49 protein-coding genes and 1 pseudogene (1 of these 50 only partly in view) are annotated in these 57525 nt (G+C 64.0%); 28 read left to right on the forward strand and 22 right to left on the reverse strand.

The features are described from left to right. Positions 1-50: the end of an SGNH/GDSL hydrolase family protein gene (locus ACDK93_RS00745; RefSeq protein ID WP_458070685.1), read on the forward strand. Its footprint begins 646 nt before the window's first position; only the last 50 of its 696 coding nucleotides appear in the window; its start codon lies beyond the left edge, outside the window; the stop codon is at positions 48-50. 44 nt (positions 51-94) lie between these two features. Here ACDK93_RS00745 and phhA read toward each other — a convergent pair whose 3' ends face one another. Then, positions 95-982, reverse strand: coding sequence for a phenylalanine 4-monooxygenase (gene phhA, locus ACDK93_RS00750; RefSeq protein ID WP_458070686.1), 888 nt, complete (start codon positions 980-982; stop codon positions 95-97). A gap of 139 nt (positions 983-1121) precedes the next feature. Between phhA and ACDK93_RS00755 the strand changes: the two genes are divergently transcribed. The 4 genes from ACDK93_RS00755 (at position 1122) to ACDK93_RS00770 (ending at position 7032) form a co-directional block, all read left to right on the forward strand. Continuing rightward, entirely contained in the window at positions 1122-1598 is a 477-nt protein-coding gene (locus ACDK93_RS00755; protein ID WP_458072308.1) for an Lrp/AsnC family transcriptional regulator, read from the forward strand. 41 nt (positions 1599-1639) lie between these two features. Beyond that, a complete protein-coding gene (locus tag ACDK93_RS00760) occupies positions 1640-2452 on the forward strand; it encodes a lysophospholipid acyltransferase family protein (RefSeq protein ID WP_458070687.1) in 813 nt (270 codons plus the stop codon). Beyond that, on the forward strand, positions 2449-3486 hold the full coding sequence (locus tag ACDK93_RS00765; protein WP_458070688.1) for a YheT family hydrolase: 1038 nt from the start codon (positions 2449-2451) through the stop codon (positions 3484-3486). Before ACDK93_RS00760 ends, ACDK93_RS00765 begins: the two co-directional genes overlap by 4 nt. Before the next feature lie 153 nt (positions 3487-3639). Beyond that, on the forward strand, positions 3640-7032 hold the full coding sequence (locus tag ACDK93_RS00770; RefSeq protein ID WP_458070689.1) for a GH92 family glycosyl hydrolase: 3393 nt from the start codon (positions 3640-3642) through the stop codon (positions 7030-7032). On the opposite strand, the gene ACDK93_RS00775 is transcribed toward ACDK93_RS00770, so the two are convergent. The 3 genes from ACDK93_RS00775 to ACDK93_RS00785 all read right to left on the reverse strand — a co-directional run bounded on the left by ACDK93_RS00775 (position 7026) and on the right by ACDK93_RS00785 (position 8443). Continuing rightward, entirely contained in the window at positions 7026-7634 is a 609-nt protein-coding gene (locus tag ACDK93_RS00775) for a 2OG-Fe(II) oxygenase (RefSeq protein WP_458070690.1), read from the reverse strand. The two genes, ACDK93_RS00770 and ACDK93_RS00775, sit on opposite strands and share 7 nt — an antisense overlap. A gap of 165 nt (positions 7635-7799) precedes the next feature. Then, entirely contained in the window at positions 7800-8012 is a 213-nt protein-coding gene (locus tag ACDK93_RS00780) for a DUF3820 family protein (protein ID WP_458070691.1), read from the reverse strand. An 8-nt stretch (positions 8013-8020) separates the two neighbouring features. After that, positions 8021-8443, reverse strand: coding sequence for a VOC family protein (locus ACDK93_RS00785; RefSeq protein ID WP_458070692.1), 423 nt, complete (start codon positions 8441-8443; stop codon positions 8021-8023). Between the two features lie 126 nt (positions 8444-8569). Here ACDK93_RS00785 and ACDK93_RS00790 point away from each other — a divergent pair, with 126 nt between their 5' ends. Further along, the gene (locus ACDK93_RS00790) at positions 8570-9859 is read left to right on the forward strand and encodes a glycosyltransferase (RefSeq protein ID WP_458070693.1); all 1290 of its coding nucleotides are present in this window, start codon (positions 8570-8572) and stop codon (positions 9857-9859) included. Positions 9860-9900: 41 nt separating this feature from the next. Here ACDK93_RS00790 and ACDK93_RS00795 read toward each other — a convergent pair whose 3' ends face one another. Further along, positions 9901-11373, reverse strand: a complete 1473-nt coding sequence (locus ACDK93_RS00795) for an AAA family ATPase (RefSeq protein ID WP_458070694.1) — start codon at positions 11371-11373, stop codon at positions 9901-9903. A 325-nt stretch (positions 11374-11698) separates the two neighbouring features. Between ACDK93_RS00795 and ACDK93_RS00800 the strand changes: the two genes are divergently transcribed. The 5 genes from ACDK93_RS00800 (at position 11699) to ACDK93_RS00820 (ending at position 14579) form a co-directional block, all read left to right on the forward strand. Further along, positions 11699-11854, forward strand: coding sequence for a DUF1328 domain-containing protein (locus ACDK93_RS00800; protein ID WP_179478985.1), 156 nt, complete (start codon positions 11699-11701; stop codon positions 11852-11854). 99 nt (positions 11855-11953) lie between these two features. Further along, a complete protein-coding gene (locus ACDK93_RS00805; RefSeq protein WP_458070695.1) occupies positions 11954-12316 on the forward strand; it encodes a DUF883 family protein in 363 nt (120 codons plus the stop codon). 23 nt (positions 12317-12339) lie between these two features. After that, positions 12340-12924 (forward strand): ABC transporter ATP-binding protein, encoded by a 585-nt coding sequence (locus ACDK93_RS00810; protein ID WP_458070696.1) that lies wholly within the window; start codon positions 12340-12342, stop codon positions 12922-12924. A gap of 10 nt (positions 12925-12934) precedes the next feature. After that, positions 12935-13279 carry a hypothetical protein gene (locus ACDK93_RS00815; RefSeq protein WP_458070697.1) on the forward strand — a complete coding sequence of 115 codons (345 nt, stop codon included), beginning with the start codon at positions 12935-12937 and terminating at the stop codon, positions 13277-13279. Positions 13280-13391: 112 nt separating this feature from the next. After that, on the forward strand, positions 13392-14579 hold the full coding sequence (locus tag ACDK93_RS00820; RefSeq protein ID WP_458070698.1) for an AI-2E family transporter: 1188 nt from the start codon (positions 13392-13394) through the stop codon (positions 14577-14579). Between the two features lie 15 nt (positions 14580-14594). On the opposite strand, the gene ACDK93_RS00825 is transcribed toward ACDK93_RS00820, so the two are convergent. Genes ACDK93_RS00825 through ACDK93_RS00840 form a run of 4 tightly spaced genes read right to left on the reverse strand, consistent with a single transcriptional unit; the run spans position 14595 to position 21222 of the window. Then, entirely contained in the window at positions 14595-15365 is a 771-nt protein-coding gene (locus ACDK93_RS00825; protein WP_458070699.1) for an SDR family oxidoreductase, read from the reverse strand. Then, positions 15362-16795, reverse strand: a complete 1434-nt coding sequence (locus ACDK93_RS00830; RefSeq protein ID WP_458070700.1) for an efflux transporter outer membrane subunit — start codon at positions 16793-16795, stop codon at positions 15362-15364. The genes ACDK93_RS00825 and ACDK93_RS00830 overlap by 4 nt, the downstream gene beginning before the upstream one ends. Position 16796: 1 nt before the next feature. Further along, positions 16797-19997: a multidrug efflux RND transporter permease subunit gene (locus ACDK93_RS00835; protein ID WP_458070701.1), complete on the reverse strand. Its 3201-nt coding sequence runs from the start codon at positions 19995-19997 to the stop codon at positions 16797-16799. 4 nt (positions 19998-20001) lie between these two features. Beyond that, positions 20002-21222, reverse strand: coding sequence for an efflux RND transporter periplasmic adaptor subunit (locus tag ACDK93_RS00840; RefSeq protein ID WP_458070702.1), 1221 nt, complete (start codon positions 21220-21222; stop codon positions 20002-20004). Positions 21223-21365: 143 nt separating this feature from the next. On the opposite strand from ACDK93_RS00840, the gene ACDK93_RS00845 reads away from it, so the two are divergent. Then, complete coding sequence (locus tag ACDK93_RS00845) at positions 21366-22340, forward strand: LysR family transcriptional regulator (protein WP_458070703.1); 975 nt, start codon at positions 21366-21368, stop codon at positions 22338-22340. 15 nt (positions 22341-22355) lie between these two features. Here ACDK93_RS00845 and ACDK93_RS00850 read toward each other — a convergent pair whose 3' ends face one another. Beyond that, the gene (locus ACDK93_RS00850; protein ID WP_458070704.1) at positions 22356-23156 is read right to left on the reverse strand and encodes an undecaprenyl-diphosphate phosphatase; all 801 of its coding nucleotides are present in this window, start codon (positions 23154-23156) and stop codon (positions 22356-22358) included. Between the two features lie 410 nt (positions 23157-23566). On the opposite strand from ACDK93_RS00850, the gene ACDK93_RS00855 reads away from it, so the two are divergent. From ACDK93_RS00855 to glnA, 5 genes are all read left to right on the forward strand, one after another. Next, positions 23567-23986: a hypothetical protein gene (locus ACDK93_RS00855; protein ID WP_458070705.1), complete on the forward strand. Its 420-nt coding sequence runs from the start codon at positions 23567-23569 to the stop codon at positions 23984-23986. Further along, complete coding sequence (locus ACDK93_RS00860) at positions 23937-24692, forward strand: TorF family putative porin (RefSeq protein WP_458070706.1); 756 nt, start codon at positions 23937-23939, stop codon at positions 24690-24692. Before ACDK93_RS00855 ends, ACDK93_RS00860 begins: the two co-directional genes overlap by 50 nt. Before the next feature lie 132 nt (positions 24693-24824). Beyond that, the gene (locus ACDK93_RS00865; RefSeq protein ID WP_179478963.1) at positions 24825-25163 is read left to right on the forward strand and encodes a P-II family nitrogen regulator; all 339 of its coding nucleotides are present in this window, start codon (positions 24825-24827) and stop codon (positions 25161-25163) included. Between the two features lie 69 nt (positions 25164-25232). Further along, a complete protein-coding gene (locus tag ACDK93_RS00870) occupies positions 25233-26543 on the forward strand; it encodes an ammonium transporter (RefSeq protein WP_458072309.1) in 1311 nt (436 codons plus the stop codon). A gap of 218 nt (positions 26544-26761) precedes the next feature. Next, positions 26762-28174 (forward strand): type I glutamate--ammonia ligase, encoded by a 1413-nt coding sequence (gene glnA, locus ACDK93_RS00875; protein WP_458070707.1) that lies wholly within the window; start codon positions 26762-26764, stop codon positions 28172-28174. A gap of 82 nt (positions 28175-28256) precedes the next feature. Here glnA and cysK read toward each other — a convergent pair whose 3' ends face one another. The 5 genes from cysK to ACDK93_RS00900 all read right to left on the reverse strand — a co-directional run bounded on the left by cysK (position 28257) and on the right by ACDK93_RS00900 (position 35149). After that, complete coding sequence (gene cysK / locus ACDK93_RS00880; RefSeq protein ID WP_458070708.1) at positions 28257-29198, reverse strand: cysteine synthase A; 942 nt, start codon at positions 29196-29198, stop codon at positions 28257-28259. A gap of 62 nt (positions 29199-29260) precedes the next feature. Beyond that, on the reverse strand, positions 29261-30748 hold the full coding sequence (cysG, locus tag ACDK93_RS00885) for a siroheme synthase CysG (RefSeq protein WP_458070709.1): 1488 nt from the start codon (positions 30746-30748) through the stop codon (positions 29261-29263). A 96-nt stretch (positions 30749-30844) separates the two neighbouring features. Continuing rightward, complete coding sequence (locus tag ACDK93_RS00890) at positions 30845-31567, reverse strand: phosphoadenylyl-sulfate reductase (RefSeq protein ID WP_458070710.1); 723 nt, start codon at positions 31565-31567, stop codon at positions 30845-30847. Continuing rightward, positions 31564-33312 (reverse strand): assimilatory sulfite reductase (NADPH) hemoprotein subunit, encoded by a 1749-nt coding sequence (cysI, locus tag ACDK93_RS00895; RefSeq protein WP_458070711.1) that lies wholly within the window; start codon positions 33310-33312, stop codon positions 31564-31566. Before cysI ends, ACDK93_RS00890 begins: the two co-directional genes overlap by 4 nt. 1 nt (position 33313) lies before the next feature. Continuing rightward, positions 33314-35149 (reverse strand): assimilatory sulfite reductase (NADPH) flavoprotein subunit, encoded by a 1836-nt coding sequence (locus ACDK93_RS00900; RefSeq protein ID WP_458070712.1) that lies wholly within the window; start codon positions 35147-35149, stop codon positions 33314-33316. Between the two features lie 261 nt (positions 35150-35410). On the opposite strand from ACDK93_RS00900, the gene ACDK93_RS00905 reads away from it, so the two are divergent. Then, positions 35411-36751 (forward strand): hypothetical protein, encoded by a 1341-nt coding sequence (locus ACDK93_RS00905; RefSeq protein ID WP_458070713.1) that lies wholly within the window; start codon positions 35411-35413, stop codon positions 36749-36751. 50 nt (positions 36752-36801) lie between these two features. Here ACDK93_RS00905 and hemN read toward each other — a convergent pair whose 3' ends face one another. Both hemN and ACDK93_RS00915 read right to left on the reverse strand, forming a co-directional pair. Further along, entirely contained in the window at positions 36802-38172 is a 1371-nt protein-coding gene (hemN, locus tag ACDK93_RS00910; protein ID WP_458070714.1) for an oxygen-independent coproporphyrinogen III oxidase, read from the reverse strand. A 159-nt stretch (positions 38173-38331) separates the two neighbouring features. Beyond that, entirely contained in the window at positions 38332-39294 is a 963-nt protein-coding gene (locus tag ACDK93_RS00915) for a universal stress protein (RefSeq protein ID WP_458070715.1), read from the reverse strand. A 203-nt stretch (positions 39295-39497) separates the two neighbouring features. Between ACDK93_RS00915 and ACDK93_RS00920 the strand changes: the two genes are divergently transcribed. From ACDK93_RS00920 to cydX, 5 genes are read left to right on the forward strand one after another with little or no spacing between them, the layout of a single operon-like run. After that, positions 39498-40115 (forward strand): OmpW/AlkL family protein, encoded by a 618-nt coding sequence (locus ACDK93_RS00920; RefSeq protein WP_458070716.1) that lies wholly within the window; start codon positions 39498-39500, stop codon positions 40113-40115. Between the two features lie 8 nt (positions 40116-40123). Beyond that, positions 40124-40342, forward strand: a complete 219-nt coding sequence (cydP, locus tag ACDK93_RS00925; RefSeq protein WP_458070717.1) for a cytochrome oxidase putative small subunit CydP — start codon at positions 40124-40126, stop codon at positions 40340-40342. Further along, positions 40342-41940, forward strand: coding sequence for a cytochrome ubiquinol oxidase subunit I (locus ACDK93_RS00930; protein WP_458072310.1), 1599 nt, complete (start codon positions 40342-40344; stop codon positions 41938-41940). The genes cydP and ACDK93_RS00930 overlap by 1 nt, the downstream gene beginning before the upstream one ends. Before the next feature lie 10 nt (positions 41941-41950). Beyond that, positions 41951-43081 (forward strand): cytochrome d ubiquinol oxidase subunit II, encoded by a 1131-nt coding sequence (gene cydB / locus ACDK93_RS00935; protein WP_458070718.1) that lies wholly within the window; start codon positions 41951-41953, stop codon positions 43079-43081. A gap of 12 nt (positions 43082-43093) precedes the next feature. Next, positions 43094-43234, forward strand: coding sequence for a cytochrome bd-I oxidase subunit CydX (gene cydX, locus ACDK93_RS00940; RefSeq protein WP_179478933.1), 141 nt, complete (start codon positions 43094-43096; stop codon positions 43232-43234). A 276-nt stretch (positions 43235-43510) separates the two neighbouring features. Here cydX and ACDK93_RS00945 read toward each other — a convergent pair. The 4 genes and pseudogenes from ACDK93_RS00945 to fnr form a co-directional block, all read right to left on the reverse strand. Then, a pseudogene (locus tag ACDK93_RS00945) lies at positions 43511-43945 on the reverse strand (universal stress protein). A gap of 100 nt (positions 43946-44045) precedes the next feature. Beyond that, positions 44046-44267 (reverse strand): hypothetical protein, encoded by a 222-nt coding sequence (locus tag ACDK93_RS00950; RefSeq protein ID WP_458070719.1) that lies wholly within the window; start codon positions 44265-44267, stop codon positions 44046-44048. An 82-nt stretch (positions 44268-44349) separates the two neighbouring features. Next, complete coding sequence (locus tag ACDK93_RS00955; RefSeq protein ID WP_458070720.1) at positions 44350-44928, reverse strand: N-acetyltransferase family protein; 579 nt, start codon at positions 44926-44928, stop codon at positions 44350-44352. A 119-nt stretch (positions 44929-45047) separates the two neighbouring features. Next, positions 45048-45818 (reverse strand): fumarate/nitrate reduction transcriptional regulator Fnr, encoded by a 771-nt coding sequence (gene fnr, locus ACDK93_RS00960; RefSeq protein ID WP_184509232.1) that lies wholly within the window; start codon positions 45816-45818, stop codon positions 45048-45050. A gap of 571 nt (positions 45819-46389) precedes the next feature. On the opposite strand from fnr, the gene ACDK93_RS00965 reads away from it, so the two are divergent. Further along, on the forward strand, positions 46390-47397 hold the full coding sequence (locus tag ACDK93_RS00965; protein ID WP_458070721.1) for a two-component system sensor histidine kinase NtrB: 1008 nt from the start codon (positions 46390-46392) through the stop codon (positions 47395-47397). Then, entirely contained in the window at positions 47390-48769 is a 1380-nt protein-coding gene (gene ntrC / locus ACDK93_RS00970; protein ID WP_458070722.1) for a nitrogen regulation protein NR(I), read from the forward strand. The genes ACDK93_RS00965 and ntrC overlap by 8 nt, the downstream gene beginning before the upstream one ends. A gap of 453 nt (positions 48770-49222) precedes the next feature. Here ntrC and ACDK93_RS00975 read toward each other — a convergent pair whose 3' ends face one another. Next, positions 49223-53092: a GH36-type glycosyl hydrolase domain-containing protein gene (locus ACDK93_RS00975; protein WP_458070723.1), complete on the reverse strand. Its 3870-nt coding sequence runs from the start codon at positions 53090-53092 to the stop codon at positions 49223-49225. 979 nt (positions 53093-54071) lie between these two features. Between ACDK93_RS00975 and ACDK93_RS00980 the strand changes: the two genes are divergently transcribed. The 3 genes from ACDK93_RS00980 to gnd all read left to right on the forward strand — a co-directional run bounded on the left by ACDK93_RS00980 (position 54072) and on the right by gnd (position 57335). Continuing rightward, positions 54072-54797, forward strand: coding sequence for a glucoamylase family protein (locus ACDK93_RS00980; protein ID WP_458072311.1), 726 nt, complete (start codon positions 54072-54074; stop codon positions 54795-54797). Next, entirely contained in the window at positions 54797-56323 is a 1527-nt protein-coding gene (locus ACDK93_RS00985; protein ID WP_458070724.1) for a mercuric reductase, read from the forward strand. The genes ACDK93_RS00980 and ACDK93_RS00985 overlap by 1 nt, the downstream gene beginning before the upstream one ends. Positions 56324-56426: 103 nt before the next feature. Then, on the forward strand, positions 56427-57335 hold the full coding sequence (gnd, locus tag ACDK93_RS00990) for a phosphogluconate dehydrogenase (NAD(+)-dependent, decarboxylating) (RefSeq protein ID WP_458070725.1): 909 nt from the start codon (positions 56427-56429) through the stop codon (positions 57333-57335). Positions 57336-57525 lie beyond the last annotated feature (190 nt).

The following is a 57525-nucleotide window of genomic DNA, read 5'->3' on the forward strand; positions in this document are numbered from 1 at the left end:
TCATCAAGCCCTGGGTCGACAAGCAGCGGGGCGCCGCCGTACCGCACTGAGAGCGCGCCAGCGAGGACCCAGCGATCAGTCGTCGTCGCTTTCTTCAGGCGTCGGCGTGGGAGGAAAAGCCTTCGCGCGTGCCGCGGGTAAACACGCGCTCATCGTCGAGCACGTCGCCTGCGTTGTGCGTCGGCCGCTGCTTGAGGCGGGCATAGATCGGCGTGAAGTCCGGATGGGTCGCTTCGAACAACTGCTCAAAGCTGTCGATCACGAAATAGGTCTGCTGAAATGTATCGATGCGGTAGCGCGTATTCATCACGCGCTCCAGATCGAAGCCGATGCGGTTAGGCGCGGCTGAATCCAGCGAATAGATCGACTCGCCTTTCGAGCTGACGATGCCGGCGCCATAGATGCGCATGCCTTCGCTGGTGTTGATCAGGCCGAATTCGACCGAGTACCAGTACAGCCGCGTGAGGTTCATCAGCGCGTCCGGGCCGATCGCAAACGCCTTCATGCCGCCGCGGCCATAGGCCTGCATGTAGTCGGCGAACACCGGGTTGAGCAGCAGCGGCACGTGGCCGAACAGGTCGTGGAACAGGTCCGGCTCGCTTAGGTAATCGAGCTGGTCGGGCTTGCGGATCCACCAGCTCACCGGAAAGCGGCGATTGGCAAGGTGATCGAAAAACACCTCGTCCGGCAGCAGCCCTTCCACGGCAACCACTTCCCAGCCGGTGGCTTCGCCAAGCACCTTATTGAGGTCGGCAAACTTCGGAATGCCGCCGTCGCCCAGACCGAAACGCTCCACCCCGGCGAGGAATTCCGCGCAGGCGCGACCGGGCAGCATCTCGCGCTGACGCTTGTACAGCGTGTCCCACACCTCATGGTCGGTGCGCGAATAGCTGGCCCACGGCTGCTCGACCACACCCGTGGCATACACCGGCACATAACCACGGTCGGTCTGCTGGTGTTCGACGCGGCGAGGGGTGTCCATGGCGTACTCCGGGTGACGGGGCTGTTGGACGCATAGTCTACGGCCGATGCTACACATGAAGCTTGTTTAGTTGCTCGCTATCGGGCTCTCAATGCACTATTCTTGCGTCATAACGATGTTTAAGACAGGTATCGTGCGTATGATGGCACTGGACCGCACCGATCTACGCATGCTGGCGGTGCTGCAGGGTGAAGGCCGCATCACCAACGCCGAACTGGCCGAGCGCGTCAGCCTTTCGCCGTCGGCCTGCCTGCGCCGGCTACAGCGGCTTGAGTCGGACAAGATCATTACCGGCTACGCGGCCCAGGTCGATCCGCAGGCGGTCGGGCTGGGTTTGCAGGCTTTCGTGCGCGTGCAGCTGAGCAAGCACGAAAGCTCGGCGATCGAGAGCTTCGTCGAACGCGTCAACGGCTGGGATGAAGTGGTGGCCTGCCACGCGCTGACCGGCGATATGGATTACCTGCTGCACGTTCACGTGGCCGATCTGCAGGATTTTTCTCGGTTCCTGCTCGACCATCTGCTCAATGCTGCCGGCGTGGCCGACGTCAACTCCAGTTTTGTCCTGCGCACCGTCAAGCGCTCACCGTCACTGCCCCTGACGCAAGTGAAACTTTGAACATTCAAGCCCGCGTCGATTAACGCTAAACTAACCGGCTCATGAGCACCGACTCCACGTCCGCCACTACGCCCGATCGCCTGCGTCCGCTGCGCTACCTCTGGCGCGTGCCGCTGCTGCTCGCCCACATTGTGCTTGGCATCCTGCTGGCCCTGATCGTCACCTGGAATCGATTGGCCGTGATGCGCAACGGCCGCGAGCCGTTCACGCACCGGCTGATCCGCTGGTGGTCGCGCATGCTGTTGCGCATCTTCGGCATGCGTTCGGTGCGCCTCGGTCAGCCGTTGCCCGATGCGGTGCTGTTTGTCGCCAACCACACCTCGTGGATCGACATTGTCATGCTGCACAGCCAACGCGCCGCGTGCTTCGTGGCCAAGTCGGAGATCGCACGCTGGCCGCTGGTCGGCTGGATGGCGGCCTGCGCCGGCACGATTTTCCATCGCCGCGGCAACAACCATTCGCTTTCGTCGGTGATGCAGGTGATGGTCGAGCGCCTGCGCGGCGGCCGTTCGGTGGCCGTGTTTCCAGAGGGCGGCAGCGGCTACAACGGTGTGTTGAAGGTTTTCCACGCGCGCATTTTTCAGGCGGCGCTGGATGCCGATGTGCCGGTGCAGCCCGTGGCCTTGCGCTTTGCCCGCAACGGCGTGCGGGTCATCGATGCCGGCTTCCGCATTCACGAGAGCTTCGTGCACAACATCGTGCGCCTGCTCGGTGAAGCACCGATGGACGCCGAGGTGCATTTTCTCCCGGTGGTGCCGGCCTCGCCCGACGCGCGTCGCCGCATGGCCGAGCTTTCTCGCGAGCGCATCGAAGCGGCGCTTGGCGGTGCCGCTGCAGGTGAAGCCGCCATATGAGTGAGCGTCGGTCGAATTTGCTGCGTGGCGTTGATTTCAAGCCGCCGTGGCCATTGCGCAGCGGCCACACCCAGACCCTTCTCTCGTCCAGCGGCGTGCGCCGCTACCTGTTGCCGCGTGCCGCAAAGACTGTGCTGCTCGGCGCGGAAGAAGCCGTGGTGGACGGTGGCAACGGCGTGCGCCTGACCGGCGCCTACACCGCGCAGAAAACCCATCCGCAGTCGCGCGGCCTGGCTGTGCTGTTTCACGGCTGGGAAGGCAGCGTCGATTCGACTTATGTGCTGCAGACCGGCAGCCGACTGCTGCTCGACGGCTGGGACATTTTCCGGCTGAACTTTCGCGATCACGGCGAAAGCTTTGCCTTCAACGAAGCGCTGTTCCACTCCAACCGCATCGACGAAGTGATCCACGCGCTGGGCGATATCGCCAGCCGCTGGCCGTCGCGACCGATGGCGCTGGCCGGCTTTTCGCTGGGCGGCAATTTTGCGCTGCGTGCGGCGCTGGCCGCGCCGGGGCTGGGTATACCGCTGTCGTACGCGCTGGCGATCTGTCCGATCATCGATCCGGCCGAGGGCCTGTTCTCGCTGGAGCGAAAGGCGCGCTGGTTCTACAACGCGTATTTCATGCAGAAGTGGCGGCAGTCGCTGCGCGCCAAGCAGGCGGCGTTTCCGCAGCAGCAGTACTTCGAGCTGTCCGAGCTGAAGCAGAACATGCGCGGCCTCACCGAAGCGCTGGTGCTGCGCCATACCGACTTCGGTTCGCTGGAAGAGTATCTGGACGGCTATTCCGTCGCCGGCAGCGCGCTGGCCGGCATGCAGATTCCGGCCACCATTCTCACTGCGGAAGATGATCCGGTCATTCCGATCAACGCCTTCCGCGAGCTGCAGCTGCCGCCGAATATCGAACTGGATATTTCGCGCTACGGCGGCCACTGCGGCTTTATCCGCAACTGGGGCATGACCAGTTTTACCGACGACTACATCGCCGATCGCTTCAACGCCATTGCGGACAGCACCGTCCCCGGCATCGGCTGAGCCGCGTCATCCGCTCGATGGCACGCTGCGGTTTGACAGTGCCGGTCGGATCGCTTCCACTCCAGGCTCTCCGTTCAACGCGCATTGGCTGGCCATGCTGTGGCGCGGCGCCTCGAACGACTGCAGGTAGAAGAAAGCGACAGAGGATTTGGCATGAAGGCATCGGCATCGCGCAATACGCGACGCGCCCCCAAAGCGGTCGCGACGATCATGGTCGGCACGATCCTGGCGGGCAGCGTGGCTTCGGCCAAGTCGTCGGTCGACAGCTTCCAGTCCTCGTTCGACGTCGGTCAACCTGCGCCCGTCTCCGGGCTACCCGGAGCGCCGTTCAGCGCACAGGTCGATGGCGGTCCCCCCAAGAATGTCGTGCTTACCGCGAAGCCGGACGTGGGTTTCACTGGCCTACGTTCGCTGCACTATCGTGGTACCGCCGGCGGCAGCCAGCAGCAGAAGCTGTTCGACGTCGACGTGCCGGTGCGCGCGGATACGCAGCTGTCGTATGTGATCTTTCCGCAGCGCAACGGCGATGACCTGCGCAATCCCGCCAATTATGTCGCGCTGGATCTGCTGTTCGACGACGGCAGCCGCCTGTCGACCCGCGGTGCGTTCGATCAGCATCGCATTCCCGCCACCGCCCGCGGACAGGGGGAAGGTCGGGTGCTGTATCCGGACCAGTGGAATGTCGTTTCCATCGACCTCGGGCACGTGGCGGCGGGTCGACGCGTGAAGCAGATCTTGCTCGATCACGATGGCCCTGCGGCGTCGATCGAAGGGTATGTCGACGATATCCGCCTCGGCAACGTGGCGCCGGACGCGCGCCATCAGCCAGTCGACTTCGTCGATACGCGCCGTGGCAGCAACGCCAACGCCAACTTCTCGCGCGGCAATGTTTTTCCCGCCATGGCGCTGCCGCACGGCTTCAATTTCTGGACGCCGGTGACCGATGCCGGCTCCAACTGGCTGTACCAGTATCAGGACCACAATGGGCCGGACAATCATCCGCGCCTGCAGGCTTTTCAGCTGTCGCACGAGCCCAGCCCGTGGATGGGCGAGCGGCAGACGCTGCAGCTGATGCCCGAGGCGCAGGCCAGTGGCGTGCCGCTGCTCGATCACGCCGCGCGTTCGCTCGGCTTCATCCACGCCAACGAATCGGCGCATCCGCACGATTACCGCGTGGCGTTCGACAACGGTATGGTGACCGAGATGGCGCCGACCGACCATGCGGCGATGTTCCGCTTCACCTTCACCGGTGCAACGTCCCAGCTGCTGTTCGACAATCTCAAGGATGAGGGCGGCATTGCTCTGGACCCCAATGGGCAAAGCTTCAGCGGCTACTCGGACGTCAAGAGTCGGCTAAGCACCGGCGCGGGTCGGCTGTTCTTTTACGGCACGGTCGATCAGCCCGTGCAGCGCAACGGTCGGCTGACGGGCGCAGGTCGCGATCACGTGGCCGCTTGGTTCGGTTTCGATACCCGCACCAACAAAGTGGTCAACCTGCGCGTCGCCACGTCGTTGATCAGCCTCGACCAGGCCAAGCACAACCTCGCCTTGGAAATCGCACCGAGCGATACGCTGGAAACCGTGCGTGATCGCGCAGCGCAGGCGTGGATCGTGCTGCTCGGCGCGGTGCAGGTCGAGGGCGCCAGCCGCGACGAAAAGACCACGCTGTACTCCAACCTCTATCGGCTGTTTCTATACCCGAACGAGGCTTACGAAAATACCGGTAGCGCGGCGCAGCCGGTGTACCGCTACGCCAGCCCGTTCTCGGCGCCGGTAGCGGCCGACACGCCGAGCCGGACTGGTGCGCGCATCGTCGACGGCAAGGACTTCGTCAACAACGGCTTCTGGGACACGTATCGCACGGCGTGGCCGGCCTATGTGCTGCTCACGCCGACGCAGGCCGGGGAGATGATCGACGGCTTCGTGCAGCAGTATCGCGACGGCGGCTGGATCGCGCGCTGGTCCTCACCGGGCTACGCTGATCTGATGGTCGGTACCAGCGCCGATGTCGCCTTCTCCGACGCGTGGCTGAAGGGCGTGCGCAATTTCGACGTGGCCTCGTTCTATCAGTCCGCGCTGAAGGATGCGTCGGTCGTCAGTCCGCTCGCGGGTACCGGCCGCAAGGGCCTGCAGCGCTCGATCTTCAACGGCTATACCGACACCGGCGTGGACGAGGGCCTGTCGTGGTCGATGGACGGCTATATCAACGACTTCGCCATCGGCAACCTCGCCGATGCGCTGACGACGCAGCACGCGGCCAACGATCCGTACGCGGCTTACTACGCCGACGATGCGCGCTACTACCGCAACCGCGGACTCGACTACGTCAACTTGTTCGACGCGGACGTCGGCTTCTTCGTTGGCCGCGCAGCCAACGGCCAATGGCGCTACGGCAAAACGGACTTCGATCCGATCCGCTGGGGTGGCGACTATACCGAAACCGATGCATGGAACATGGCTTTTCATGCGCCGCAGGACGGCGCCGGCCTGGCGGCACTGTACGGCGGGCGCGCGGGGCTGGCCGCCAAGCTCGACGCATTCTTCGCCACGCCGGGCAACTTCCATGTCGGCAGCTATGGCGAGCCGATTCACGAGATGCTCGAGGCGCGCGACGTGCGCATGGGCCAGTACGGCCACAGCAACCAGCCGTCGCACCACATCCTGTACATGTACGACGTCGTCGGCCAGCCGTGGAAGACGCAGGACAAGGTGCGTGACGCGCTGTCACGTCTGTACGTCGGCAGCGAGATCGGCCAGGGCTATCCGGGCGACGAGGACAACGGCGAAATGTCGGCCTGGTATGTGTTCAGTGCCGCCGGTTTCTATCCGCTGCGCATGGGCTCACCCGAATACGTGATCGGCGCGCCGTACTTTCCGCATATGGACGTCCGGCTGGAAAACGGCAAACACATCGTCATCAACGCGCCCGCGGTCAGCGACACCAACCGCTATATCCAGAGCCTGCAGGTCAACGGCCAGCCGTGGAATAAGCTGAGCCTGCCGCACGCGCTGCTGGCCCAGGGCGCGACGCTGGACTTCGTGATGGGTCCCAAGCCGTCAGTATGGGGCAGCGACGCGTCGTCGCTGCCGGCGTCGCTCACCGCCGACGGCCAGAAGCCGCAGCCTATGCGCGATCTCACGGGTTCGGGTCAGGGAGAAGCCAACAGTCAGCCGGCGATGGACAAGCTCGATGCGCTGTTCGACAACGACTCCGGCACAGAAACCATGCTGCCCGCCGTCGCATCAACCGTCAGATGGCATTTCCCGCAGGCGCGGCAAGTAACGATGCTTTCGCTGACCTCCGGCGCCACCTCCGCTGCTCCTTCGGATTGGCAGCTGCAGGCGTCCAGTGATGGCAGGCATTGGCATCGTCTGGATACGCGCAAGGGCGAGACGTTTTCCTCACCTCACCAGACGCGCGTGTTCGGCATTCGACAGCCCGGCAATTACGCGTTCTATCGGCTGAGCTTTCCGGCGACCCGGGGCGGGGTCAGAGCGCTGGCCGAAATCGAGTTGCTCGGTCCGACCGGTTCGAAGGATCAATGATCGACAGGAACCGCGCGCTGCCGCATCCAGCACGCGATGCTCATGCGCTGGCGCGTCGCCGGCAGCACCTCGTGCTCGAACTGCGCCGACAGAAACAGCACGAGTGTGCCGCCGCGTGGATAGATATCGCGGTGCGAGGCGTCGGCGAGGTATAGCCTCAGCGCGCCGCCTTCGACGTTCAGCCAGTTCGCGTTGAGATAGAACACGGCCGACACCACGCGCGCATCGCTGAGGCGAAGCTGATCCCGATGCCGGGCATAGCCGGCGCCGCAGGGATACACCGCGTACTGCGATTCGCTGTCGATCAGCCCCAGCAGCAGGCCGCGGCTGAGCGCGATGCGCAGCTCGTCGATTCGATCGACAAAGGCCTGCTGCGGTGCGCTCAAGTTTTCGGATTCAAACCACCGCGTGCTGTCCCCGCGCAACAGGCTCAGGGCACGATCGGTGCCCGTCGCTGCCGGCACCAGCCGATGTGACGTGTGCATCGTGGCGCACTCGCTGGCTAACGCCCGCGTTTGCGCATCGGTCATCAGATTATCGACGACGCACCAGCCATCGGCGGCAAGCGCGCTTGTCGCGGCGTCGAAGTCGTGGGGCAGCATGTTGGCAGGATGCTCTGGTCGTGCGCTCGGTAGCGCCAGCGCCCATGCGGGCAGTCTCGACCAGACGCGGAGGAGGAAGGTTTTAGCGATGGGTCATTCAGGCGATCGGCATGAACAGGCTCGGCCGCGCCCTGCAGGATACGCGCAAAGCGCTCGTGTGCGTCGTTACCGTTTGCGCAACGGCTCCAGCAAGGACGACAGCCCGTTATGGTCGAGTTCCAGCATCAGCGCCAGCAATCGGCCCAACTCACCCTTGGGAAAGCCCTTGCGGGCGAACCAGGCGAGGTAGGCGCCGGGCAGGTCGGCGATCAGCCGGCCCTGATACTTGCCGTAAGGCATGGCGACGGTTACCAGCCGCTGCAGGTCTTCGGCTTCCATCGTTAGTCTTACTTCGCGAACAGCTTGGAGCGGTCGGCGAAAGCCTTGAACTCCAGCGCATTGCCGCAGGGATCGAGGAGAAACATCGTGGCCTGCTCGCCGGGTTGACCCTGGAAGCGCACGTGCGGCTCGATCACGAAGCGCGTGCCGGCGGCGCGCAGCCGGTCGGCTAACGTGTGCCACTCGTCCATCGACAGCACCAGACCGAAGTGGCGCACCGGCACGTCGTCGCCGTCGACATCGTGTGCCGCCACGTTACCCAGCTCATCCGGCGCCAGATGCGCCACGATCTGATGCCCGTGAAAATCGAAATCCACCCATGTCTCGCTGGAGCGGCCTTCGGGACAGCCCAGCAGCTCGCCATAAAAGCGGCGCGCGTTGAGCAGCGAAGTCACGGGAAAGGCGAGGTGAAAAGGCGAGAGCTGGGACATGGTTGATCCGGGGCGAATGGTCGTGATGGCGGCCAGCGAAGCATTGCCGTCATCGCCGCAGGGGTCAATGGCCGGTGCGGTTCACACGCTATGCTTCCTCTCGTTTCGAATTCGATCCCACCGCTCATGCGCCACGCCCATATCGTCATCGCCACCGTCGGCTCACTGGGCGATCTCTTTCCCTTTCTTGCCCTTGGCCAGGAGCTCAATGCGCGCGGGCATCGTGTCACCATCGCCACGCACGGCATTCATCAGTCGACGATCGCCCAGGCCGGGCTGAAGTTTGCCGACGCCAGCGGCATGCCCGAGCCGGAAGACCGCGAGGCCTTTACCGCGCGGGCGTTCGATCGCTGGCGCGGGCCGCGCTTTGTGGTGCACGATTTTGCCGCGATGGATGTGCAGGCCAGCTATGAAAAGCTTGTGCCCATCGTGGCCGACGCCGATGTGCTGATTAGCACCACGCTGGCCTTCGCCGCGCAGATACTGGGCGAACAGCTGAGCGCGGCGGGCAGGCTGAGCTGGCTGTCCGCGGTGCTGGCGCCGGCGGGTTTTCTATCGGCCTACGACCCACCGGCGACCGGGCTAGCGCTGCTGGATCACTTCATGCGCCGCTCGCCGCGGCGCGGTCGCTGGCTGCAGGCGATGGCGCGGCGCGTGACGCATGGATGGACGGCGCCGGTTCGTGACTTTCGACGCTCGCTCGGTCTGCCGCCGATCTCGCCGCTGGGCGATCCGTTTCATCAGGGCCAGCACGCGCCGCAGGGCGTGCTGGCCCTGTTTTCTTCCTTGCTCGGTCAGCCGCAGCCGGACTGGCCCAGCGCTGTGCACGTCACTGGCTTCGCGCGCTACGCCCAGCCGGCCGAGCTTGATCGCTCGCTCCGCGCGTTTCTCGACGCCGGCTCCGCTCCGCTGGTATTCACTCTCGGCTCGACGGCGGTGCACATGGGCGCCGGCTTTTTGCGCGAAAGTCTCGCTGCTGCGCTACGCCTGAACCAGCGCGCGGTGCTTTTCACCGGCTCCGCGGACATGCGCGCAAAGCTGCCGGCGGTTCTGCCGGCAGGCATCCATGCCGTCGAGTACGCGCCGCATGCTTCGCTGTTCCCACGCGCCTCCGTCGTCATTCATCACGGCGGCATCGGCACCAGCAGTGAAGCGCTCTACGCAGGCAAGCCGATGCTGGTAGTGCCACACGGCTTCGATCAGCCCGACAACGCCGCCCGACTCAAGCGGCTGGGCGTGGCGCAAGTTTTGCCGGCGGCGCGTTATCGCAGGGACCGGGCCGCCGCTTTGCTGGGAGATCTTGCGGTTAACGCGGAGCGTAAACAGCGAAGCCAGCGGCTCGCCCTGTCAGTGCGCGAAAACGATGGCACAGCGACCGCGGCGCGAGTCATCGAAGCAAGCCTGCCGCGGTATTGATCTGCCAGGTCGTTTGCGACTCGCTCGGTGGCCTGCTTTGCTCAATCCGCCGCCACACATCGTCCCTGCCCCCATGCCCGCAGCGCTTCCACTTTCTCGTGCATCAGCACCGACAGTGGCCGCGTCTGTCTGAGCGCGTTGAGCAGTGTCGACTGGTCCAGCGGTGCGCCGTTGCTGGCCGCGTCATACAGCGCGCTCACCACGGTCTGCTCGATTTCGGCGCCGGAAAATCCGTCGCTGGCCGCGGCCAGCGCGGGCAGGTCGAAACTGGCAGGGTCGATTTTGCGGCGCGTGAGATGCAGGGTGAAGATCGCTTCGCGCACGTTCGCCTGCGGCAGGTCGACGAAGAAGATCTCGTCGAAGCGGCCCTTGCGCAGCAGTTCGGCAGGCAGTTCGTCGACGGTGTTGGCGGTGGCGACGACGAAGACCTTGGCCTTGCGTTCGGCCATCCAGGTCAGCAGGTAGCCGAGCACGCGGCGGGACACGCCGCCGTCATCGCCGCCGCCGGCCAGGCCCTTTTCGATCTCGTCGATCCACAGCACGCAGGGAGCCAGCAGCTCGGTGCTGGCCAGGGCTTCGCGCAGATTCTTTTCCGTCTCGCCCTGATATTTGTTGTAGAGCGTGCCGAAATCCAGCCGCACCAGCGGCACGCCGAAGCCGCCCGCAATCGCCTTCGATGCCAGGCTCTTGCCACAGCCCTGCACGCCAAGCAGCAGCACGCCCTTCGGCGGATCGAGCATCGGCGTGGCGGATGGATCGAGAAAGACCGCACGCCGCCGCGCCACCCATTCGCGCACGCGGCTGACGCCGGCGACGTCAGCGAAGCTGGCGGTGGCGTATTCGTAATGCAGCACGCCGGAGCGGTTGAGCAGGTCGAACTTGGCCTGCATCAGTTCGGGAATATCGGCCTGGTTGAGCGCCCCGTCGTTATAAATGAGCTTGCGCACAATGCGCCGCGCGTCCGGCGAAGACAGGCCGAGCAGGTTGCGCACGATGGTGCGCGCCGCTTCGCCGTCCACCTCGACCCGCCGTCCCTGGTCGTTTTGCCAGGCGGCCGCTTCGCCGCGCAGGATGCCGGCCAGTTCCTTGATGTCGGGCAGGGAGAGCGGGACGCGTAGCGCGAGTGCCTCGAGTTCTTCCGGCAGCTCGATCTTGGCGCCGATCAGCACGATGGTGTGCGCCGCCGAGTGCTGCCGCTGCACGATCTCGCGCAGCATGCGCAGGGTCATCGCGTAGCCGAGAAAGGCATGGAAGTCGAACAGCAGAAAGATGCCGGGCTCGCTGGCGCGCCGGATGGCTTCCAGCGTGGCGGTGGCGTCGGGTGCGGTGTCGCCGTGCTGCGCGAAGTCGAGCCGGCTCAGGCCGTCGGTCAACGTCCAGCGCCACAGCGGGCGCAACGCCTGGGCGATCACATGGCGAAAACAGTCGATCACCCGCTGTTCGTCGACGGTCTCGATCACCAGCAGCGGCGTGGCGGCGCGCGCCAGCGTGGTGAGGTCCTGCAGTTCGCTCATGATGCCCCCTTTCTCGGCGCAGGCACCTTAACAGAGCACGGTGTTGCGCAGTGCGGACGCGGCGCATCAGGCAAGCCATGAACCCCGGGCTGGCGCGAACTGGGCGGCTGCGAGCGCTCGATAACGGTCGCAAAGCGCGCGTTGGGATGCTCTTTCAGCCCCGCCCCGCCTTAGCAGGCGTCGCCGCGGCGTGCAGGGCGGCGCGGGTTCTCTTCACGCGCGCATGGCGGTTGCTATGGGTGAATGGTTGACCATCAGGCTCGGCAGGCCGCCACGTCGACTTGCCACTGCCCACCCTTTGGCTACCATTCAAGAGGACAACGCCATGCTTCATTACGCACTGGTTTTTCTGGTTATCGCGATCATCGCAGCAGTACTGGGTTTTGGCGGCATTGCCGGCGCCGCCGCAGGCATTGCGAAGATTCTTTTCGTCATCTTCCTGATCTTCGCGATTCTGGCGTTCTTCCGCCGCGCAAGATAAGCGGTGCGGGCGTCAGGGGTGATCGCCGGAGAAAATCACTCTGCGAACCGCCGAAGCGCTGAAGTGAGCCACCCTCGTCAGTCCTCAATGGAGCTTCCCATGAACAAGCACGTACAGACCCCCGAAGAACTGGTCGGCAACCGCATCGACGAGAGCGCCGAGCGAATCAAGCAGGCTACATCCAACGCCGTTGCCAGCACCAAGGAAGTGGTGGAGCGCGCCGCCGACACCGTGGAAGATGGCTTGCATCGCGCGACGGACAAAGTCGCCGACGTCGCCAACCGCACCACCGACAAGGCCGTCGAGATCGGCGAGCGTGGCCGCGAGGTCTACGATCAGACGCGCGAACGCGCCGACGAGTGGCTGGAAGTGGCGCGTGATTATGTGCGCGAGAAGCCGGTGCAGTCCGTTGCCATCGCTCTTGGCGCCGGCTGGCTGCTCGGCCGCATTCTGCGTCGTTGATTTCGCCGACTTAGGGGCAGGGAATGCAGCAACCGACATCCGAACCCGGAACCGCGGCGCCGGAAACGGCGCCGCTTCCGTCTGGGCTGTTCGCCGAACTCGGCCAGCTCGGTCGTGCGGTAAAGCACCTGTTCGGCGCCCAGATGCACCTGCTGGCCGCGGAACTCGGGCTGGCGCGTGCGGCCGTGTCGTGGATGCTGATTGCCGGACTGGCCGCCATGGTAGCCGGCGTGGGGCTCGGGCTCAGCCTGCTTGCGTTCGTCGGCCTGCTGCTGGCGAAATGGTTTGGCTCGTGGATACTTGCGCTGCTTGCCCTGTGCGTACTGCAGGTATTTTTTCTGCTCGGATCGATCCTCCTGTTTCGCCGCTGCATGCACTGGATGAGTCTGCCGGTCACTCGCGGCGAATGGCGCGGTATGCTGCGCGACGCGGCCAACCAGGCGCGCGAGGAAGTCGATGTCGAGCGGATCAAGGCGGATCTGTCGCGGGTAAAGAACGAGGCCCTGCGCAAGGCGGAAGCGTTCAAAGACGATCTGCTCGCGGGCAAGCCGCGCCCGCCCGGCGAGGACGGGGCACACCCGGCCCCGGATCAGGAGTCGAACACATGAGCGTGAACTTATGAGTCTGTTCAAGCAGCTGGCCAAAGTGCGTAGCGCGCAGCTGGATCTGAAACGCGCTCGCAGCGAATTCAGCCCGCCTGCCACAGCCCTGCTGGCGCGAGGCCAGCGCTACCCGCTTACCACGGTCAGCCTCGCCGCCGGCACGGGCCTGGTGCTCGGCCGCCTCAACGTGCATCCGCTGCGTGTGCCCGGACTGGGTTCACTGCTGGGTGGTGGCGTCGCCGAGGCTGTCGCGCACGGTGCGCGCCTGTTCTCGGCGCTCGGTTCGTTCGACCTCGGCAGCGCCGACGACGGCGAGCGGGGCGACGCCTCGACAGACGACGACGGCAGCCAGTCGTCATGACGCACGCGATGATGCAGCTATCGACAGGGCATCGGTCGGCGCTCGCATCATCGGATTCGCGGCGGCCGAGCCTTTCCGCCCTGCACCCGATGTATCGCCTGGACCGGGCAGCATGAACGGGCCGGGCCACCTGCCGGTGCGCGAGCCTCCCGTCGCCGATCGCGGCGACCTGGTTCCGTTCGACCGGGCCGATGATGCCCCGGCGCCCGGGCATATCACCAGCGCCAGCGCGCGCAGTCGCCAGACCTCACGCGGCACGCTGCGGCACCTGCGTGCGATTCGGCTGATCTTGAACGGCATGCTGCTGCTTGCCTTGCTCTACACCATCACGCTGACCAAGTCGCTGCTGATTCCGCTGGTGCTCGCGGCGTTTTTGGGGCTGGCGCTGAATCCTATCGTGGCTGCCGGCTCGCGGCGCGGCCTGCCGCGCTGGTTGTGTGCCAGCGTGCTGATGATGGCCCTGGTCGGCTCGCTCGGCTTTGGCGTCAGCAAGGTGGCGCAGCCGGCGATGGGCTGGATCCAGGGTGCGCCAGCCACGATGCGAGAGCTGCTGCCGAAGTTTCGCAGCATTACGGCGCCTTTCGAGATGGCCAACCGCGCGACCCAGAACCTGGTCAACGGCCCGCCATCGCGCGCCCACCCCGCCGCAGCCGCAGCCGCCGTGTCGATCAGTACGTGGGATGTGCTGGCCAAAGCGCCCCCCGTGCTGGCCGCGATGCTTACCGTGACCCTGCTGGTCTTCTTCTTTCTGGTATTCGGCGACACCCTGCTCCGGCGCCTGGTGGAAATCGTGCCGGATTTCCACGCCAAACGGCACGCGGTGGTCATCGTTCGGAGCATCCAGACCGAGGTGTCGCGTTACATCCTCACCACGTCGCTGATCAACCTGAGCCTGGGGCTGTTTACCGCGGCCATGCTGTGGTGGTTGAAGATGCCCGATCCACTCCTTTGGGGCACGGTCGCGATGATGGCCAACTACATCCCCTACGTCGGCGCGATCACCACCACCACGATTTTGATGCTCGTCGGCCTGGTGCATTTCGACCAGCTCGGCCAGGCGATGCTGCCGGCGCTGTGCTTTATCGGCTTCACCATCGTCGAAGGCAACCTGATCACGCCGATGGTGCTGGGCCGGCGCATGCGCGTCAGTCCGATTGCGATTCTGCTGTGGCTGCTGATCTGGGGCTGGCTGTGGGGAATTCCCGGGGCCTTGCTGGCGGTGCCGATGCTGACCAGCGTGAAACTCATCGCCGAACGTATTCGCGGTTGGGGCTGGTTCGCCGTGATGGTGCAGCGCTGAGTCGCGGCGCAACGATCACCAGTCGATCGGCTGGCGATCGCGGAAAAAGCCGCCGGTGATCGACGATTTCGCCGGCAGGCAGGCGGCCCAGACGACACCTTGCGCGCTCTCGCTGGCCGGCCGTCCTCCAGTGCCGCCCATGGCGGTGTTGGTCCAGCCGGGACACACCGCGTTGACCAGAATCCCGCTGCCCGCCAGCTCCGCCGCGAGCGTGCGGGTATAGGTGTTGAGGGCGGCCTTCGAGACCCGATAAGCCGGACAGCATTCGCCATCGACCGCGCTGGAGCCGCAGCCGCTGGAGACGTTGACGATACGGCCGAAACCAAAGGGGCGCATCAGCGGCAGCAACGCCTCGCAAACGCGCCATGCGCCGAACAAGTTGGTTTCCAGCGCCGCTCGCACGGTATCGAGGTCGATCGACGACGGCCGTTCGCCCATGTCGTAGTAGGCGCCGGCATTGTTGATAAGGACGTCCAGACGTCCATACGTATTCTCGATATACCTCGCCGCGGCGTCGATGCCGGTCTGGTCGGTGACGTCCAGCTGGATTGCCGTGACGTCGGCCCCATCGCGGCGCAGCCGCTGTGCCGCCCGCTCACCCAGCGTGAGGTCACGACTGCCAAGCAGTACGGCCATGCCGGTTCCTGCAAGCTGCCGTACCACCTCCAGACCAAGCCCGCGATTGGCGCCACTGACCAGCGCGATCTGCTGCGCCAGGGGTGGTGCAGTAAACAAGGAGGAAGCGCGCCATGGTTGCCGGCGCAGCCCCTCGGGTCTGCTGTTCATGGCGCGCTGGCCAGAGCGCTGCAGCGTTCGTTGCCGCAGGCCTGCCAGCCGCCGCCAAGCGCCTTGTAGAGGGCGATGGCCTGAAGATTGATGCCAGCTTCGGCCTCGGCCAGCTGATCTTCCGCGGTGAGCTGCGTGCGCTGGGCGTCGAGCAGCTCGAGATAATCGGTGGCACCGGCTTCGTAGCGGATGCGCGCCAGTTCGGCAGCGCGCGTGCTCTGGGTCGCTTGCTCGTCCAGCTTCTGCACGCGCACACGCTGCTGGTTGTAGCCGACCAGCGCGTTGTCGACGTCTTCCAGTGCGGCAAGCACGATGCGCTGGTAATTGGCCTTCGCTTCGTCGGCGCGCGCTTCGCTGGCCTTGACGCCGGAGCGGACGCGCTGCACGTTGAGCCCGTCCCAGCTGATGCTGGGCGCCAGCGAAAAAGCGCGCGACTGCGTACCGCCGAAATCGTTGCTGCGGCCCGCCAGAAAACCGACGAAACCGCCCAGCGAAATGTGCGGAAACCAGTCCGCCTTGGCCACGCCGATGCGCGCATTCGCCGCCGCCAGTTCGCGCTCGGCAACGCGAATGTCCGGCCGGCGGCCCAGCACGTCGCCGGCGTTGCCGATCGGCAGCACGGTATCGATCGGATGGAAGGTCTTCGGCGACAGGTCGATGTCGAGTTCCCCCGGCCGCTCGCCGAGCAGCACGGCGAGGCGGAACGTATCGGCCTGTGCCTGACTCTGCAACGGCGGCAGCTGCGCCTCGACGGCGGCCAGCCGCGCGCTGGCGCTGGCCACATCCTGATCCGAGCCGGTGCCGACATCGGCGCGGCTCTTGATCAGCTTGAGCGAGTCGCGCAGATTGCCGATATCGCGCTGGGCGACGTCGATGCGCAGCTGGGCGCCACGCAGATCGAAGTAATGGCGAGCCACTTCCGCGAACAGCGTGACCTGCGCATCCTCCAGCGACGCGGCGCCGGCTTCGGTATCCGCGCGCGCGGCTTCCACCGAACGGCGGATGCCGCCGAACAGATCCAGCTCCCAGCTGGCGTCGAAGCCGGCCTGATAGGCGGTGATCGTTTCGGGCGTGGTGGTAAAGCCGGGCTGCTGTTCACGGCTGCGCGTATAGCTGGTCTGTACCTGGATATCGGGTACCTGTTGCGAACGTGCCGTGCCGAGCTGCGCCCGCGACTGGTTAAGCCGCGCCAGCGCGATTTTCAGATCCGGGCTGTTCTTCGCAGCACGCTTGATCAGCGCATCGAGCGTTTGATCGTTGAACTGCGTCCACCAGTTGGCCTGAAAAGCGCGCGCCGACTGCTGCGCGGCATCGACGCCCTGCAGGGCGACCGGCTTTTCTACCGGACGGTGATAGTCCGGGCCGACGGTGATGCAGCCGGCCAGGAGCAGCGCGCTGGCAAAAGCGCTCAAACGGAAAAGCGAAGTCATCTCAGTGTTCCTCGAAAGCGGGAGCGGGCAGCGCTGCGTGACGCGCCTTGCGGGCGGCGCGGCGGTCCGCGCTGTTTTCGCTCCAACGGCGGATCAGCACATAGAACAGCGGGGTGAACACCAGGCCGAAGAAGGTGACGCCGAGCATGCCGGAGAACACCGCCACGCCCATCGCATGACGCATCTCCGCACCGGCGCCGTGCGACAGCACCAGCGGCACCACGCCCATGATGAAAGCGAACGACGTCATCAGGATCGGGCGCAGCCGCAGTCGCGCCGCTTCCAGCACGGCCTGCACACGATCCAGGCCTTCGAGGATCTGCGCCTCGCGGGCAAACTCGACGATTAGGATGGCGTTTTTGCAAGCCAGCCCCACCAGCACGATCAGGCCGATCTGGGTAAAGATGTTGTTGTCGCCGCCGCTCAGCCACACGCCGGTAATCGCGGACAGCAGCACCATCGGCACGATCATGATCACCGCCAGCGGCAGGGTCAGGCTTTCGTACAGCGAGGCGAGCACCAGGAATACCAGCAGCACCGAGAGCGGGAACACCAGCACCGCGGTGTTGCCGGCGAGAATCTGCTGATAGGTCAGCTCGGTCCACTCGAACGACATGCCGTTGGGCAGGGTGTTCTTGGCCAGCCGCTCCATCGCGTCCTGCGCCTGACCCGAGCTGTAGCCGGGTGCCGCACCGCCGTTGATTTCCGCGGTTGGGAAACCGTTGTAGTGCTGCACGCGATCCGGCCCCACGCTCTGGCGCACGCTGACAAACGAACCCAGCGGCACCATCTCGCCACGGGCGTTGCGCGTCTTCAAGGCGGTGATGTCCTGCGGCTCGTGGCGGAAACCGGGCTCGGCCGAGACATTGACCTGGTAGGTGCGACCGAAGCGGTTGAAGTCGTTGACGTAGAGCGAGCCCAGATACGCTTGCATGGTCTGGTAGACATCGCTCAGATCCACGCCTTCGGCCTTGGCCTTTTCGCGATCCACGTCGGCATCGATCTGCGGCACGCTGACCTGATAGCTCGAGAACAGCCCGGCCAGCGCCGGCTCCTTCTGGCTGGCGGTGATCAGGTTCTGGGTCTGTTTGTACAGCTCTTCGAAGCCCTGGTCGCCGCGGTCCTCCACCTGCAGGCGGAAGCCGCCGATCGTACCCAGGCCGTTCACCGGCGGCGGCGGAAAGATCGCGATATAGGCATCCTGGATCGCCGCATACTTCTGCTGCAGCGCGGCCGTGATCGCACCGGCCGAGAGCGACGCATCGCGCCGTTCCTCGAACGGTTTCAGCGTGACGAAAACGATGCCGGAGTTCGTGCTGTTGGTAAACCCATTGATCGACAGGCCGGGAAATTCGACCGCGCTTTCCACGCCCGGCTGCTTCAAGGCGATGTCGCTCATGCGGCGTATGACCGCCTCGGAGCGGTCCAGCGACGACGCGTCCGGCAGCTGGGCGAACGACACCAGGTACTGCTTGTCCTGCGCCGGCACGAAGCCGGTCGGCACCTTGGCAAAGCCGAACACGCCCAGCAGGACCAGGCCGCCGTAGATGATCAGCGCGACCGAACCCGCCCGCAGCACGCGCTGCACGCCGCTGACGTAGCTGTTGGCGCTGCGCACGAAGAAGCGGTTGAACGGGCGGAACAGCCAGCCGAAGGCGCGATCGATGCCGCGGCTCAACGCGTCCTTCGGTGCGCCGCGCTCCTTCAGCAGCAGCGCGGCCAGCGCCGGGCTCAGGGTCAGCGAGTTGAACGCCGAGATCACCGTGGAGATCGCAATGGTCAGTGCGAACTGGCGATAGAACTCGCCGGTCAAGCCGCTGATGAAGGCCGCCGGTACGAACACGGCGCACAGCACCAGCGCGGTTGCCACGATCGGGCCGGTGACTTCCTTCATCGCCTGACGGGTGGCGTCCTTCGGCGACAGGCCGTGCTCGATATGCCGCTCGACGTTTTCCACCACCACAATCGCGTCGTCGACCACGATGCCGATGGCCAGCACCAGGCCGAACAGCGACAGCGCATTGAGCGAAAAACCGGCCAGATACATCACGGCAAACGTGCCGACCAGCGACACCGGCACGGCGACCAGCGGAATGATCGAGGCGCGCCAGGTCTGCAGGAACAGGATCACCACCAGCACGACGAGCAGAATCGCCTCGAACAGCGTGTGCACCACGGCCTCGATCGAGCCGCGCACGAATACCGTCGGGTCGTAGACGATCTTGTAGTCGACGTCCTGCGGAAAATCCTTCTTCAGCTGCGCCATGGTGCTGCGCACTTCGTCGGAAATATGGATGGCGTTGGAGCCTGGCCGCGCGAAGATCGGCAAGGCCACCGCCGGCTTGTTGTTGAGCAGGCTGCGCAGCGCGTAATTGTTCGAACCCAGCTCCACCCGCGCGACGTCGCGCAGATAGGTGACGCCGCCGCCCGGACTGGTGCGCACGACGATCTTCAGAAACTCGTCTTCGGTGACCAGTCGGCCCTGCGTGTTGATGTTGAGCTGGAACGCGTTGTTGTTCGGGCCGGGCGAGGCGTTGAGTGCGCCGGCCGCCACTTCGACGTTCTGCTCCTTGATCGCGTGCACGATGTCGCCGGTGGTCAGGCCGCGGCTGGCCAGGCGCTGCGGATCGAGCCACACGCGCATGCTGTATTCGCCGGCGCCGAAAATCTGCACGTCGCCGACGCCGTCGAGGCGGGCGAGCTGGTCCTTGATGTGCAGGCGCGCGTAGTTCGACAGGTACAGCATGTCGTAGCGCTGGTTCGGCGAAATCAGATGCACGACCATGGTCAGGTCCGGCGAGCTTTTCTGCGTAGTCACACCGAGCCGCTGCACTTCTTCGGGCAAGCGCGGCAGCGCCTGGGCGACGCGGTTCTGCACCTGCACCTGGGCGTCGTCGAGATTGGTGCCGAGGGCAAAGGTCACGGTCAGCGTCATGGCGCCGTCGCTGGTCGCCTGCGAGGCGGTGTACAGCATGCCCTCGACGCCGTTCATCTGCTCTTCGAGCGGGGTGGCGACCGTTTCACCGATCACCTTGGGATTGGCGCCGGGGTAGCTGGCGTGCACCACTACGGTCGGTGGCACCACTTCCGGGTATTCGCCGATCGGCAGTTTGAACAGCGAGATCGTGCCGGCGATCAGCAGCAGCACCGACAGCACGCCGGCGAGGATCGGTCGATCCACAAAATATTGCGCGAGTTTCATCGGATCAGTCCTGCGCGCTGGTCAGCGCATTGCCTTTGGGAATGCCGCCGCTGGCGACCTGGCTGGCCGTGGCATCGAGGCTGCGCGTGGCCATCGCGACCTTGGTCGGGTTCACTTCCATGCCGGGGCGCACGTGCTGCAGGCCGTTGACGACAATGACGTCGCTGCTGCTCAGGCCATCGGTGACCACGCGCAGGCCGTCGATCAGCGGGCCGGTGGTGATCTTGCGGTAGTCGACCTTGCGATCCTTGTCGAGCACGTAGACGAACTTGTTGCCGAGATCGGTGCCGACCGCGCGATCGTCGATCAGCGCACGCGGCTGCTTGCTCTCGCTGCGCAGCTGCATGTGCACGTACAGGCCGGGCGTGAAGCTGCCATCGGTGTTGTCGAACACGGCGCGCAGGCGAATCGTGCCGCTGGCGGCGCTCAGCTGGTTGTCGACGAAGTCGATGCGGCCGTTGTGTGGAAAGCCGCTTTCATCGGCCAGGGCCATGGCGATCTGCGGCGCGGCGCCGTGCTCGCGCCGGATGCGGTCGAGCTTGAGGTAGCTGTGCTCGTCGACGTCGAAGTACGCATACACCGGATTGACGCTGACCACGCTGGTCAGCACGTCGCTCGGCGTCACCAGGTTGCCGGCGGTGATCAGCGCGTTGCTGACGCGCCCGTCGATGGGCGCGCGCACTTCGGTGAACGCGCGGTTGAGCTGGGCGGCCTCGAGTGCCGCACTATCGGCGGCCACCTGTCCCTTGGCACTTTGCGATGCCGTGCTCATGCGGTCGGCTTCTTCGCGCGATACCGCGTGCTGATCGAGCAGCTTCTGCGCGCGTGCCGCGTTCGCGTCGGCCAGCCCCAATTCGGCACGCGCCTGGCCCAGGTTGGCCTGCAGCCGATCGACCTCGGCCTGATACGGGCGCGGATCGATCTGGAACAGCAGCTGGCCTTTCTTGACCATCGCGCCTTCCGTAAACAGCACGCGGTCGACGTAGCCGCTCACCCGGGGCCGCAGTTGAATGGTGTCGATCGCCTGCAGCCGGCCGGTGAACTCATCGGCATCGCTGACCGTGCGAACCAGGGTCTGCGCCACGGTCACCGCTGGCGGTGGCGGTGCGCTGTTGGTCTGGGCGTGGCTTTCGCCGTGTTGGCCCAGCGCCGCCCAGCTGCCGATCACCAGCGCCATGGCCAGGGCGAGGGGAATCCAGCGCTTTTTTGTTGCGTTCGTTGACATGATCGATCTCCAGAAACAGGGCACGCACGGCGGGGCCGGCGGCGAAGGCTGGAGAGAATAGGTGTACCAGGCGGTATAGATAATCCGTTCGCGGCGCACTACACTCGTGAGTCAGAATCACGAATCCGTGGGAAAACCAGGCTATGGAAGACTTTTCCGCCATATCGACCTTCGTGCGCGTGGTCGAGGCCAAGAGCTTTGCCGCCGCGGCCAGCCAGCTGGGCATGACGCCGTCAGGCGTGAGCCGGGCCGTGGCCCGACTGGAAACCCAGCTCGGCACCCGGCTGCTGTCGCGCTCCACGCGGTCGCTGCGGCTGACCGACGACGGCGCCTCGTTCCACGCCCGCTGCAAAGAAATTCTGGCCGACCTGGCCGAAGCTACCGAGGCGCTGGGGCAGGCGCGGATTCATCCGGTCGGCAAGCTGCGCGTGGCGGCCCATTCGGCGATCGGCCGCTCGGCGATCATCCCCAACCTGGTGGAGTTCGAGGGCCGCTACCCGGATATCCGGCTCGAACTGGCGATGTGCGACTACCCGTTCGACCTCAATGAAGAGGGCTACGACTGCGCCATCCGCATGGGCGAGCTGGAGGATTCCAGCCTGATCGCGCGCAAGCTCGGCCACTTCAGCAACGTGCTGCTGGCCGCGCCGTCGTATCTGGCCCGCCACGGTATTCCGCACACGATCGACGACCTGCGCCAGCACCGTTGCATCAACTACGTCTTCCCGAGTACCGGCAAGCCCTACCAGTGGCAGTTCGATACGCCGAGCGGCCGGGTCGAGCTGGACGTCGACGCGCACATGCTGATCAACGACGGCGAATCGGTGATCCAGGCGGCGGTCGCCGGCCTGGGCATCATCCAGGTGCCGCACTGCCTGGCGGCCGCGGCGCTGGCCAAGGGTGCGCTGGAAATCGTCATGACCGACACGATTTCCACCGGCTCACCGCTGTGGATCGTCTACCCGCAGAAGCGTCACCTGTCGGCGCGCGTGCAGGCCTTTATCGAGTGGGTCAGCGAGCTGTTTCAGCGCACCTGCGAGCCGCAGTGTCTGCTCAATGCGCGGCTCGCCGCCGAGGCGACGACGAGAGAGATCGAACGCATCACCGCGGCCGCCTGATTCGCGGCCGAAGGCTCACGCGCCCGCGGGCACCAGCAACAGCAGCGCGATGCCCAGCACGATGCGATAGATCGCAAACGCGGTGAAGCGATGGCTTCGGATATAGCCAAGCAGCCACTTCACCGCGGCAAAGCCGACGATCAGCGAAACGACGAAACCGACGATCAGCGCGGTCCAGTCCTCGTTGGCGGCGCCGCCGTCCTTGAGCACTTTCAGCAGCTCGTAGCCGGTCGCTGCGTACATGGTCGGAATGCCGACCAGAAAGGCGAACTCGGTAGCCGCCGCACGATTGCTGGTACCGGCCAGCATAGCGGTAAAAATCGTGGCACCCGAACGCGAGGTGCCGGGAAACACGCCAGCGACCATCTGCGCAATGCCCACCAGAATCGCCACGCGCCATGTCACCTGGGTGCGATCGACCTGCCGCACCGCGATTTGTTCGGCGGCGATCATCCAGATACCGCCGATCACCAGCGCCCATGCAATCGGTGTAATCGTTTCAGGCAGCTTGAAGTGGAAGTGCACCACGATGACGGCGCCGAGCAACGAGGTGATCAGAAAGCTCACGATCAGCTTCAGCAGGTAATCGCGATTGGCCGGTTCGCGCCACTGCGAAAAGAGCTGCCAGATGCGCTTCCAGTAGATAAAAGTGATCGCAAGAATCGCGCCGGCCTGAATGCCGACGTTGAACAGATCCGAGCGCGCGCCAAGCCCGAATTTTTCGGCAATCAGCAAATGCCCCGTGCTGGAAATCGGCAGAAATTCGGTGATGCCTTCGATGATGCCGAGCAGGATGACGTGGATCAGATCAGACACGGGACGCAAACCTTCGAGAGAGCGGCGCGGCCGCGGACAGGGGAGCCTAGCTTAGGTGTGAGCGCTTCGCGAGATCTGTCGAGTTGCCGGCTCGCGTCGGCGCTTTTTATGAAAACTCCTCGAACGAGCCGGCGTCGCGATGCAGCAAATTCATACGATCGCAGCGTCGTTTTCTGAACGCTGATTTGGTAAAGAACATTTGGTTTCAAGGAAAACCAATGTGGTGCGTAAACCCTACACAGAAACGACTGGCGCGAAAATAATTGCGTCACAGTATTGCAATGCACAAATAACTGAGGCAGGATCAGGTCGCCAGCAGCGTTTTCGGCGTCGCACGCGGCAGCGCAGATAGCGCGCCCGCAGCGTTCGAAAACATGACGGTCATGGGGATATCGATCAGGTTCTGGCGCATGACTGCGCTGCAGTGTCACCGTGCGATCGGCGACTCACTCGCGCCGACGACGGGAACATTGCCCTGGCTGAAACATGGCAGGGGTTCGCATCGTAAAGGGCGCCCCGGACTGAAGCCGCGCTTCCTGCGCGATGTGCTGGAAACCCGGTTTTTTTTCGGCTTCCCGCGTTGTGCAAAAAAAGACTCCGGCAAGAACTCAAAGCTTCGCTTTTCCGCGTCGTCACCTCCCGGTACCACGCGCGCCATGCCGTTGCCAATGCGCAAGCCACCGATGGCCCGCCTTGTCGACCCTGTCGAAGTTGCGTTAGGTTATGGACGTCCAGACGTCCGTAACGAACGCGCTTCAAACATAGCGAGGGAATACACCTATGAAACGAGCGTCGCAATGGATACTGGCAAGCGCGGTGATGATGGGTGATCCGGTGGCCGCCATGGCCGATGATGCGCCGGTGAGCAAGGTCATCGGCAGCGTCTCGGCAACAAACGACTATCTGTTCCGGGGGCTGTCGCAAACCAACCGCAAGCCGGCGTTTCAACCGAGCATCGAATACGACGACGCCAGCGGCTGGTATATCGGCACTTGGGGCAGCAACGTCAGCTGGCTGTCCGATGTCTCGACGCCTGAAGCACGCGTTTCCAACAGTCTAGAAATCGACGTCTACGCCGGCTACCGCGGCAGCCTCAGCCCCGACTGGGCGTACGACGTCGGCCTGTACACCTACTACTACCCCGGCACCTACCGTTCGGGTTTCACGCGTCCCTACACCACTGAGGCGTATGCGTCGCTGACCTGGAAAGGTATCGCGCTGAAGTACTCGTACGGCTTCACCAACCTGTTCGGTTTCCCCAACAGCAAGCACAGTAATTATGTGGATCTGTCGTACAACGTCGAGTTCACGCCGGGCTGGACCCTGAACAGCCACGTCGGCCATCAGGATGTGCCCAACACCCCCGGATATTCCTATGCGGACTGGCGGGTCGGCGTAACGCGCGCGTTCACCAACGGCTATTCGATCGGCCTGGGTTATTACGACACCAACGCGAAGCGCAGCGCCTATACGAACCCCGAGGGTCATTACGTTGGCCGCGCCACCGGGATTCTCACCTTGAGCAAATCGTTCTGAACGCCGATCTGCCAATCATGCTTTTATGAAAGAAAGAGGGTCATGGCGGAAGTTGTTTTCAAAATCGCTTGAGCAGGTATTCAAACCAGCTGCAGTGGGCGACCACTGCGGCATCAACGTCTGGAGATGTGCATGAAATTGATCAGCTGCATCATCCGGCCCTACAAGCTGGACGAAGTGCGTGATGCGTTGACCAATGCCGGCGTCAGCGGCATCACGGTCAGCGAAGTGCGTGGCTTCGGCCGCCAGAAGGGCCACACCGAGCTCTACCGCGGCGCCGAGTACGTCGTGGATTTTCTGCCCAAGCTCAAGCTTGAGGTGGTGATTGCCGACGAATTGCTCGACACGGTGCTCGAAGCCGTCCAGCAGTCGGCGAAAACCGGCAGCGTGGGCGATGGCAAGATTTTCATCAGCACCATCGAACAGGTCATCCGCATCCGAACCGGCGAGCTCGACGCCGACGCCCTCTAAATTCTGCCCTGCGAGGTTTCCATGAAACAGCTTCTGTTGATCCGCCACTCGCGCAGCCTGCCGGGGTGGATGTCTTCTTTCGTCTTCCTGTGTCTGCTTTTCCTGGCACCTTCCGCTTTTGCCGCCGCACCTGTGCCGCAGATCGTCGACAAGGGCGACGTCGCATGGATGCTCACCTCGACCCTGCTGGTGCTGCTGATGACCGTGCCAGGCCTGGCTCTTTTCTATGGCGGCCTGGTCCGATCAAAGAATGTGCTGTCCGTGCTGATGCAGGTGATGACGGTGTTCTCGATGATCCTGGTGCTGTGGGTCATCTACGGCTACAGCCTGGCGTTCACCGAAGGCAACGCCTTCATCGGCGGCTTCAGCAAGCTGTTCCTGAAAGGCGTCACCAAGGACACGCTGTCGGCCACCTTCACGTCGACCGTGTCGTTGCCGGAGTACGTGTTCATCGTGTTCCAGTCGACCTTTGCCGGCATTACCGGTGCGCTGATTGTCGGCTCGTTCGCCGAACGCATGCGCTTTCGTGCCGTGCTGGCTTTCACCGCGCTGTGGTTCACCTTCGCCTACCTGCCGATCGCGCACATGGTCTGGTTCGGGCCGGATGGCTTCATGTTCGCCAAGGGCGCACTGGATTTTGCCGGCGGCACGGTGGTGCACATCAACGCCGGTATTGCCGGTCTGGTCGGTGCCTACATGGTCGGGCCACGTCTGGGCCTGGGCAAGGAGTCGATGAAACCGCACAACGTGACCTACACCATGATCGGCGCGGCCCTGCTGTGGGTCGGCTGGTTCGGCTTCAACGCCGGCTCCAACCTCGAGGCCAACAGCGGTGCGGCGCTGGCCTTCATCAACACCTTGCTCGCCACGGCCATGGCGGTGCTGGCTTGGCTGATCGTTGAAGTCATCACTCGCGGCAAGCCCTCGATGCTTGGCGGAGCCTCCGGCGCCGTGGCGGGCCTGGTGGCCATTACGCCGGCTTGCGGCACGGTCGGGCCGATGGGCTCGCTGGCGATCGGCGCACTGGCCAGCATCTGCTGCGTCTGGGGCGTGACCGGGCTGAAGAAGATCCTGAAAGCGGACGACGCACTTGACGTATTCGGCGTGCACGGCATCGGCGGCATCGTCGGCGCCTTGCTCACCGGTGTATTCAGCGCGGTGTCGCTTGGCGGCACCGGCTTTGGCGCGGGCAACACCACGATGTCGCAGCAGGTCGGCGTGCAGGCGCTCGGCGTTGGCATCACCCTGGTGTGGAGCGGCGTGGTGTCGGTGATCGTGTACCTGATCGTCAAGCTGGTCTTTGGACTGCGCGTCAGCCCGGAAGCCGAGCGCGAAGGTCTGGATATCAGCTCGCACGGCGAAAGCGCGTACGAGGCATAAGCCATCGGCAAAACGGGGCGACGAATTCGGGACTTGAAGCACGACCCGTCCCGTCACGCCTCATATTGGTGCAAACAGCGTGCAAGATTGCCCGTGTATGATGCGACGAGTCACGCTGCAGCCATCGCCCCGCCGCGCCAAGGCCGGTGTGGCGTGGTTTCACGCCATGGCATGACGCTTGCTAAAACTGCCTGTTCATCACTAGCCGAGGTTGTTCTATGTCCGCCGCCAAGAAAGTGCTCGATCTGATCCAGGAACACGAGGTCGAGTTTGTCGACTTCCGCTTCGCCGACATTCTCGGTGTCCACCACCACGTCAGTTTCCCCGCCCACAGCATCGACGACTCGACGTTCGAAGACGGCAAGATGTTCGACGGTTCGTCGATCTCCGGATGGAAGGGCATCAATGAATCGGACATGGTGCTGCTGCCCGATCCGGACACCGCCTATCTCGACCCGTTCAGCGCGCACACGCAGCTCGTTCTGCACTGCGATGTGCTCGAGCCGTCGACCATGCAGGCCTACGGCCGCGACCCGCGCTCGATCGCCAAGCGTGGCGAGGAATTTCTGAAGTCCACCGGTATCGCCGACACGGCCTACTTCGGTCCCGAGCCCGAGTTCTTCATCTTCGATTCGGTGCGCTGGCAGAACGACATGGGCCACGCCTTCTACGAGATCACTTCGCAGGAGGCCGCCTGGAGCTCCAAGTACAAGTACGACGGCGACAACACCGGCCATCGCCCGGGCGTGAAGGGCGGCTACTTTCCGGTACCGCCGGTCGATTCGCTGGCCGACCTGCGCGCCGACATGTGCAAGGTGCTGGAGTCACTGGGCCAGACCGTCGAAGTGCACCATCACGAAGTGGCCAACGCCGGCCAGTGCGAGATCGGCGTCAAGTTCAACACGCTGGTGAAAAAGGCCGACGAGCTGATCACCATGAAGTACGTGGTGAAGAACGTCGCGCACCAGAACGGCAAGACCGTCACCTTCATGCCCAAGCCGATCGTCGGCGACAACGGCAGCGGCATGCACGTGCATCAGTCGCTGAGCAAGGGCGGCGAGAACCTGTTTGCCGGCGATCTCTACGGTGGCCTGTCGCAGACGGCGCTGTGGTACATCGGCGGCATCTTCAAACACGCCCGCGCGATCAATGCGTTCTCCAACTCCACCACCAACAGCTACAAGCGTCTGGTGCCGGGCTTCGAGGCGCCGGTGATGCTGGCCTATTCGGCACGCAATCGTTCGGCCAGCTGCCGTATTCCGTACGTGGCCAGCCCGAAGGGCCGCCGCATCGAGGTGCGCTTCCCCGATCCGATGCAGTCGGGCTATCTCACCTTCACCGCGCTGATGATGGCGGGTCTGGACGGCATCATCAACAAAATCGACCCGGGCGCCCCGGCCGACAAGGATCTGTACGATCTGCCGCCGGAAGAAGAGAAGAACATCCCGCAGGTCTGCTCCAGCCTCGACGTGGCGCTGGAAGCGCTGGACAAGGATCGCGACTTCCTCAAGGCCGGCGGCGTGTTCACAGACGACTTCATCGATGCCTATATCGAGCTGAAGATGAAGGAAGTCACCCGCTACCGCGCCAGCACGCATCCGGTCGAATTCCAGATGTACTACACGTTCTGAGTTTTAGTCATTGCGAGCAAAGAAACGGGCGCTCAGGCGCCCGTTTCTTTTTATGGCGCCAGCGCCATGTCCGAGAGAAGCCTCAGCCGATATCGTCCGAGCCTTCGTTGACGCCTTCGAACAGAAACGTCGACAAATAGCGTTCACCGGTATCCGGCAGCATCGCCAGCAGCACGGAACCCTCGGGCGCATCCTTGGCGACTTCAAGCGCAGCAGCCAGCGTGGCACCGGCCGAGATGCCGACGAAGATGCCTTCCTTCTGCGCCAGCGCGCGCGAGGTATCGCGCGACAGCACGTCGTCGACGAGCACGATGCGCTCGGCAATATCGCGATTCAATACGCCGGGCAGGAAGTCGGGCGTCCAGCCCTGAATCTTGTGCGGCTGCCATTCTTCACCCGATAGCAGCGCGGCGCCAGTCGGTTCGGTGGCGATGATTTTGACGTCTGGCCTCGCGATCTTCAGCACCTCACCTACGCCGGTGATCGTGCCGCCGGTGCCCCAGCCGCTGACGAAGTAGTCCAGCCGACGACCGGCGAAGTCGCGCAGAATTTCCGGTGCGGTGGTGTTGCGGTGATACGCAGGGTTGGCCGGATTATCGAACTGATTGGCGAGAAACCAGCCGTGCGCCTTCGCCAGCTCGGCCGCCTTGCGCACCATGCCGCTGCCGCGCTCGGCGGCGGGGGTCAGCAGCACCTTGCCGCCATAGGCGCGAATCAGCTTGCGTCGTTCGACCGAAAAGGTTTCGGTCATCACGGCGACAAACGGGTAGCCGCGCGCCGCGCACACCGCGGCCAGCGCGACGCCGGTGTTGCCGGAGGTAGCTTCCACCACCGTCTGGCCGGGTTTCAGCACGCCGCGTTTTTCCGCATCGAGAATGATCGCCAGCGCGAGACGATCCTTCACCGACCCGGCAGGATTGAACGCTTCGACCTTGACGTAGATATCTACGTGTTTGGGTGCCAGGCGGTGCAGCTTCACCACCGGGGTGTTGCCGATCGTGTCGAGGATGCTTTCGTAAATCATGCGTGCTCCGTAAAACGGGGAGAGGAAGAGTTGAAGTCTTTTGCCTCGCAGCTTCGCTCGGGTTACTGACGATGAATCGCCGCTAGCCGGTTTGTGCCGCTGCGCTGCTCTGGAACTGGAATAGCCTTGCGCTGCGAGTAGATGTGCGGAAGCGTCGACGCGCCGAGCGGCGCCTGACCGAACCAGGCCAGCGTCTGCGCCAGTGCGGCGACCTCGCCGAGTATCAAAAGCGCCGGCGATTTCACCGCATGCGTCGCCGCGCGCTCGGCCAGCACGGCCAGCGTGCCAGTAATGACGCGCTGATTCTGGCGCGTGCCGTTCTCGATCAGCGCAAACGGCGTTGACGCGTCGCGCTCGTGTTCGATCAGCCTCGACTGCAGCGTGGGCAACTCGCCCACGCCCATATACACGCCCAGCGTCTGCCGCTCCTGCGCCAGCGCCAACCAGTCCAGCGTGTCTATCGACGCCTTGCAGTGCGCGGTGACAAAACGCACCGACTGCGCGTGATCGCGATGCGTGAGCGGAATGCCCGCATACGCGGCGCAGGCGACGGCGGCCGTAATGCCGGGGACTACCTCGTAGGGAATGCCGTGACCGCGCAAAAATTCCAGTTCCTCGCCGCCCCGCCCGAACACGAACGGATCGCCGCCCTTCAAGCGCACCACGCGCTTGCCGGCGCGGGCGTGCTCCAGCAGCAGTGCGTGAATGCCCTCCTGGGTGGTGTGATGGTGGCCGGCCTGCTTGGCGACTTCGATGCGGTCGGCGTCGCGCCGTGCCAGATCGAGCACCTCGGCACTCACCAGCCGGTCGTGCAGAATCACGTCGGCCTCGTTCAATGCGCGCAGCGCGCGCAAAGTCAGCAGGCCGGGGTCGCCGGGCCCCGCGCCGACCAGCACGACTGATCCGGGGGCACGCACCGGTGCTGAAGCGAGCAGCTGTTCCGCCGCCTCCAGCGCGCGCTCCGGCTGCCCCTGCCGCAGCAGCATGGCCACCGGGCCGGTAAAAAGATCCTCGTAAAAACTGCGCCGGCCGGACAGGTCGGGGTGGCGCAGGCGGATGCGCTTGCGCAGTCGGGCCGCCAGCTGGGCCAGCGCGCCCAGCGAATGATCGAGCAGCGTTTCCAGCCGCTCGCGCAGCAGGCGCGCCAGCATCGGCGCATCGCCGCCGCTGGAAATGGCAATGGTCAGCGGCGCCCGATCGATCACTGCCGGCACGTGGAAACTGCACAGCGCCGATTCGTCCACCACGTTGACAAAAACCCGCCGCGCTTCGGCCAGCGCCGCTACGCGCTGGTTGAGCGCGTCGTCCGACGTCGCCGCAATCACCAGCCAAACCGCGTCGAGCAGACTCTCATCAAACGACTCGTTGCGCAGCGTGATACGCCCTTCGTCGGCCCAGGCCTGCAGCTGCGGCGTGAGCGTTAGCGCATGGACGGAAATCTGCGCCTGCGCACCGAGCAGGGCGGCGATCTTGCGTTCGGCCACCTCGCCGCCGCCAACCACCAGCACCGGGCGATTCGTGAGATCAGCGAACAGGGGATACAGCTTCATCGTCAAAACCTGAAAGGAAAAGTGAGCGCGCTACTTGCGATGGACGTCCAAACGGAGGAGAAAAGCGCCGTGCATATCGTGGGCGGAGTCAGCGGATCAGCCGATCTTGTGAATGCCGCACTCCCGCTTGAGTCCAAAGAAGCGCGTGTCTTCTGGCTCCATGCCGGGCTCGAGCCGCTGGCTGGTGTGGCGGTCGCCGATCGAGACGTAGCCTTCATCCCACAGCGGGTGGTACGGCAGGTCGTGTTGTTTCAGATATATGCCGACGTCACGGTCGGTCCAGTCGGCGATTGGATGAAATTTCCAGCGCTCGCCCGGTCGTTCGACAAAGTCGATGTGCGCGCGGCTGCGCGACTGGTCGCGACGCAGGCCGGAAAACCAGCCGTGTGCGTCGAGCTCGTCCAGCGCGCGTTCCATCGGCTCGACCTTGCGGATATGGTTGTAGCGATCCAGACCATCGACGCCCTGCTCCCACAGCCGGCCATAGCGCGCCTCCATCCAGTTCACGCCGATGCGCGGCCGATAGACTTTGAGATTCAGTCCCAGCCGTTCGGTCAGCTCATCGATAAACCGATACGTCTCGGCGAACAGATAGCCGGTATCGATCAGCACCACGGGAATATCCGGCTGCTGGCGCGTCAGCATGTGCAGTGACACCGCCGCCTGAGCGCCGAAGCTGGACGACAGCACGTGCGTGCCCGGCGTGTTCTTGAACGCCCAGGCCACGCGTTCCTCCGCCGTCAGCGTGGCCAGTTCGGCGTTGATCCGCGGCAGCGTCTGCGGATCACCAAGATCGAGCGTTGGCGTCCGTTCGCTCACGACACCACCTGGGAGGCGATCCGCCGCGACAGCAGCGGCGCGAGGACGGCGACACGCAGCAGGAAATCACCAAAGCCTTCGGCCTCGTTCTTCTCGGCCGCGTAGCGCGCGAACAGCGGATCGAGCTCGCCAAGAATCGCCGCTTCGTCGATGTTCTCGCGATAGACCTGATTCAAGCGCTCGCCGCGAAAATCCGCGCCCAGACGCAGGTCATAGCGACCCGGGCCGCGACCGACCAGCGCGATTTCGCCGAGATAAGGCCGCGAGCAGCCGTTCGGGCAGCCGGACAGGCGCAGCAGAATAGGCGCATCGGTCAAGCCGTGCCGATCGAGCAGGGCTTCGAGCTTCGGCAGCAGCTGCGGCACGTAGCGCTCGCTTTCGGCCATCGCCAACCCGCAGGTCGGCAGCGCCACGCAGGCGACCGTATGACGACGGATGCCGCTCTGCTGCAGATAGCCGTCCAGATGATGCTCGCGCACGATCGCATCTATCGTCGACCTGTCAGCGGCCGCGACGTTCGCCACAATCACGTTCTGGTTGCAGGTCATGCGGAAATCGCCGGTATGCACCCTGGCCAGTTCGCGCAGCCCGGTCAGCCAGCGCCGCTCTCCCACATCGGCCAGGCGACCGGATTCGATATGCAGGGTGAGATGCCACCGACCCTCGTGACCCTGCACCCAGCCGTAGCGATCCCCGTTGTGATCGAAGTGGTAAGGCTTCACCGGCGCCAGCGCAAAACCGAGCCGCGATTCCATCTCGGCCTTGAACGCGTCAAGCCCGCGATGATCCAAGGTGTACTTCAGCCGCGCATGCTTGCGCTCGCTGCGATTGCCCCAGTCGCGCTGCACCGTCACCACCGATTCGGCCACGGCGAGCAGCTGCGCCGGCGTGACAAAGCCAATCAGGCTGCCGAGCCTGGGATACGTGGAGTCGTCGTTGTGCGTGGCGCCCATACCGCCGCCGATAGCGACGTTGAAACCTTGCAGCGCGTTGTTCTCGATGATCGCGATCAGGCCGAGATCCTGCGCAAACACATCGACATCGTTGAGCGGCGGAATCGCCAGACCGATCTTGAATTTGCGCGGCAGATACGTGGGGCCGTAAAGCGGCTCGCTGTCCTTCACCGCCGGCTTCTCGACCTTGGGTTCGCTGACCAGCGCCTCGCCGTCGAGCCAGATCTCGTGATACGCGCTGGTCTTGGGCGCCAGTTCGTTCGACAGCATCGTGGCCAGCGCATACGCCTCGGCGTGCGCGGCCGATTCAATCGGATTGGCCGTACTCACCACGTTGCGCACCACGTCGCCGCAGGCGGCGATGGTGCCGGCCAGCGACGCGTGGATCGCCGCGATGGTCGGCTTGAGGTTGCGCTTGATGATGCCGTGCCACTGGAACGTCTGCCGCGTGGTGATACGCAGCGTGCCGTTGGCGTGCTCGCGCGCGATCTGGTCGAACACCAGCCACTGCGCCGGCGTCACCACGCCGCTGGGCAGGCGAGCGCGCAGCATGAAAGAGAACGCCGGCTCCAGCTTCTGCTTGCGCCGTTCGTCGCGCAGGTCGCGGTCGTCCTGCAGGTAGCTGCCGTGGAATTTCAGCAGCTTGTTGTCGTCGTCGCTGATCGCGCCCGTGATCGGATCGGCCAGGCCTTCGACGATGCCGCCGCGCAGAAAGTTGCTCGCCGCCTTGACCCGCTCGAAGTCGGACGGTGGCGCGGATGGTTTGGTATTCGCTGGATCTGAATTCGTCATATCAGTACACGTCGCGGGCGTAGCGCCCCTGCTGCATCAGGTTGGCGAGCCATGCCCTGGCGTCGTCGGGCGAGTGGCCGCCGTGGGTAACGGCAACATCGATCAGTGCCGCGTGCACGTCTTTCGCCATGTGGGTGGAATCACCGCAGACATAGAGATGGGCGCCATGTTCCAGCCACGCGTAAAGCTCGGCTCCACGCTCGCGCAGGCGCTGCTGCACGTAGATTTTTTCCGCGGTGTCACGTGAAAACGCCAGATCGAGTTTGTGCAGCAAACCTTTCTTCAGCGCCGCCTGCCATTCGGTCTGATAGAGAAAATCCTGCGCAAAATAGCGGTTGCCGAAGAACAGCCAGTTACGCCCGGCGGCTGCGGATTCTTCGCGCTCCTGCACAAAGGCGCGGAACGGCGCCACGCCGGTGCCGGGGCCGATCATGATGATGTCGCGCGAGCCGTCGGCCGGCAGGCGGAAGCGCTCATTCGACTCGATGAAGACCGGCACGCTGCCGTCTTCGTCCACCGCCGCAAGAAAGGTTGACGCGGCGCCCCAGTGACGAGAGCCGTGCGCTTCGTAGTCCACCACGGCCACGGTGAGATGCACCTCCTCGCCGACCTGGGCCTGGCTCGATGCAATGGAATACAGCCGCGGCGTCAGCGGCCGCAGCGCGGCGATCAGTTCACCCGCTGACCAGCTCGCCGGGTAGCGTCGCAGCAGATCGATCGGCTGATAGGTATTCAGCAGCTCGGCCAGCTCGGCGGAATGCGCCGGCTGCAGCAGGCGAGCCAGCTCATCGTGACCGCTGACCGCGGCCAGTGCCACGATAAACGCGCGGCTGAGCCGGGTGATCTCGCGCTCGCGCTGCAGCCAAAGCGCCAGCGGCAGGGTGCGGCCGTCATGGCTCACGTCGATGCCGCCGTCCAGCCCCAGCGTATCGAGCCACTGCGCCACCAGCGCCGGCGGGTTGTGCGCCCACACGCCGAGCGAATCGCCGGGTTGATAGGTGAGTCCCGAGCCCTCCAGCGACAGCTCGATATGGCGCAGGTCGCGCTCGGCGTCGCGCGACACGATGCACTGATTCGCCAGCACGGTGGCGTTGAAAGGCTGCTCGCGCGAGTGCAGCGGCTCCGCTGTCGCGTCGTCCTGCGCGCGATCGCGCTGCACGGCGTGCAGCGTGGTGACGCTGCCGCCAGGCGCCTTCAGCAGCTCGCGCGTCTGCTCCAGCACTTTCTCCAGCCACGGCGTCGCCACGCTGTCGATATCCACATCCGCCGCGCCCAGCGGCGCAAAGCGCGTCGCGCCCAGCTCGGCCAGCCGCGCATCGAGCTGGTTGCCGATGGCGCAGAATTCGGCATAGCTCGAATCGCCAAGCCCCAGCACCGAAAACTGCAGGGAGGGCAGCCTAGGTGCGCGCTTGCCCAGGATGAACTCGACCAGGCCGCGCGAATCGTCCGGCGGCTCACCCTCGCCTTGGGTGCTGATGACGATCGCCAGATAACGCTCTTTCGCCAGCTCGCGCTGCGGATACGCATCGGCACGAAGCAGGCGCACCGGCACACCGTTCGCTTCGCTGCGTTTGGCCAGCTGCTCGGCCAGGCGCTTGGCGTTGCCGGTCTCGCTGCCGTAGACAACGGTCAGCATCGCTGCCGCCTGCTTCGCGGGGCTCGCAGCGGTTGTCGTACTGCCTTGCTCGGCTTGCGCTGCCAGCGATGCGCTCCAGGCGGCCACCCAGTAAAGCTCGGCCGGCGTCAGCCCTTCGGCCAATCGCTTGAGCTGGTCGAGCTTATCGGCATTGAGCGTGCTTTCCGGCAAACCCGGCGCAACGGCGGCCTTTACGGTCATGACCTTTGGACGTCCATACGACTAGACGTCCGAACATAGAGATTTCGTTGTTCAGCGTAAAAGGATCATTCGGTATAACCTTATGCCCTTGGCTTATTTCACGGGCCAGTCATTCGGCAAAGGTGGATCAATGTCCCGCAAAGCCAATGGAACCGACGGTTTTCCGCATCCACAGCACCACGCCCTGTCGCGATAACGAAAGGTCGCAGATGCCGGCACAAGGATAGATAGAATGTATTCAGTTAAGTAGGGGATGTGGCCATGCGCGTACTCAAGGGACTGGGCTGGTTTGTTGCTTTTGCGCTGATGCTGCTGGTGCTGGCTTTTGCATGGGGTCGCCTGCGTGGCCGGAGCGAACGGCAGGCCAGGGCGCTGGCGCTGTTCGCGCAGGATATGAAACCGACCAAAGGGCGCAATGCGTTTCCCGCGCTATGGCTGAACGACTACGACGTGCCGTCGGATCAGGTCGATGCGGTGTATCAGCAGGATCGCCCGCACGAAGAGAAGCTGATGGCTGAGTACCTTGCCAGGCCAGGTGTCCTAATCGATCCGACAGCTGGCCTCGAAGCCAAGTATCCGAAACTGCCGCAAATGACCGCTGACGAAAAACAGATTATTTGCCGCACTCGCGAGGAAGACTGCCTGACAAAGGTCCGCGCGCACCGCGAAGAAATATCCGCACTGCTCGTGAGACAGTCGACTCGACTCAAGCACGATATTGCCTTTGCCGAGACTGACTACGAGTGGAACGATCTCCCGCAGACTGTCTTCGCGATTCCCCCTTATGGAAGCTCGCAGAATCTATGGTTGACTTCGGTTGCATTGGATTTTGTGGAGGGACGCACGACTCAGGGGCTGAGCGGCGTATGCATGAATGCACTGACCATGCGACGTCTGCATGGGCGCAACAACACGCTGGTAGGAACCATGATCGCCGCGGCCCGACTGGAGGGGGCGGCTAGCTTGTTCGCTCGCATGATGAGTGAGCTGCCGCCTGATCAGGCACTACCAGAAAGCTGCGATCGGGCTTTCGTGCCGCTGGAAGTGACGGATGTCGATCTCAGCGGCAGCATGCAATGGGAATTTCGTGCAGCTACTGGCATTTACCAAAATCACGCCCCAACAAAAAAAGATACAACCGATTGGCTTGGTGAATTGACGTTTTCAACAATGGCTACCGAGCGCCAACAAGCTGAGCAATTTGCGTGGATAAGCAGTAATGAGGTGAATAAAAAAATTCTCAGCGACAGCCCATTTGTTGTCCAAGATTTCCCACGGCAAGCCGATATATTCGATTGGGTATCCAACGCTTCCGGAAATGTTCTTATACTAATTCCGCAACCCGCGTACGCCGATTATCTAAACCGCCAGGAAGACGTAGCGGCCACGCTTCGCCTCGTAGCAACCATTCTCTGGTTGCGGCAAACGCACGCCAACGGAGAAACGTTAACCGTTCGGCTGCAGCACCGACCGGCGTGGATGCATATGGCCGAAGACCGTGATCTGCATTTAACCCAAGACGGCCGCAGCCTTCACATGGGCTATCACGGACCCGGTAAGACCGGCGTTACAGAATGGCCTCTTGGAAACATCCAAGCCTGATCCTTCGTTTGGCCGAGCCGATAGCGAGCATCGGCACAACGCTATGAACCTCAGTCGTAACTGGTGTAGGCATCGAAACACGCGGCGACGTTCTTGACGAGGAGGCGGCCGCGCGGGGTGAGGGCGATGCGGTCGGTGCTCAGCGTGACCAAGCCGTCCTGCGCGTAGCGCGTCAGGCGGCACAATTCGTCGGCGAAGTAGTTGTCGAAGTCGATGTCGTAGGTTCGGCCGATGTCCTCACGATCCAGCTCGCCGTGGCACATCAGGCGTCCGATCACGTCCCGGCGCAGCACATCGTCCGAGGTGAGAATAACGCCGCGATTGACGGCCAGGTCGCCCGCTTCGATGGCGCTGTAATAGTCGATGAGCTGGCGATGGTTCTGGCTGTATGTTCCGTCGATGCGGCTGATGGCGCTGACGCCAACGCCGAGAATGTCGCAGTTGGCGCAGGTCGAGTAGCCCTGAAAGTTGCGTTGCAGCGTGCCGGCGAGCTTGGCGACGACCAGGTCGTCATCCCCGCGCGCGAAATGATCCATGCCGATATAGAAATACCCGGCGGCGGACAGTTTCTCCAGGGCCACGCCGAATAGTTGCAAACGCTGTGCGGCGTCGGGCAGATCTTCGGCGCGAATCTGTTTTTGCGCCTTGAACAGCGCCGGCAGATGGGCGTAGCCATAGACGGCAATCCGAGTCGGCTGAAGTCCCACGACTTTTTCCAGCGTCGCAGAAAAGCTTTCCGGCGTCTGATGCGGCAGTCCGTAGATAAGATCCACGTTGATCGAGCGGAATTGGGCCCGCTGCGCGGCCTGGATGACACCGCGCGATTTTTCGATGGGGTGGACGCGGTTGATGGCGCTCTGAACGGCCGGATCGAAGTCCTGAATCCCGATCGAGATTCGATTGAATCCCAGTCGGGCCAGTCCCTGCACATAGTCGGCGTCGCAAAACCGCGGATCGATCTCTATGCCGAATTCTCTCGAATCCGGCGCGGCGAAAGTGAAGTTGTCCTCCAGCGCATGCATCAGCCGCTCGAGCCGGGCAAGATCGAGAAAATTGGGCGTGCCTCCGCCCAGGTGCAACTGTATCAATGGGCGATCCCGGTCGAAACAGGGCGCGAGCCGTTCGATTTCCCACAGCAGGGCGCGCAGATAGCGATCGGCCACGGCGGGGTTTCGACCGATCACATGCATGCAGCCGCAGTAGAAGCAGGGGCTGAAGCAGAACGGCACGTGCACGTACAGCGACAGCGGTCGCGGAATGGGATTTTCGTTGGAGGCGCTTATCGCCTCGATGAGCGCGGCGTTGCCGAAATCCTCGCGAAAATGGGGCGCCGTCGGATAGCTCGTGTACCGCGGGGTGGCGGTGTCGTAAAGAGACAACAACGAGGCATCGAACGTCGGTTCTAGAATAGGCGTGTTCATCGCTAAAGTCTCGTCGGCGCACTTCGAATAGGTATTGATCTACATCAAGAGACGGCGCGCTTGATCCGCTGAACTCGTCGGTCGAATACGGGAACAGGAGCTTGGTGAACCGAGCGTCCGAGTTTCATTTTGTCGACACGCCATCGATGAATGGCCGGATCAATGGCGCATGAACAACGGAATGTCGGCATGCTCGATCGCGTGTCGCGTCACGCCGCCCAGAATGCGTTCGCGCAATGGTGAATGGCTGTAGGCGCCGAGGACCAGCAAGTCGCTTCTTACACGACGTGCGGAGCTGAGCAATGATTCTCCCGATGCGTCTCCGGCCACTTCGACGGGAATCACGGTGACACCATCCTGAGCCAGATACTGGTACGGATCGAAGTGCGGGAAATTGTCCCGTTCGTCGGTCGAGCTCAGCGTGCCGTCCAGCAGGTAGACCTGGTGCGCCTGTGCCAGCAGCGGCCGCGCTGCGTGGATGGCACGCGTCGCCGACAGGCTGTTGTTCCACCCGATGGCGATACGTTCGAACCGGGCCGAGTCGTGATAGTTCGGTGGCAGCAAGAGGCAGGGAAGGCGACAGGTGATCAGCAGGTTGCTCAGTATGCTGCGCACCTTTTCGACGTTGCTCATATCGCTTTCCAGCACTACGAGGTCGTGCCATGAGCCCAGCCAGTGCAGTCTTCGGGCAATCTGCGTGCGCAGGGTCGTCCAATGTGTATCGATGGCGTTGTGTCTGCGGGCGAAGGCGGCAAATTCGCGGCCGTTCGGCGAGTCGATAGTATTGCCGATGCCACCGAGCGGTTGCGCAAAGGGCGACATGCTCGTATCGCCCATCACCGTCGTGACGATCTCCGGATCGAAGTAGGCGCCGGTCAGCGACGTGCCAAAGCGCGCGGCGAGACGAGCGGCCACCATGGCGGACGAACCCCATGCGGCGCCTGCCGTTATCAGGGCGAGAATATCGCCGACCGTGCGCGCAGGCATGTCACGGGCGGGCAAAACAACGTTTGCAAGAGGGTTCTGCGCAGAAAGATTCATCGGTGTTCTCCTGGAGAGATCGTCAGCGCGCAAGTCCTTCTGGCTGTGGCCGACGCGTCGATAAGACAGCATCGGCGCCATGGACGTCGCGCTTATGTTTTACGCGCGCTGGTGCCGGCGACCTTTGATCGAGATCAATAACGAAGCACGCATCCTTCGCTGATCGGATATCGCCTAACGCACGGCAAATTGATCTCGCTCAACATGGGCGGTGCGCCCACTTCCTATATTGCGTTGCATGCCTGCGACATCGGCAACGGCTTTCAAAAAAAGGAACGCAAGCAATGAAGACGCAATGGAGACAGCTGGCGCTGGGCGTATTAGCCTGCGCGATAGCGGTGAACAGTTCGGCACAGGATGCCGATACCCCATGGGTACTGCGGTTCGGTGCGCACATCGTCGATCCGACCTCGAACAACGGCTATCTGGCCGGGGCCAAGACCAGCATCAGCAGCAGCACGCGGCCCACCTTCAGCATCGAATACATGCTTACGCCGCAGTGGGGCTTTGAAGCGCTCGCTGCGCTGCCGTTTCAGCACACGCTGCGTCTGAATGGACAGCGTGCGGCGACGGTCAAGCAGCTGCCGCCGGTGCTGGGCGTCAATTACCACTTTCTGGCGGGCTCGGCGGTATCGCCGTTCGTCGGGCTCGGCGTCAACTACACGCATTTCTACGACGCGAACGGCGTGGGCCCGCTGTTCGGCGCGCACGTGGTGGCGAAGGATAGCTGGGGCGCCGCGGCACACGGCGGTGTCGACTTTCGCCTGAGCGAACGCTGGATACTTACCGCCGACGTTCGCTGGATGGACATCCGGAGTAAGGTGCGAGTCAACGGTGCGCACGTAGGCACGGCGAAGATCGATCCACTCGCTTACGGACTCAGCGTCGGCTGGCGTTTCTAGGAGGCACGATGGCGTCGCCCTTCTTTCCGCGCAAACCGGCTTCCAGGCCATGGGCGTCGCGCCTGACGCTCGAGCTGATCGTCATCGTCATCGTCAAGATCGCGGCGCTGTCCCTGCTCTGGTGGGTCGCCTTTGCGCCTTACCCGAAACCCGCTCGCGGTCATGACGCCATCGAGCGACTGCTGGCACCTACGGCCACCCCTTCGATTCACGAGAGCACACCATGATTGTCGATACCGAGGTTGTCACCCTGTCGCGCATGCAATTTGCGATGACCGCGCTCTATCACTTCTTGTTTGTGCCGCTGACGCTGGGGCTGGTCTGGATGCTGGCCGTGATGGAGAGCATCCACGTCATGACCGGCCGGACGATATGGCGCCGCATGACCCAGTTCTGGGGCGTGCTGTTTGGCATCAACTTCGCCATGGGCGTGGCCACCGGCGTCACCATGGAATTCCAGTTCGGCACGAACTGGGCGTACTACGCACAGTATGTCGGCGACGTTTTCGGCACACCGCTGGCGATCGAGGGACTGATGGCGTTCTTCCTCGAGGGAACGCTGGTCGGGCTGTTCTATTTCGGTTGGGATCGCCTCTCGCCACTGAAGCACATGTTCGTGACGTGGTTCCTGGCGCTGGCCACCAGCCTGTCGGCGCTATGGATCTTGATCGCCAACGGATGGATGCAGCATCCGGTAGGGGCGAAGTTCAACGCCCAGACCATGCGCATGGAAGTCACGTCTTTCAGCGACGTGTTTTTCAATCCTGTCGCCCAGGCCAAGTTCGTCCATACCGTGAGCGCGGGTTATGTGCTCGGCGCGATGTTCGTGCTGTCGATCAGCGCGTGGTATCTGCTGCGCGGTCGCAACGTGGATATCGCCAAGCGCTCGATGACGGTGGCGGCGAGCTTCGGTCTCGCGGCGGCGCTGTCGGTGGTGGTGCTGGGCGATACGTCAGGCTATACGGTGTCGCAGAACCAGAAGATGAAGCTCGCCGCGATCGAGGCGATGTGGCATACCGAGCCGGCGCCGGCGCCGTTCACGCTGTTCGGCATGCCCGACGTGCAGCAACGCACGACCCATATGGCCATCCAGATCCCGTGGGCGATGGGTCTGATCGGTACGCACTCCACCGACGAGACGATGCCCGGCATCGCCGAGCTGGTGGATACGGCCAAGGGGCGCATCGGCGAGGGCGTGAAGGCCTATGACGCGATGCTGGTGCTGCGGCAGGACAAGTCCAACGTGCAGGCGCAGGCCACGCTGGCCGCGCACGATCAGGATATGGGCTATGCGTTGCTGCTCAAGCGCTATGTCGACGATCCGCGCAAGGCCACGCCGGCGGATATCCAGAAGGCCGCCGATAGCACGATCCCGAATGTGCCGGTGCTGTTCTGGTCGTTTCGCCTGATGGTGGCCTGCGGCATGTATTTCATCGCGCTGTTCGCCTTCGCCTTCTGGAAAGCCAGCAAGCGCGAGCTGACCAGGCACCGCTGGTTTCTGAAGGTGGCGCTGTGGAGTCTGCCGCTGCCGTGGCTCGCCATCGAGCTGGGCTGGATCGTGGCCGAGTACGGCCGCCAGCCGTGGGCGATCGAGGGGGTGCTGCCGACGGCGCTGGGCGTGTCGTCGCTGAGTGCTCACCAGGTCTGGGGATCGCTGATCGGCTTCATCGTTTTCTACAGCGCGCTGGCCATCGTCGACGTCGTACTGATGCTGAAGTTCATCCGCAAAGGCCCCGACGGGCTCGAACTTTGGCCGGCGAGCATCGAGCCGGCACTGATCGAACCGACCCCGAAACCGTTCACCCCTGTTCCGCTGAAGTCCTGAGGACGATCACATGTTCACTTACGAGGTTCTGCGGATTATCTGGTGGCTGCTGCTCGGTGTGCTGCTCGCCGGCTTTGCCATCATGGACGGCTTCGATTTCGGGCTGGCTGCGCTGCTGCCTGTGCTGGGCCGCAATGACGAGGAACGCCGCGTGCTGCTGGAAACCATCGAGCCGACGTGGGAGGGGAACCAGGTCTGGTTCATTCTCGGCGGCGGCGCGGTGTTTGCCGCGTGGCCGCTGCTGTATGCGGTGTCCTTTTCCGGCATGTACGAGGCGATTCTGCTGGTGCTGCTGGCGTTTATCGTGCGGCCGGTCGGCTTCAATTTCCGCAACAAGATGCCCGGCCGGGTGTGGCGGAATATCTGGGACGGTGGTCTGACGGTGTCCGGGCTGGTGGTGATGCTGATCTGCGGCGTGGCGTTCGGCAATCTGTTTCTCGGCCTGCCGTTCCGCTTCGACGACGACCTGCGCATGAGCTGGGAGGGTGGCTTCTTCAACCTGCTGCAGCCGTTTGCGATCCTGTGCGGGCTGGTCAGCATCGTACTGCTGCTGATGCACGGCGCGAGCTGGGCGTCGTTGAAGAGCGATCTGCAGATCGCACGGCGCGCTTCGCGAATCGCGCAAGCGTGTTCGGTCGCTTTTATCGCGCTGTATGGTTTGGCGGGGGTGTACCTGTTGCATGGCGTAACGGCTTACCGTCTGGTCGGCGCGATATCGTCCGGCGGCGTATCCAACCCCCTGCTCAAGGATGTCGCCCGCGGCGGCAACTGGCTGGCGAGCTATGCCGAGCACCCGGCATTCTGGCTCGCTCCGGCGCTAGCTCTGCTCGGCGCTCTGATCGTGGTGGCATTGAATCGTCACTCCCCGCGCATCACGTTTTTTTTCAGTGGCCTTACGGTGGGCGCCACGATCTTTTCGGCGGGCTTCGCGCTGTTTCCCTTCCTGATGCCGTCCAGTCTGGATCCACGATCGAGCCTGACCGTCTGGGATGCCTCGTCCAGCCGAGGCACGTTAGGGCTGATGCTGGGCGCGACCGCGGTTTTCATGCCGATCATCCTGCTCTACACCGGCTGGGTTTACCGCGTGCTGCGCGGGCGCGTCACGCTGGAACACATTCGCCGCACTCACACCGGTTATTAGGAGATAGATCTCATGTGGTATTTCGCCTGGATTCTCGGCCTCGGCCTGGCCTGCGCATTCGCCGTACTCAACGGCATCTGGTACGAAGTGCATGCAAGCGACGAAGCCGCTCGCTTGCCGACGGATACCGAGTTGCCGGATGAGCTGAGTTGAGTGGGGCGTGGTGGCCTCGCGGTCGCAAGCAAGCGGTCGAGAGGTCGCCACGGATTACGCGTTAAAGCGGCTACCTACGATCGGCAGATCGATGCGCCTCGACGCATCGATCCAGAGGGCCGCGGCGATTATCGATCGATCGGCCGGATGGTGATGTCTGGCATAGTCTCGAACAAGGACGTGGAAGGCTTCGCCGGTTTCCCGCACATAGCACGACAAGTTTGTTCGGCGTCTTCCGTCCTGCCTACCCGCGGGAACGAATGTGGGGTGGGTCAGTTAGCGACAGACCATCACGGGCAGTGGCGTGTTGAGAATCACCTTCTGCGTTTCGCTGCCCAGCAGCAGCCGATCAAGCCCGCGTTTGCCGTGCGAGCCCATCACGATGAGGTCGCAGTGTTCGGCCTCGGCGGTGGCCAAAATGGCGGTGTGGGTTCGTTTTTCGAGCCGGTAGCTGGATGCGCACGGTACGCCGGCTTCTTCCGCGAGTTTGACAATATCCGACAGGCTGCGCGTCGCATAGGCGATGGTCTGACTGCTGTAAAACTACTGATCGACATAGATGTCCGTGACGAAAATGGCATCTTCGTACGGCGCGGCGACATGAAAGGCATACACGCCGATACCGAGTCGCTTGGCCAGATCGATTGCCACTTTTGCGGCGCGAAGAGAGACCTCTGAACCATCGGTGGCGATAAGGATTCGGGAAAACATCGGTGTACTCCTTCGGGAAAATCGGTAGACGATCGGGGTGGTTCAATCTCGCGGCGCGTTATCGGCAGTCGTCCGTTTGAATCGAGGTCGGCGCACGCATTCAGTGCTGTAAAAAGATCGGCGGCGTGGAGTGGGCCAAGACATGTCGCGTGGCCCCGCCGTCAATGGGCTCGCGCATGCGCGAGTGGCTGTAGGCACCCATCAACAGCAGGCTTGCGTTGTTGTCCTGTGCTTCCCGAATCAACGCCTGACCGGCGGCGAGATGGTCACCGACCCCCACCGCCCGGCTCCATGGCTCACAGTCGGTGACCAGGGCCAGCACGTCCGTCCATGCCGGAACGCAGGAACGGCAGGGCGATTCCGCAGGGAGCCGATGCCGAGGCGGTAGCGGAAAGCTCATGGCATCATGCTCCGACGAGGTCGATCGAGTGAATCACCTGCGTGCCGTCGTCGGGGTCGGTGCACCGCGAAAAGCCGAGCCGATGCGTAAAGTGGTGCATGGCGTCGTTCGACGCGGCATCGAGAGAAATCATCCTGCGATATCCATGGCGCAGCGCCATGCCCATCGCCCGACGCATCAAAATCGTGCCCAGGCCGCGGCGCTGCCAGTCGTCGGCAATGCTGATCGCGCATTCGCACGTGTCAGGATCGGAGGTGGCACCGTAGCGACTGATACCGATTTCGCGCAGCGTGCCGTCGTCATGCACCAACGCGACAAACGCGGCCGATCGATCGCCGTCGACGGTCATCATCTGATCGACAAGTGCCGGGCTAGGTTCGCGAAACTCGCTGAGAAAGCGCGCCCTGCGCGACTCGGGCGAGAGCCGACGGATGAATTCGATCTCGCGCGCGCGATCTTCCTGGCGCAATTGACGAATAAGCACATAGCTTCCGTCGTGCAGCCGTTCGACCCAGTGATCGTCGGGTACGACGGGAAACTCGTGCGGCGCGGCGGTCTGTTCGCGTATCGTGGAAGGCGACATGGGCATACTCCGGTTCATCGAGTCGAAACCAGAGCGCTCTCTGGTCTTTCCCGGATTACCGTTCTACCCGCTCTACCGATCGCTTCATTGACCCAGATCAATCAAAAAAGCGATATCGCCTATCGCCGTGTCGGTTCTTTTTTGCCGCTGTCCTGGGTGCCGCACATGGCCGCGAGCAAGTCGGGCTTGAGGATGGAAACGGTCTTGCGACTCACCGCCAGCACGCCGGCAGCCTCCATCCGGGTAAACAGTCGGCTCACCGTTTCGACCACCAGGCCGAGATAATTGGCGATGTCGTAGCGCGACATCGTCAGCGTCAATGTCACGGTGTCGCGCGACAGGCGGCCATAGCGTTCCGAGAGGCTGCGCAGAAAAATGGCCAGGCGTTCCTGCGCCTGCTGGCGCCCCATCATCACCAGATGGCGCTGTTCGGCGACCACCTCCCGGCTGACCACGCGCATCAGCTGGCGCTGCAGCGATGGCACCTCGGTCATCACCTGCTGCAGCTGTGTGTACGGCAGCTCGCAGACGCTGGTGCGCTCCAAGGCTTCGGCGGCACAAAGATGATGATCGTTCGCCAGGGCGTCGACCCCGATCAATTCGCCGGGCAAATGAAAGCCCAGTATCTGGGCGTCGCCCTCGTCGCTTTCCACCACGGTCTTGAGCGAGCCCGATCGCACGACGTACAGCGAGTGAAACGCATCGCCCTGGCGATACAGATGGTCGCCACGTTCGAGCACCCGCTTATCGCGCACCGCCGTGTCCAGGCGTTCCAGATCGGCCTGATTGATTCCCGCCGGCAGGCAAAGTTCACTGAGCGCGCAGTGGCCGCAGCTGCGCTTGAGCTGATGCAGATCGATCGGATCAAAAGGCAGGGCACTGCGTTTCATGGCCCGTTCTGCGGCATGTGTGTGATCCAAGGATCGGAAAAGCAGATCCACCATAGCACCGACACCTTCCGCTGTAAGGTTGTGACGATCGGAGGGGTGGAATCGCGCGCCAGGGACAGACGCGAGTGTTCAACCGGCTCGAATCGGCAGGCCGAGGCTAACCGACTGCCGCGACTCCCGTGTTGATCAGGATCAAATAGCGCATGGGAAATGCGGCGTCTATCCAGAAAGAATGGCGCGCTGCCTGTCGCCTAGGATCGCGTCTGAGCAGCCATTCTTTTCCGCTCGGCCCGACAAGCTCTCAGAGCCTATCTCGAACCGCAACGCCTAGAAATAAAGAAAGTCCGAGCTAATTCGCCGGACACAGGGGGCGAAGACGATGCGGTCGCACCCATCGGAGACTGTTTTGAGCGCTCATAAATCGTAAGCGCCGCACAACAAAAAGATCTGCCTGTCGTGCAGCGGTTTAGGTGACTGCGACACCTTTAAAGGTTCCCGACAAGCGCCCTGCGAGGTTGCGCCGTTGTGCAGCTCAATTGCACCAATCCTACGCATTGCCCATCATGGTGCAATGAACAAGGCGGCGTGGCAGACATGGGCGGAGCAGATGAGGACCGGGCTGGTGTTGGTCGATGCGGAGCTGCGCCTGCTGTGGATCAATCGCGCGCTGGCGGAGTGGATCGAATTAGGCCCGCGCAGTGCGGTCGGCCAGCCGTTGGCGCTACTGCTGCGTGAGCCGGAATCGTTGGCGCTGGCGGCGCGGGTGCTGGTACAGCAGCGTCCGCTGCAGCTGCGTGGGCTGACGCTGTTCACCGCGGTGGGGCGCGAAACGCTGGTCGATATCGCGATCCAGCCGTTCGAGGCGGGTTTGCTGCTCGAGGTGCACGCATTGGCCGAACCGGCCGCCAGCGGTTCGCCGCTGTCCGCGACGCTGCGCGGTTTTGCACACGAGGTGAAGAATCCGCTGGCCGGTTTGCGCGGTGCGGCCCAGCTGCTGCAGCGTCGGGTCGGCACGGACGATCTGCAGTCGCTGGCCGGCCTGATCATCGACGAGGCCGATCGGCTGGCGGCGCTGGCCAATCGGCTGTTGCATCACGACGGCGCGCCGCAGTTTGGTGCGGTGAACATCCATCACCTGCTCGAGCGACTTGCCGATCTGCTGCGAGCCCAGCCGCAGCCGCTGCAGTTGAAGTACGACTACGACCCGAGCGTGCCGGATCTGCTCGGCGACGCCGATCGCCTGCAGCAGATCCTGCTCAACCTCGCGCGCAACGCGCAGGAGGCCGGCGCCAAAACGCTGACGCTGCGCACGCGCGTCGATCACGGCCTGCGCTGGGGCGACCGGGTGCTGCGCATGGCGCTGCGCATCGATGTGATCGACGACGGCCCCGGCGTGCCGGCGTCGCTGCGCGATACGTTGTTTCAACCGCTAGTATCCGGCCGGGCAGACGGCAGCGGCCTGGGCCTGGCCCTGTCCCGAGAAATCGCGCGCGAACACGGCGGCGAACTGCGCTATGTCAGCCGGCCGGGCGAAACCGTGTTCTCTTTGTATCTCCCGCTGGAACGCATACATGACTGATGAAATCTGGATTGCCGACGACGATCGCGGCGTGCGCTTCGTGCTGGCCGAAGCCCTGCGCGACGCCGGTCTGGCAGTGCGCGAATTTGGCGACGTCGGCGCCGTACGCGAAGCCTTGCGGGAGTCGCGTCCCGCGCTGCTGGTGACCGATGTGCGCATGCCGGGGGAAGACGGCCTGCAGCTGCTCGAAAATATGCAAAAGCAGGGTTTGGCACCGGTGATCGTGATGAGCGCTTACACCGACGTGGCAACGACAGCGGCGGCGTATCGCGCCGGCGCCGTAGATTATCTGGCAAAGCCCTTCGACCTCGATCAGGCGGTCGCCGCCGTGCAGCGCGCGCTGGAAAGCGTGCAGTCTCCCGCCGCGCCGCCGCAGATAACCAGCGTCGCCAATCACGCACTGATTGGCGAGAGCGCGCCCATGCGCGAGGTATTCCGGCTGATCGGCCGCATCGCGGCCAGCGATCTCAATGTGCTGGTCACCGGCGAAACCGGCACCGGCAAGGAGCTGGTCGCGCGCGCGCTGCATGAGGAAAGCGCGCGGCGCGGCAAACCGTTCGTGGCCTTGAACACCGCGGCGATTCCCAGCGAGCTGCTGGAAAGCGAGCTGTTCGGGCACGAGGCCGGCGCGTTTACCGGCGCGGTGCGGCGGGTATCGGGTCGGTTCGAACAGGCCGAGGGTGGCACGCTGTTTCTCGACGAGATTGGCGACATGCCGCTGGTGCTGCAGACGCGGCTGCTGCGCGTGCTGGCCGGCGGCGAATTCTATCGCGTCGGCGGGCGCGAGCTGATTCGCGGAAACGTGCGCATCGTCGCGGCCACGCATCAGGATCTGGCTACGCGCGTGGCCGTCGGGCAGTTTCGCGCCGACCTGATGCACCGACTCGACGTGGTGCGCATCGAGTTGCCGCCGCTGCGCACGCGCCGCGCGGACATCCCGATTCTGGCCCAGCATTTTCTGGCCAGCGCCGCACAAGAATTGAAACTTGCGCCCAAGCGCTTTTCGAAAGCGGCGCTGAAGGCGATCGCGCAGCGTGACTTTCCGGGCAACGTGCGTGAGCTGGAAAATCTCTGCCGCCGCATGGCGGTGATGGCGCGTGGCGCGGAAATTCTTCCGGCGGATCTGGGCGAGGTCAGCGGACAGCCGGCCGCCGGTGAGTGGACGGACGCGCTGCGAGAATGGGCATCTTCAGCGCTGGCCAACGACGAGAAGGACATCCATGCGCGCGCGCGCGATGCGCTGGATCAGACGTTGCTGCAGGCGGCGATGCAAAGCAGCGCGGGGCATCGGCAGAATGCCGCGCTGGCGCTCGGGATGGGGAGGAATACATTGACGCGGAAGTTGGGGGCGTCGAGGACGCGGCGGAGTTGATGGCTGTTGCCCCCTCTCCCCGCGGGGAGAGGGTTGGGGAGAGGGAGCTCTCGATATTTTTGTGAGCGTAGGGCTCTGCGAATATCCTGATTCTTAGAGCTTTCGCCCTCCTGCGGAGGGCGAGGTACTTCTCTTTTGCTTGTCCACACGTACGCGGTAGCGTGCGTGAACAGCGAAGCTGGCCCGAAGGGCGATGGGCGTAAGCCCGGAGTAAAAGAAAAGTACCCAAGAGAAAACGACATCCCACTTGGCGCTTGCCGGGCTTTGCCCGCCAAGTCCGTGAGCTGAGGCCGGGCTTTTCGACGGCGCATCCATGCACCGGCGAAAAGTGATCGGCGTCCTGCCGATCACCCTGCGGGCCTGTCGGCCTCAGCTCACCGCCGCACAGGGGTTGGAAATAGCGTCGCTGCGATCAACGTGCCGGGCAGGGCACGTTGCTGTACGCCATTTTCTCTAACCCAAAACGATATGTAACGTGTGAGTTTGGCCATCGTCAGCCAGCACCACGGATTGGTCGGCCGGCAGCGTTTGGCCGTCTAAATGGATTTGCTTGACGCCGTGGCTGACCTTGTCGGGGTTCTGCACCGTAATCTCGTAATGGGTGATGGCGCCGGATTTGCCGCGGTGCTGGTAGGCGATCTCGAAGCCGGGCCAGTGCTTGGGGATGCTGGGGTCGATCTGCAGGCGGTCGCCGTGTTTGTGGAAGCCGAGCACGGCTTCGATGCCGCCGCGGTAAAGCCAGGCGGCGGAGCCGGTGTACCAGGTCCAGCCGCCGCGGCCGACGTGTGGATCGACGGAGTAGACGTCGGCGCAGGCGGCGTAGGGTTCGACTTTGTAGCGGGCGATGGCGTCGGCGTTTTCGCTGTGGCGGATCGGGTTGAGCAGATCGAACTGCGCAGTGGCGCGATCGCCGTCGCCGAGGCCGGCCCAGGCGAAGATCGACCAGGTGGCGCCGTGCGTGTATTGGCCGCCGTTCTCGCGCACGCCCGGCGGATAGCCCTTGATGTAGCCGGGGTTTTCCTTGCCGTGATCGAACGGCGGGGTGAACAGCTTGGCGATCTTGTTCGGGTGATCGACCAGCAGCTTGTCGACCGAGGCCATCGCCTGCTCGGCGTGCGCGCGGTTCGGTGCGCCGGCGATGACGCTCCACGACTGCGCGATGGTATCGATCTGGCACTCGTCGCTGTCGCGCGAGCCCAGAGGCGCACCGTTGTCGTAGTAGCCGCGGCGGTACCACTCGCCGTCCCAGGCGTCTTCCAGCGCGCCGCGCATCTTGTCGGCGTAATCGCGCCAGCGTTTGGCCCGCTCGGTTTCACCGCGCAGTTCGGCGCGTGGTGCAAACAGGCCGATCGCCGCAATCGCCAGCCACGCCAGCCAGCTGCTTTCGCCGCGGCCGGCTTCGCCCACCGCGTTCATGCCGTCGTTCCAGTCGCCGGTGCCCATCAGCGGCAGGCCGTGCGCGCCCTGGGTCAGGCTGGAGTCGATGCCGCGCGCGCAGTGTTCGTACACCGAGACTTTTTCATCCGACGGCGACGGCAGGAAAAACGCGTCGCTGGCGCCGTCGGGAATGGCATCGCCCTTGAGGAAGGGCAGCAGCTCGTCCAGCACGGCCTCGTCGCCGGTGACGTCGACGTAGTGCGTGGCGACGTAGGACAGCCACAGACGGTCATCGCGTATCTTGGTGCGAATGCCCTGACCACCGGGCGGCAGCCACCAGTGCTGCACGTCGCCTTCGGCAAACTGGCGGCCAGCGGCGCGCAGCAGATGCTCGCGCGCCAGGTCGGGGCGGCTCACGCACAGCGCCATCACGTCCTGCAGCTGGTCACGGAAACCGTAGGCACCGCTGGCCTGGTAGTAGGCCGTGCGCGCCCACACGCGGCTGACCAGCACCTGATACGGCAGCCAGTGGTTGAGCATCACGTCCATCGCGCGATCGGGGGTTTTTACCTGCACCGTGTCGAGCAGGCCGTTCCATTGCGCGCCGACGTCGGCCAGCACGCTGTCGATGTCGACGCCGCGATAGCGCTTCACCAGCGCCTGCGCATCCGCTTCGGAGGCGGCATCGCCCAGCGCGAAGACGATATCGATTTGCGTATCGGCCGGCAGTTCGACGGTGGTTTGCAAGGCGCCGCAGGGATCGAGTCCGGCGCCCACGCGGCCCGACAGCGGCGCGCTGCTGCTCAGCGCGGCCGGGTTGTCGACGGCACCGAGTTCGCCGAGAAACTCGGTGCGGTCGCCGCTGAAAGACTGCTGCTGGCCGCCGAGATCGATAAACGCCACGCGGTCGCCGAAATCGCTGCGCCAGGCGTTGCGCGCAAACAAGGCGCCGGTCGCGTCGTCGCGCGCGGTGACCACGAACGGCGCGGGCGTGGTGCCGTTCGAACCCAGCGCCCATTCGACATAGCCGGTGACGGAAAGGCGGCGCGTGCGGCCGGAGTGGTTGCTCAGGCGCAGCCGCGACAGCTTGATCGAATCGACGGTCGGCACGCACTGGGTCAACTCGGTTCCGATACCGTGCGCGTCGTTGACGAAGCGCGTCCAGCCCTTGCCGTGCGTCACGGAATAGTTCGCGTCGACCACGCGCACGGGCAGGGCGGTGGCGCTCCACACGTCGCGGCTTTCTTCGTCGCGCAGATACAGAACGTCGTGCGGGCTGTCGCTGACTGGATCGTTCGGCCACGGCGTCAGCGGATTCTGCTGGCTGTTGAGCGACCAGGCGTAGCCGCCGCCCTCGGCCGAGACGATAAAGCCGAAGTTCGGGTTCGCGATCACGTTGACCCACGGTGCCGGCGTGGGACGCTGCGGATCAAGGTCGATGCGATACGCGCGGCCGCCATCGACGAAGCCACCGTGGCCGTTGGCGAACTCCAGCGTCGACGGCGTGCTGGTCGCGGTGATCGGCTGGCTGGCGCGAATAGCGGCAGCGGCGGACCCCGACCGTGCAGGCGCTGCTGCGGCGTCGCTATCGCCGGCGATCTTGTCGCCCAGCACCACGCGCGCCACCGTCAGCAGGCCGTTGCGCAGGTTGTCGTCGATCGCACTGTCCTTCAAACAGAACGCTTCGGCCTTGGGCGCGGCGCTGTCCTGCTTCAGCAGCGCTTGCTGCGCGCCGATCAGCGGATCGAGTTTGCCCTGCAAGGCGTCGGCGTCTTTCGCGGCGTTCAACACTACGACGTCGACGGCCAGGCGCTGGCTGCGCCACAGCGTTTGCGCCAGCAGCAGGTCCTGCACCTGCACCAGCGACGCGTCGTTTTCCAGCCGCAGCAGCACGATCGGGCGATCGCCCGAAATGCCGGCGCCCCACAGCGTCGGCGGGCCGCCGCGGCCGCGCACAAGGGCGGCTGGCGCCGCGCGCTGCGAGGCATCGCTGCTGAGCAGGGCAGACATCCAGTGGGCAAAGCGCGACACCTTCGCATCGTCGATGGCGAGGCGCTGCTGCTCGGCCTCGGCGCGTTTGCTCGCGCCGTCGAACAACGCGTCGGCGGCCTTGGCGTCACTTACGCGCGAGGCCAGCGCCTGCACGCCTTCGCGCGAGTCGGCCAGCTGCGTCCACAGCAGCAGGGTGACGCTGCTGCCGGGCTCCAGCGTCACATGCTGACGCAGGGCGAACACCGGATCGAGCACGCAGCCGGTGGTGCCGGACAGGTGGGCGCCGCTCTGCATCGCCTGCGCGTTGTGCAGCGTGCGGCAGCGGCCGATAAAGCGCGAACGGTCGGTGTCGAATTCGGCGGTGGCCGGCTGGCCTTCGATCTGCAGCGCCTGGGCGGCCCATACCTTGGCCTCGCTGGTGGCGCGGCGGCGGCGCGTGGCCAGCAGCAGATGATTCGATGCATCCCAGTCGGTCTGCACGAACATCTTGGAGAACGCCGGGTGCGCGTTGTCCGCGCCGATCGGGCCGATCACCACTTCGGCATAGGCGGTGACCGAGAGCGTGCGCGGCTTTCTGCCGCTGTTGGTCAGGGTCAGACGGCGCAACTCGACGTCGGCATCGCTGGCCACGGCGACGTCGAGTTTGCTGTGGATGCCGTCGTAGTGGCGGTCAAAGGTGGCGCGACCCGGCGCAAAAGCCGCCGTGTCCTCGGCGCTGCCGTTGCCGCACGGCTGCTGGGTGGGCGACCACAGTGCGCTGCTGTCCTCGTCGCGCAGCAAAAGGTAGCTGCCCCAGGGATCGCGCGTGGCGTCCTCGCGCCAGCGCGTCACCGCCATGTCGTGCCACTGGCTGTAGCCGGAGCCGTGTACGTTCAGCATCACGCTGTAGTTGCCGTTCGAAAGAAGGTGCGCGCGCGGCGCGGTGCGCGGCTGGGAGGTTGAGCGGGATGACATGGGCGATGGAACTCCTGCGCGATCGGCGGGTACGGGGTGCCGCAACCGGCGTAGCGTACGTCCGCAGCGGGCTAACATCGCGTGAAGTCCGCGGCGACCGTGACGGTCGAAGCGGCGACGATGCGTCATTGGCACTGGATCGGAAACGCTCAGTCCACGCAGCGATATCGACGGGCGCCGCGGTTTTACACGCATTACATGCACCCAAGCGCATGATCATGGGCTTGTTCGCCACCCAAACCACGCCGCCGACGCGTCGGCACGAGACGATGCAAAATGGCATGCTGCAAAATGCACCCGTCCACAGCGTGTCGAACGCAGTAAGCGCGCCGTGGTCGATGGATGCATCAGCGACAACAGATTATTGGCTTGCCGGAATCCCACGCAATGACCCAGTTACCCACGCTCACGGATGAGGCGATGTTGGACCAGCTGCAGCAGGCGGCGTTTGGCTACTTTCTTGACACGGTGAATCCGGACAACGGCCTGGTGGCCGATACCTCGCGGGAAAACTCGCCGGTCAGCATCGCCGTGGTGGGCTTTGCGCTGTCGTGCTATCCGATCGCCGTGGAGCGGGGCTGGATGAAGCGCGCCGACGCGATAAAACTCAGCGTGGCCGCGCTGCGCTTTTTCCGTGACAGCGACCAGAGCGGCGCCCCCGATGCCACCGGCTACAAGGGCTTCTACTACCACTTCCTGGACATGAAAAAGGGCACGCGGGTGTGGCAGTCCGAGCTGTCGATGATCGACACCGCGCTGCTGATCGCCGGCGCGCTGACGGCGGGCCAGTACTTCACCGCCGACACGCCGCAAGAAATTGAGCTGCGCGAGCTGGTCGATTTTCTCTATCGCCGCGTGGACTGGCTGTGGTCGCAGGACGGCGGTGGCACCATCCGGCAGGGCTGGAAACCGGAGAGCGGTTTTTCTGCACTACGGCTGGGAGGGTTACAGCGAGGCGATCGTGTTGTACGCCATGGCGATGGGCTCGCCCACGCACCCGATCAAGGCCGATTGCTACACGGCGTGGACCGCGACGTATCAGTGGGAAAACCTGTACGGCCACGACTATCTCTACGCCGGCCCGCTGTTCGTGCATCAGTTCTCGCATGCGTGGGTCGACATGCGCGGCATCCGCGATCCGTTCATGCGCGAAAAAGATTCCGACTACTTCGAGAACAGCCGCGCCGCGGTGTATATCCAGCGCCGCTACACCCAGCTCAATCCGCACGAGTTCGTCGGCTATGACGAAAACTGCTGGGGCCTGTCTGCCTGCGATGGTCCGACCGACGCACAGTCAGACGCCACCAGTCCCGATCACCGCCTGTTCGGCTATGCAGGCCGCGGCGTGCCCTACGGCCCCGACGACGGCACGCTGTCCGCACCGGCCGTGCTGGCGTCGCTGCCGTTCGCGCCGGAGCTGGTGATGGAAGCGATGCGCAACATGCTGATGCGGTTTCCGCAGATGATGGTCGACAACCGCCTCGCCAGCAGCTTCAACCCCTCGGTGCCTGTCGACGGCCAGCCGTGGATTTCCAACGGTTATTACGGGCTCGATCAGGGCATCGTGGTGATGATGATCGAGAACCACCGCAGCGGCCTGATCTGGCAGCTGATGCGCAGCAACCCATACATAGCCGACGGGCTGCGCCAGGCCGGCTTCGACGGCGGCTGGCTGCAAGCCCCTGCGGCCGAAGGAGCACGCTGATGTCGCCGCCGTTCGATGCCACCATCACCACACCGCAGGACGCCTGGGAAGACAAGCGCGTCGCCGATCTGCATCCGGCGGCCTGGGCCAATCCCAAGCCGGCCGATCGCTATCAGCTGGTAATCGTCGGCGCCGGCTCGGCCGGCGTCGCGGCGGCCGAGCTGGCCATCGCCATGGGTCTGAAGGTGGCGCTGATCGAGCGCCACTTTATCGGCGGCACCTGCCTCAACACCGGCTGCGTGCCGTCCAAGGCGTTGATCCGCACCGCGCGGCTGTATGCCGACATGCGCAACGCGGCGCGTTACGGCGCCAAGGCGGACAACATCGAGGTCGACTTCACCGCCGTGATGGATCGGGTGCGGCGCATCCGCAGCCATCTCAGCGGCGGCTCGTCGGTGCGGCAGATGGCCAAGCTTGGCGTCGACATGTTTTTCGGCAACGTACGCTTTACCGGCGACGACACGCTGATGGTCAACGAGCTCACGCTGCGCTTCGGCAAGGCGCTGATCGCGACCGGCACGCGCCCGCACATTCCCGACGTGCCGGGCCTGCGCGAGGCGGGTTTTCTCACCAATGCCACCGTGTTCAACCTCACCGAGCTGCCCAAGCGGCTGCTGGTGATCGGCGGCGGCCCGGTGGGCTGCGAGCTGGCCCAGGCGTTTCGCCAGCTCGGCTCCAAGGTCACCATCGTGCAGGACAAGCCGCTGTTCCTCGAACGCGAGGAGCGCGACGCCGCGCAGATTCTCTCCGACGCGTTCGGTCGCGACGGCATCGAGGTGCGTCTCAACACCACCGCCACCGCCGTGCGCACGGAGAACGGCGCCAAGCAGGTCGACCTGATCAGCGCCGATTACAAAAGCACGATCGAGGTCGACGCCATTCTCACCGGCGTGGGCCGCGTGCCCAACGTGCAGGGACTGGATCTGGAAAAGGCCGGTATCAAGTACGATGCCAAGAAGGGCATCACCGTCGATGATTTCCTGCTCACCAGCAACCCGCGCGTCTACGCCGCCGGCGACGTCTGTCTCGAAGACCAGTACACCGATACCGCCGCCGCGTCGGCGCGCATCGTGGTCAACAACGCCTTCATGCGCGGGCGCATGCGCCTGAGCGAACTTGTCATCCCGTGGTGCACGTACACCGATCCGGAAATTGCGCACGTCGGCCTGTACGTGCGCGAGGCCAACCTCATGGGCATTCCGATCAAGACGTTTACGGTGCCGATGCACCAGATCGATCGCGCGGTGGCCGATAGCGAAGAGGGCGGCTTCGTCAAAATCCACGTGCGCGAGGGCACCGATACCATTCTCGGCGCCACCATCGTGGCGCGCCATGCCGGCGAGATGATCAACGAGATCACCCTGGCGATGGTCGCCAAGATCGGCCTGACCACGCTGGCGCGGGTGATCCACGCCTATCCCACACAGGCCGAAGCGATCCGCGAGGCGGCCAAGGCGTACGGCCGCACGCGCATCACCTCACGCCTGCGTGCGCGCCTGCAGAAATGGCTGGCGCGCACGACGTAGCAAGTTTCTGCGATCACGCCGGCTTATCGACGGCGTGAATAGACTGCGCGCTGTAGCAACGCGAATTTTTCCTCTCCCCAACGCATTACGTAAAGGACATCCGATGGAACTTGGCATGGTGGGTCTCGGCAAAATGGGCGCCAATATGGCGGAACGTCTGATCAAGGGCGGCCACAAGGTGATCGGCTTCGATCCGAACGCCGACGCACGCACGCTGCTGGTGTCCAAGGGCGCCGGCGAAGCCGATTCACTCGAAGCGCTGGTCAAGGCCCTGCCCGCGCCGCGCGTGGTATGGGTGATGGTGCCGTCGGGCAAGATCACCGACGACACGGTCGACACGCTGTACAAGCTGCTGTCCGAAGGCGACACCGTCATCGACGGCGGCAACTCCAATTACAAAGACACGCAGCGTCGCGCGGCCTCGTACGTCGACAAGAAGATCAACTACGTCGACTGCGGCACCAGCGGCGGCGTATGGGGTCTGGCCGAGGGCTACAGCATGATGGTCGGCGGCGACGAGAAAGTCGTCGATGCGATCAAGCCGATCTTCGAAACGCTGGCGCCAGGCAAGGATAAGGGCTGGGGACGCGTCGGTCCGGTCAGCTCCGGTCATTACACCAAGATGGTCCACAACGGTATCGAGTACGGCATGATGCAGGCGTATGCCGAGGGCTTTTCCATCCTCAAGCACAAGACCGAATTTGGCCTCGACCTGAAGCAGGTCGGCGAAATCTGGCGTTACGGCAGCGTGGTGCGCTCGTGGCTGCTCGACCTCACCACCGACGCGCTGGGCAAGAACCCGGACATGAAGGGCATCGCCCCGTACGTGGTCGATTCGGGTGAAGGCCGCTGGACGGTCGACGCGGCGATGGAGCTGAGCGTATCCGCCCCGGTCATCACCCTGTCCCTGATGGAACGCTATCGCTCGCGCGATAACGACTCCTTCGCCGACAAGCTGCTGGCGTCGATGCGCAACGAATTCGGCGGCCACGAGATCAAGAAAGAAGGCTGATTAAACTTGCCCGATGCCGACCACACGTCGGCGTCAAAACGCAGGTTGGCGCTGAGCAACGCGAAGCCCAACAGGTATGAAGCGAAGTCATGATGTATCGCCTCGTGCCGGTTGGGCTTTTTGTTGGGCTTCGCTACGCTCAGCGCCAACCTACGCGAACGTCATGCCGCATCGCTGTTTCAGTGCAGAT

It is taken from the genome of Rhodanobacter sp. BL-MT-08 (genome assembly GCF_054161255.1).

Coding starts and splice junctions, on each gene's coding strand:
- phhA (WP_458070686.1), bottom strand. CDS start 982: ATGGACACCCCTCGCCGCGTCGAACACCAGCAGACCGACCGTGGTTAT.
- ACDK93_RS00755 (WP_458072308.1), top strand. CDS start 1,122: ATGATGGCACTGGACCGCACCGATCTACGCATGCTGGCGGTGCTGCAG.
- ACDK93_RS00760 (WP_458070687.1), top strand. CDS start 1,640: ATGAGCACCGACTCCACGTCCGCCACTACGCCCGATCGCCTGCGTCCG.
- ACDK93_RS00765 (WP_458070688.1), top strand. CDS start 2,449: ATGAGTGAGCGTCGGTCGAATTTGCTGCGTGGCGTTGATTTCAAGCCG.
- ACDK93_RS00770 (WP_458070689.1), top strand. CDS start 3,640: ATGAAGGCATCGGCATCGCGCAATACGCGACGCGCCCCCAAAGCGGTC.
- ACDK93_RS00775 (WP_458070690.1), bottom strand. CDS start 7,634: ATGCTGCCCCACGACTTCGACGCCGCGACAAGCGCGCTTGCCGCCGAT.
- ACDK93_RS00780 (WP_458070691.1), bottom strand. CDS start 8,012: ATGGAAGCCGAAGACCTGCAGCGGCTGGTAACCGTCGCCATGCCTTAC.
- ACDK93_RS00785 (WP_458070692.1), bottom strand. CDS start 8,443: ATGTCCCAGCTCTCGCCTTTTCACCTCGCCTTTCCCGTGACTTCGCTG.
- ACDK93_RS00790 (WP_458070693.1), top strand. CDS start 8,570: ATGCGCCACGCCCATATCGTCATCGCCACCGTCGGCTCACTGGGCGAT.
- ACDK93_RS00795 (WP_458070694.1), bottom strand. CDS start 11,373: ATGAGCGAACTGCAGGACCTCACCACGCTGGCGCGCGCCGCCACGCCG.
- ACDK93_RS00800 (WP_179478985.1), top strand. CDS start 11,699: ATGCTTCATTACGCACTGGTTTTTCTGGTTATCGCGATCATCGCAGCA.
- ACDK93_RS00805 (WP_458070695.1), top strand. CDS start 11,954: ATGAACAAGCACGTACAGACCCCCGAAGAACTGGTCGGCAACCGCATC.
- ACDK93_RS00810 (WP_458070696.1), top strand. CDS start 12,340: ATGCAGCAACCGACATCCGAACCCGGAACCGCGGCGCCGGAAACGGCG.
- ACDK93_RS00815 (WP_458070697.1), top strand. CDS start 12,935: ATGAGTCTGTTCAAGCAGCTGGCCAAAGTGCGTAGCGCGCAGCTGGAT.
- ACDK93_RS00820 (WP_458070698.1), top strand. CDS start 13,392: ATGAACGGGCCGGGCCACCTGCCGGTGCGCGAGCCTCCCGTCGCCGAT.
- ACDK93_RS00825 (WP_458070699.1), bottom strand. CDS start 15,365: ATGAACAGCAGACCCGAGGGGCTGCGCCGGCAACCATGGCGCGCTTCC.
- ACDK93_RS00830 (WP_458070700.1), bottom strand. CDS start 16,795: ATGACTTCGCTTTTCCGTTTGAGCGCTTTTGCCAGCGCGCTGCTCCTG.
- ACDK93_RS00835 (WP_458070701.1), bottom strand. CDS start 19,997: ATGAAACTCGCGCAATATTTTGTGGATCGACCGATCCTCGCCGGCGTG.
- ACDK93_RS00840 (WP_458070702.1), bottom strand. CDS start 21,222: ATGTCAACGAACGCAACAAAAAAGCGCTGGATTCCCCTCGCCCTGGCC.
- ACDK93_RS00845 (WP_458070703.1), top strand. CDS start 21,366: ATGGAAGACTTTTCCGCCATATCGACCTTCGTGCGCGTGGTCGAGGCC.
- ACDK93_RS00855 (WP_458070705.1), top strand. CDS start 23,567: ATGACTGCGCTGCAGTGTCACCGTGCGATCGGCGACTCACTCGCGCCG.
- ACDK93_RS00860 (WP_458070706.1), top strand. CDS start 23,937: ATGAAACGAGCGTCGCAATGGATACTGGCAAGCGCGGTGATGATGGGT.
- ACDK93_RS00865 (WP_179478963.1), top strand. CDS start 24,825: ATGAAATTGATCAGCTGCATCATCCGGCCCTACAAGCTGGACGAAGTG.
- ACDK93_RS00870 (WP_458072309.1), top strand. CDS start 25,233: ATGTCTTCTTTCGTCTTCCTGTGTCTGCTTTTCCTGGCACCTTCCGCT.
- glnA (WP_458070707.1), top strand. CDS start 26,762: ATGTCCGCCGCCAAGAAAGTGCTCGATCTGATCCAGGAACACGAGGTC.
- cysK (WP_458070708.1), bottom strand. CDS start 29,198: ATGATTTACGAAAGCATCCTCGACACGATCGGCAACACCCCGGTGGTG.
- cysG (WP_458070709.1), bottom strand. CDS start 30,748: ATGAAGCTGTATCCCCTGTTCGCTGATCTCACGAATCGCCCGGTGCTG.
- cysI (WP_458070711.1), bottom strand. CDS start 33,312: ATGACGAATTCAGATCCAGCGAATACCAAACCATCCGCGCCACCGTCC.
- ACDK93_RS00900 (WP_458070712.1), bottom strand. CDS start 35,149: ATGACCGTAAAGGCCGCCGTTGCGCCGGGTTTGCCGGAAAGCACGCTC.
- ACDK93_RS00905 (WP_458070713.1), top strand. CDS start 35,411: ATGCGCGTACTCAAGGGACTGGGCTGGTTTGTTGCTTTTGCGCTGATG.
- hemN (WP_458070714.1), bottom strand. CDS start 38,172: ATGAACACGCCTATTCTAGAACCGACGTTCGATGCCTCGTTGTTGTCT.
- ACDK93_RS00915 (WP_458070715.1), bottom strand. CDS start 39,294: ATGGCGCCGATGCTGTCTTATCGACGCGTCGGCCACAGCCAGAAGGAC.
- ACDK93_RS00920 (WP_458070716.1), top strand. CDS start 39,498: ATGAAGACGCAATGGAGACAGCTGGCGCTGGGCGTATTAGCCTGCGCG.
- cydP (WP_458070717.1), top strand. CDS start 40,124: ATGGCGTCGCCCTTCTTTCCGCGCAAACCGGCTTCCAGGCCATGGGCG.
- cydB (WP_458070718.1), top strand. CDS start 41,951: ATGTTCACTTACGAGGTTCTGCGGATTATCTGGTGGCTGCTGCTCGGT.
- cydX (WP_179478933.1), top strand. CDS start 43,094: ATGTGGTATTTCGCCTGGATTCTCGGCCTCGGCCTGGCCTGCGCATTC.
- ACDK93_RS00955 (WP_458070720.1), bottom strand. CDS start 44,928: ATGTCGCCTTCCACGATACGCGAACAGACCGCCGCGCCGCACGAGTTT.
- fnr (WP_184509232.1), bottom strand. CDS start 45,818: ATGAAACGCAGTGCCCTGCCTTTTGATCCGATCGATCTGCATCAGCTC.
- ACDK93_RS00965 (WP_458070721.1), top strand. CDS start 46,390: ATGAACAAGGCGGCGTGGCAGACATGGGCGGAGCAGATGAGGACCGGG.
- ntrC (WP_458070722.1), top strand. CDS start 47,390: ATGACTGATGAAATCTGGATTGCCGACGACGATCGCGGCGTGCGCTTC.
- ACDK93_RS00975 (WP_458070723.1), bottom strand. CDS start 53,092: ATGTCATCCCGCTCAACCTCCCAGCCGCGCACCGCGCCGCGCGCGCAC.
- ACDK93_RS00980 (WP_458072311.1), top strand. CDS start 54,072: ATGGGCTCGCCCACGCACCCGATCAAGGCCGATTGCTACACGGCGTGG.
- ACDK93_RS00985 (WP_458070724.1), top strand. CDS start 54,797: ATGTCGCCGCCGTTCGATGCCACCATCACCACACCGCAGGACGCCTGG.
- gnd (WP_458070725.1), top strand. CDS start 56,427: ATGGAACTTGGCATGGTGGGTCTCGGCAAAATGGGCGCCAATATGGCG.